The 57,671-nt window shown below is 60.1% G+C and carries 49 protein-coding genes and 1 pseudogene (1 of these 50 cut by a window edge); 12 read left to right on the top strand and 38 right to left on the bottom strand.

All coding sequences use genetic code 11. The features are described from left to right. Positions 1-63: 63 nt before the first annotated feature. The 3 genes from ACNJX8_RS18185 to lpxK all read right to left on the bottom strand — a co-directional run bounded on the left by ACNJX8_RS18185 (position 64) and on the right by lpxK (position 2,805). The gene (locus ACNJX8_RS18185; RefSeq protein WP_439361565.1) at positions 64-1,383 is read right to left on the bottom strand and encodes a M24 family metallopeptidase; all 1,320 of its coding nucleotides are present in this window, start codon (positions 1,381-1,383) and stop codon (positions 64-66) included. A gap of 147 nt (positions 1,384-1,530) precedes the next feature. Then, the gene (locus tag ACNJX8_RS18180; protein ID WP_439361564.1) at positions 1,531-1,779 is read right to left on the bottom strand and encodes a hypothetical protein; all 249 of its coding nucleotides are present in this window, start codon (positions 1,777-1,779) and stop codon (positions 1,531-1,533) included. A 63-nt stretch (positions 1,780-1,842) separates the two neighbouring features. Beyond that, entirely contained in the window at positions 1,843-2,805 is a 963-nt protein-coding gene (lpxK, locus tag ACNJX8_RS18175) for a tetraacyldisaccharide 4'-kinase (RefSeq protein ID WP_439361932.1), read from the bottom strand. Between lpxK and ACNJX8_RS18170 the strand changes: the two genes are divergently transcribed. Then, entirely contained in the window at positions 2,708-3,127 is a 420-nt protein-coding gene (locus tag ACNJX8_RS18170) for a hypothetical protein (protein ID WP_439362079.1), read from the top strand. The genes lpxK and ACNJX8_RS18170 overlap by 98 nt on opposite strands. Here the strand turns inward: ACNJX8_RS18170 and ACNJX8_RS18165 are convergent. Continuing rightward, on the bottom strand, positions 3,084-3,587 hold the full coding sequence (locus ACNJX8_RS18165; protein ID WP_439361563.1) for a hypothetical protein: 504 nt from the start codon (positions 3,585-3,587) through the stop codon (positions 3,084-3,086). The genes ACNJX8_RS18170 and ACNJX8_RS18165 overlap by 44 nt on opposite strands. A 402-nt stretch (positions 3,588-3,989) precedes the next feature. On the opposite strand from ACNJX8_RS18165, the gene ACNJX8_RS18160 reads away from it, so the two are divergent. The 5 genes from ACNJX8_RS18160 to ACNJX8_RS18140 all read left to right on the top strand — a co-directional run bounded on the left by ACNJX8_RS18160 (position 3,990) and on the right by ACNJX8_RS18140 (position 12,580). After that, complete coding sequence (locus ACNJX8_RS18160) at positions 3,990-5,534, top strand: carboxylesterase/lipase family protein (protein ID WP_439361562.1); 1,545 nt, start codon at positions 3,990-3,992, stop codon at positions 5,532-5,534. Between the two features lie 408 nt (positions 5,535-5,942). After that, positions 5,943-8,099: a molybdopterin cofactor-binding domain-containing protein gene (locus ACNJX8_RS18155; protein ID WP_439361561.1), complete on the top strand. Its 2,157-nt coding sequence runs from the start codon at positions 5,943-5,945 to the stop codon at positions 8,097-8,099. A gap of 346 nt (positions 8,100-8,445) precedes the next feature. Then, complete coding sequence (locus ACNJX8_RS18150; RefSeq protein WP_439361560.1) at positions 8,446-9,324, top strand: SDR family oxidoreductase; 879 nt, start codon at positions 8,446-8,448, stop codon at positions 9,322-9,324. Between the two features lie 647 nt (positions 9,325-9,971). Further along, a complete protein-coding gene (locus tag ACNJX8_RS18145; RefSeq protein WP_439361559.1) occupies positions 9,972-10,457 on the top strand; it encodes a (2Fe-2S)-binding protein in 486 nt (161 codons plus the stop codon). Further along, positions 10,454-12,580 carry a molybdopterin cofactor-binding domain-containing protein gene (locus tag ACNJX8_RS18140; protein WP_439361558.1) on the top strand — a complete coding sequence of 709 codons (2,127 nt, stop codon included), beginning with the start codon at positions 10,454-10,456 and terminating at the stop codon, positions 12,578-12,580. The genes ACNJX8_RS18145 and ACNJX8_RS18140 overlap by 4 nt, the downstream gene beginning before the upstream one ends. Before the next feature lie 719 nt (positions 12,581-13,299). On the opposite strand, the gene ACNJX8_RS18135 is transcribed toward ACNJX8_RS18140, so the two are convergent. Beyond that, positions 13,300-13,596: a hypothetical protein gene (locus tag ACNJX8_RS18135; RefSeq protein WP_439361557.1), complete on the bottom strand. Its 297-nt coding sequence runs from the start codon at positions 13,594-13,596 to the stop codon at positions 13,300-13,302. 662 nt (positions 13,597-14,258) lie between these two features. Between ACNJX8_RS18135 and ACNJX8_RS18130 the strand changes: the two are divergent. After that, a pseudogene (locus tag ACNJX8_RS18130) lies at positions 14,259-14,516 on the top strand (hypothetical protein); the annotation flags it as partial. Between the two features lie 263 nt (positions 14,517-14,779). Here ACNJX8_RS18130 and ACNJX8_RS18125 read toward each other — a convergent pair. The 5 genes from ACNJX8_RS18125 to ACNJX8_RS18105 all read right to left on the bottom strand — a co-directional run bounded on the left by ACNJX8_RS18125 (position 14,780) and on the right by ACNJX8_RS18105 (position 22,891). Further along, a complete protein-coding gene (locus ACNJX8_RS18125) occupies positions 14,780-16,543 on the bottom strand; it encodes a GMC family oxidoreductase (protein WP_439361556.1) in 1,764 nt (587 codons plus the stop codon). A gap of 266 nt (positions 16,544-16,809) precedes the next feature. After that, entirely contained in the window at positions 16,810-17,907 is a 1,098-nt protein-coding gene (locus ACNJX8_RS18120) for a hypothetical protein (protein ID WP_439361555.1), read from the bottom strand. 1,132 nt (positions 17,908-19,039) lie between these two features. Further along, on the bottom strand, positions 19,040-20,623 hold the full coding sequence (locus ACNJX8_RS18115) for an amidohydrolase family protein (RefSeq protein WP_439361554.1): 1,584 nt from the start codon (positions 20,621-20,623) through the stop codon (positions 19,040-19,042). A gap of 245 nt (positions 20,624-20,868) precedes the next feature. Beyond that, positions 20,869-21,480 carry a glutathione transferase GstA gene (gene gstA / locus ACNJX8_RS18110; protein ID WP_439361553.1) on the bottom strand — a complete coding sequence of 204 codons (612 nt, stop codon included), beginning with the start codon at positions 21,478-21,480 and terminating at the stop codon, positions 20,869-20,871. A gap of 475 nt (positions 21,481-21,955) precedes the next feature. Beyond that, positions 21,956-22,891, bottom strand: coding sequence for a LysR substrate-binding domain-containing protein (locus ACNJX8_RS18105; RefSeq protein WP_439361552.1), 936 nt, complete (start codon positions 22,889-22,891; stop codon positions 21,956-21,958). Positions 22,892-22,987: 96 nt separating this feature from the next. Between ACNJX8_RS18105 and ACNJX8_RS18100 the strand changes: the two genes are divergently transcribed. Together ACNJX8_RS18100 and ACNJX8_RS18095 are read left to right on the top strand one after the other, a co-directional pair. Next, on the top strand, positions 22,988-23,881 hold the full coding sequence (locus ACNJX8_RS18100) for an aldo/keto reductase family oxidoreductase (RefSeq protein WP_439361551.1): 894 nt from the start codon (positions 22,988-22,990) through the stop codon (positions 23,879-23,881). Between the two features lie 105 nt (positions 23,882-23,986). Continuing rightward, positions 23,987-24,307, top strand: coding sequence for a putative quinol monooxygenase (locus tag ACNJX8_RS18095; protein WP_439361550.1), 321 nt, complete (start codon positions 23,987-23,989; stop codon positions 24,305-24,307). A gap of 365 nt (positions 24,308-24,672) precedes the next feature. Here the strand turns inward: ACNJX8_RS18095 and ACNJX8_RS18090 are convergent, their stop codons facing one another. Continuing rightward, entirely contained in the window at positions 24,673-25,266 is a 594-nt protein-coding gene (locus ACNJX8_RS18090) for a TetR/AcrR family transcriptional regulator (protein ID WP_439361549.1), read from the bottom strand. A gap of 198 nt (positions 25,267-25,464) precedes the next feature. On the opposite strand from ACNJX8_RS18090, the gene ACNJX8_RS18085 reads away from it, so the two are divergent. From ACNJX8_RS18085 to ACNJX8_RS18075, 3 genes are all read left to right on the top strand, one after another. Next, positions 25,465-26,079 carry an FMN-dependent NADH-azoreductase gene (locus ACNJX8_RS18085; RefSeq protein ID WP_439361548.1) on the top strand — a complete coding sequence of 205 codons (615 nt, stop codon included), beginning with the start codon at positions 25,465-25,467 and terminating at the stop codon, positions 26,077-26,079. A gap of 18 nt (positions 26,080-26,097) precedes the next feature. After that, positions 26,098-27,027 carry an NAD(P)-dependent alcohol dehydrogenase gene (locus ACNJX8_RS18080; protein ID WP_439361547.1) on the top strand — a complete coding sequence of 310 codons (930 nt, stop codon included), beginning with the start codon at positions 26,098-26,100 and terminating at the stop codon, positions 27,025-27,027. Between the two features lie 134 nt (positions 27,028-27,161). Next, the gene (locus tag ACNJX8_RS18075) at positions 27,162-27,941 is read left to right on the top strand and encodes a DUF3108 domain-containing protein (RefSeq protein WP_439361546.1); all 780 of its coding nucleotides are present in this window, start codon (positions 27,162-27,164) and stop codon (positions 27,939-27,941) included. Between the two features lie 986 nt (positions 27,942-28,927). Here the strand turns inward: ACNJX8_RS18075 and ACNJX8_RS18070 are convergent. The 27 genes from ACNJX8_RS18070 to ACNJX8_RS17940 all read right to left on the bottom strand — a co-directional run. Further along, a complete protein-coding gene (locus tag ACNJX8_RS18070; protein ID WP_439361545.1) occupies positions 28,928-29,632 on the bottom strand; it encodes an HpcH/HpaI aldolase family protein in 705 nt (234 codons plus the stop codon). A 16-nt stretch (positions 29,633-29,648) separates the two neighbouring features. Continuing rightward, positions 29,649-30,452: an SDR family oxidoreductase gene (locus ACNJX8_RS18065; RefSeq protein ID WP_439361544.1), complete on the bottom strand. Its 804-nt coding sequence runs from the start codon at positions 30,450-30,452 to the stop codon at positions 29,649-29,651. Between the two features lie 7 nt (positions 30,453-30,459). Further along, positions 30,460-32,142, bottom strand: a complete 1,683-nt coding sequence (locus ACNJX8_RS18060) for a hydantoinase B/oxoprolinase family protein (protein WP_439361543.1) — start codon at positions 32,140-32,142, stop codon at positions 30,460-30,462. Between the two features lie 13 nt (positions 32,143-32,155). Further along, the gene (locus ACNJX8_RS18055; protein WP_439361542.1) at positions 32,156-34,222 is read right to left on the bottom strand and encodes a hydantoinase/oxoprolinase family protein; all 2,067 of its coding nucleotides are present in this window, start codon (positions 34,220-34,222) and stop codon (positions 32,156-32,158) included. Between the two features lie 163 nt (positions 34,223-34,385). Beyond that, entirely contained in the window at positions 34,386-35,327 is a 942-nt protein-coding gene (gene nac, locus ACNJX8_RS18050) for a nitrogen assimilation transcriptional regulator NAC (protein WP_439361541.1), read from the bottom strand. A gap of 122 nt (positions 35,328-35,449) precedes the next feature. After that, positions 35,450-36,658, bottom strand: coding sequence for an aspartate transaminase (locus tag ACNJX8_RS18045; protein WP_439361540.1), 1,209 nt, complete (start codon positions 36,656-36,658; stop codon positions 35,450-35,452). 23 nt (positions 36,659-36,681) lie between these two features. Then, positions 36,682-37,422: a branched-chain amino acid ABC transporter ATP-binding protein gene (locus ACNJX8_RS18040; RefSeq protein ID WP_439361539.1), complete on the bottom strand. Its 741-nt coding sequence runs from the start codon at positions 37,420-37,422 to the stop codon at positions 36,682-36,684. Then, positions 37,415-38,185: an ABC transporter ATP-binding protein gene (locus tag ACNJX8_RS18035; protein WP_439361538.1), complete on the bottom strand. Its 771-nt coding sequence runs from the start codon at positions 38,183-38,185 to the stop codon at positions 37,415-37,417. The genes ACNJX8_RS18040 and ACNJX8_RS18035 overlap by 8 nt, the downstream gene beginning before the upstream one ends. Beyond that, positions 38,182-39,186 (bottom strand): branched-chain amino acid ABC transporter permease, encoded by a 1,005-nt coding sequence (locus ACNJX8_RS18030; protein ID WP_439361931.1) that lies wholly within the window; start codon positions 39,184-39,186, stop codon positions 38,182-38,184. Before ACNJX8_RS18030 ends, ACNJX8_RS18035 begins: the two co-directional genes overlap by 4 nt. 27 nt (positions 39,187-39,213) lie before the next feature. Continuing rightward, entirely contained in the window at positions 39,214-40,086 is an 873-nt protein-coding gene (locus ACNJX8_RS18025; RefSeq protein ID WP_212457035.1) for a branched-chain amino acid ABC transporter permease, read from the bottom strand. A gap of 11 nt (positions 40,087-40,097) precedes the next feature. Further along, positions 40,098-41,285, bottom strand: coding sequence for an ABC transporter substrate-binding protein (locus tag ACNJX8_RS18020; RefSeq protein ID WP_439361537.1), 1,188 nt, complete (start codon positions 41,283-41,285; stop codon positions 40,098-40,100). A 583-nt stretch (positions 41,286-41,868) separates the two neighbouring features. Beyond that, entirely contained in the window at positions 41,869-43,038 is a 1,170-nt protein-coding gene (locus ACNJX8_RS18015; protein ID WP_439361930.1) for a methyl-accepting chemotaxis protein, read from the bottom strand. A gap of 169 nt (positions 43,039-43,207) precedes the next feature. Then, on the bottom strand, positions 43,208-43,390 hold the full coding sequence (locus tag ACNJX8_RS18010) for a hypothetical protein (RefSeq protein ID WP_439361536.1): 183 nt from the start codon (positions 43,388-43,390) through the stop codon (positions 43,208-43,210). Between the two features lie 35 nt (positions 43,391-43,425). Then, positions 43,426-44,559: a WD40 repeat domain-containing protein gene (locus ACNJX8_RS18005; protein WP_439361535.1), complete on the bottom strand. Its 1,134-nt coding sequence runs from the start codon at positions 44,557-44,559 to the stop codon at positions 43,426-43,428. Between the two features lie 3 nt (positions 44,560-44,562). Beyond that, on the bottom strand, positions 44,563-44,892 hold the full coding sequence (locus tag ACNJX8_RS18000) for a hypothetical protein (protein WP_439361534.1): 330 nt from the start codon (positions 44,890-44,892) through the stop codon (positions 44,563-44,565). Then, positions 44,889-45,335 (bottom strand): hypothetical protein, encoded by a 447-nt coding sequence (locus ACNJX8_RS17995; protein WP_439361533.1) that lies wholly within the window; start codon positions 45,333-45,335, stop codon positions 44,889-44,891. The genes ACNJX8_RS18000 and ACNJX8_RS17995 overlap by 4 nt, the downstream gene beginning before the upstream one ends. Positions 45,336-45,349: 14 nt before the next feature. Next, entirely contained in the window at positions 45,350-47,410 is a 2,061-nt protein-coding gene (locus ACNJX8_RS17990) for a sigma-54-dependent Fis family transcriptional regulator (protein WP_439361532.1), read from the bottom strand. Between the two features lie 100 nt (positions 47,411-47,510). After that, a complete protein-coding gene (locus ACNJX8_RS17985) occupies positions 47,511-48,005 on the bottom strand; it encodes a hypothetical protein (RefSeq protein WP_439361531.1) in 495 nt (164 codons plus the stop codon). Positions 48,006-48,217: 212 nt separating this feature from the next. Further along, positions 48,218-49,849 (bottom strand): molecular chaperone GroEL, encoded by a 1,632-nt coding sequence (locus ACNJX8_RS17980; RefSeq protein ID WP_439361530.1) that lies wholly within the window; start codon positions 49,847-49,849, stop codon positions 48,218-48,220. Between the two features lie 104 nt (positions 49,850-49,953). Then, the gene (locus ACNJX8_RS17975) at positions 49,954-50,748 is read right to left on the bottom strand and encodes an iron-sulfur cluster assembly protein (RefSeq protein WP_439361529.1); all 795 of its coding nucleotides are present in this window, start codon (positions 50,746-50,748) and stop codon (positions 49,954-49,956) included. Positions 50,749-50,792: 44 nt separating this feature from the next. Next, on the bottom strand, positions 50,793-51,815 hold the full coding sequence (locus ACNJX8_RS17970; RefSeq protein WP_194387982.1) for an amidohydrolase family protein: 1,023 nt from the start codon (positions 51,813-51,815) through the stop codon (positions 50,793-50,795). 132 nt (positions 51,816-51,947) lie between these two features. Further along, positions 51,948-52,319, bottom strand: coding sequence for an MmoB/DmpM family protein (locus ACNJX8_RS17965; RefSeq protein ID WP_194467787.1), 372 nt, complete (start codon positions 52,317-52,319; stop codon positions 51,948-51,950). A gap of 6 nt (positions 52,320-52,325) precedes the next feature. Beyond that, positions 52,326-53,396, bottom strand: coding sequence for an aromatic/alkene monooxygenase hydroxylase subunit beta (locus ACNJX8_RS17960; protein WP_439361528.1), 1,071 nt, complete (start codon positions 53,394-53,396; stop codon positions 52,326-52,328). 55 nt (positions 53,397-53,451) lie between these two features. Beyond that, positions 53,452-54,492 (bottom strand): 2Fe-2S iron-sulfur cluster-binding protein, encoded by a 1,041-nt coding sequence (locus ACNJX8_RS17955; protein WP_439361527.1) that lies wholly within the window; start codon positions 54,490-54,492, stop codon positions 53,452-53,454. 84 nt (positions 54,493-54,576) lie between these two features. Beyond that, a complete protein-coding gene (locus tag ACNJX8_RS17950; RefSeq protein ID WP_439361526.1) occupies positions 54,577-56,247 on the bottom strand; it encodes an aromatic/alkene/methane monooxygenase hydroxylase/oxygenase subunit alpha in 1,671 nt (556 codons plus the stop codon). 647 nt (positions 56,248-56,894) lie between these two features. After that, entirely contained in the window at positions 56,895-57,101 is a 207-nt protein-coding gene (locus ACNJX8_RS17945; protein WP_439361525.1) for a hypothetical protein, read from the bottom strand. A gap of 287 nt (positions 57,102-57,388) precedes the next feature. Next, a protein-coding gene (locus ACNJX8_RS17940) for an NAD(P)-dependent alcohol dehydrogenase (RefSeq protein WP_439361524.1) crosses the window boundary here: on the bottom strand, positions 57,389-57,671 show its 3' portion. The gene runs 770 nt beyond the window's last position; the window shows 283 of its 1,053 coding nt (coding positions 771-1,053); the start codon falls outside the window, past its right edge — the gene reads right to left on this strand; it ends in the stop codon at positions 57,389-57,391.

The raw sequence follows: 57,671 nt of genomic DNA, 5'->3' as shown, positions 1-57,671 counted from the left end.
GGCGTTCTCAAAAATAGGCATTGATCACCTCCAAGACTGGATTTGCTGCAAACGCGATGACGGTTAGGCGATCTGGGCCAACTCAAGGGGCGTATTGACGAGCACCTCGGCCTCCTTGTCGCGAACAACCATGAAATCTGCCAGCATCACCCCGACATCTACCTTCCAATTTGAATCATGCAGGTTGATGTTGTTCCCGAAAGCCATCCCAACTTCGAGCTCCATATCGTCAACCCGCGCGCCGTTGATGGCGTCAACGCCGTACCCGCTCGGATAGACGACGCTGGGGTGTTCAGGCGACGCCGTTCCCATGGCATGGAAGCCGAGTTCGACCCAGTCGAGTCCTGCCGCCTCCGCCGGCTTTCGGATCATTGCAACGGCCTCACGAATCGTCCGGCCCCGCGTCAGTGCGGTCTTGCTGGCCTGTAGGCACTCGACCGCGACGTCCCAGATGCGAAGCAATTGCTTCGGCGCCTGGCGACCAAGATATACCGTGTATTCGGTATGGCAGCGATAGCCGCCGTACTTGGTGTGCAGCTCCGATATGATGATATCGCCCGAAGCCAGAGGGCGCATGGTCGGCGCGATCGGCTGATCCGACCCATGCAGGGTGTGCCACAGTTCGTTTGCGGGGTGCTCGACGGGACCAGCCGCCCAAAGATTGAAGATGTTGGGCTCGGCGCCGTTGGCGATCTGCGTCTTGATCATCTCTGCGAACACCACCGCCTCCGGTACTCCCGGTCGCGCGGTAGCGATCAGGGCGTCTACGGCCTTGCGGGCGATACCACCCGCCTTGCGTAGCATGCCGATCTCCTCTTCGCTCTTGACGACGCGCATCTCCTCAATCAGCCAGCTGGCATCGACAAAGGTCGCACCCGGCAGCGCCGCCTTGAGAGCCTCGACCTCCCGGTGCAGCAAGGTCGGGGTGCGCTGGATGGTCGACGAAAACCCGACAAGCCCAATTCGCGCGCGGTCCAGGCGGCGACCCCGTAATTCGTCGACGATACCCGGTATTCCAGCGCGCCCACGAACGTCGGCAACCCAATCCTGGATCGCCGCGAAAGGATTGAACGGTCGGTTCATGTGAATGATGCCGGTCCAGACAACCGGATCACCTATCGCAGGGAAGAGAGCATCGCCCCCGATCTGCGCGTCCAGCTGAAACATATACCTGAGATTTGCCATGCCCATGCCGAAGTAAATGTCGTTGCCAAGGAAAACCAGGGCATCCAACTCGGCAAACATCATCCTGCTCCTGGCCTGAGCCCATCGCCTATCCCGCTCGGCAATGCTGAGATGCGGCACATACTGCTTGAGGGCATTTGTTGGTACTGCATCTGAAGGAATCGCGCGCGCAGTTGGCTTGAACGCCGGCATCGACATGGGAGCCTCTCAACAAATGAAGAAGTGGGGGCAGCATCCGGGGCCTCAGCGGCCCGGGCACCACGAAATTGTAATATGTCCGATTTTGATATATGTCAAGAATGACGCGCGGTGGCCAACCGCTGGCCCTTGCCGTGAGCGCAAAATTCAGCAAGCTGCGAGGCGCAGGCTGACAAGAGAATGTCTTCGCACTCGATCGAGAATGGAACCATTCTCAAACTTGATTGCGGTGCCGATCATTTCCCCGCCGGTCATCCGTGCGTATTTGCCACGCGCATATTGCTGCCGCTGCACGGTGCCGAATACGGCAGCCGCATCGCTACAATCATCGCAGTGCTCAGAGCTGCCGTGAAGGGCGTTTAAAGCAGCGAAGAAACTCTCGCAGGCAATCCGCATGGGCAGCTAGCGACATTCGAACGCGCCAAGCTTAGCCGGAACCGGCCAGCTTGAGGACGCCGCTCAGCCTAGGCGACACCGTTCGCGCGCCTTGTGCAGATAAGTGCTGATCGCTGCCCGGAGCCCTGCGGGATCGTCGAACTCAAGCTTGACCGGGAACGGCACTGCTTGGTTGTACAGGCTGCTGCCCAGCAGTCGCACAAGATCCTTTTCAGTGGTCACGAGCGTGAGCCGCTCGCGGTTAGCCCTGACCGAGAGCGCTTCGATATCGGCCTTGGAGAACATGTGGTGGTCTGTGAAGCGCTGCGTGCATGCGACGTCGATGCCGCTCAACCGGAGCGTTCGGAAAAAGCGCTGGGGATCGCCGATGCCGGCAAATGCCAGGACCCGCTTTCCGAGCAGCTTGGTGACGGTGGCGGCGTCAGGCTTTAGACGCGCGCGCAGCACTGGCTTGTCACGCGCTGCGATATCAGCCGCCACATAATCCGCGGACTGACCACCGCCGATCAGGACAAGCGCATCTGTCCGCGCCAGCTGCGGTTTCAGCGGCGCGCGCAGCGGACCTGCGGGAAACACGCGGCCATTGCCGAGGCCACGCTCACTGTCGATCACGATTAGCGCGGCATCCTTCATGATGCGCGGGTCCTGAAAGCCGTCGTCCATCAAGATCGCGGTGGCGCCCTGAGACGTGGCGAGCGCGACGCCATCAAGACGATTTCGCGCCACCGCGACCGGCACCTCACTCACCAGCATCAGGGGCTCATCTCCGACGTCGGCGGCGTTGTGACGATCGCGATCCACCATTACCGGCCCCCTCAAACGGCCACGGTAACCGCGGCTCACCACAGCTGGGTTCTCGCCGAGCTCACGCAAGAAGCTCGTCAGTGCGCGCACGGTCGGAGTCTTGCCCGCGCCACCGGTGTGATAATTGCCGACACAGATCACGGGGATGCAGGATTCGAAGTTCTGTCGCGCCATACGCCGTGCGGCGATCTCGCCGTACAGCCAGCCCAAGGGTCGCAGCATATGCGACAACGTCGAGCGTGGCTGGTACCAGAAGGCCGGCTCACGCATTGGCGTCTCCGCTCTCGATCCGAAAGCACAGCGGATCGGGCTTGATCGCGGCCATGATATGACCGAACGCACAGACGAGCTGCTCGACGACGCCGCTACCGATGCACCGCTTGTTATCACGTACGCCAGGACGGGCCGGCCGTTGATCTCGTTGCCTGACCTGTCGCCCCCGCCTGCTAGCGTTGCGCGCGCCGGCCTGGCTATCAAGCGGCTCGTCGGCGTTCGCCATGTTAAAGACCTTGCAAACTGCGGGCGGCACCGGCCGTTAGCTTGATGGCCTCGTTCGGATTCTGCCCCCTATTGTGGACCAGCGGCGCGGCCAACAAGACGAATAGCGAGAGAATATAGAACAGGCCCGGCTCGCCGACGTCGGTGACGCAGATGTCGGTGCCGGCAGTGGCCAGGCTCGAAGTCGCGACTAACCTCGATAAGCCGGAGCCCATATTCAGATGGCTCGGCTCGATCTCAGTAAGAAGTTGCGGGAGGAATCGGACCAGGATCGAATTGGCCGCGACCAGCCCCTCCTCTCCTCCAGGCTGGGGCGACGTAGCGACGATGATCGAACCGCCAAGCCTCATCGCGCTGAGACAGTACCGTCGATACGCCGCGACCGCGGGAACGAGGGCAGTAACATCCACCTGTTGATGATCCGGATTGCCCGCGGTGTGCTGCGCGCCGCCTGGATCAGATTTGATCATACGTCCCTTGATGGTCACCGTCTGGGGTGCTTCCATTTTCGATGATCAACACGCTACGTAAGAGAGGCAACTGCGTGGCTTGTGTAAAAGGGGCGACGTCGGCCGCAACGCCGGTCGCCGCGACCGCAGCTCGGAACCCGGCTTGGACATTACAAATCTCAATGGAGAGGTCGAGTTATATTAAATTGCAATACGTCCGATTTTGTAATATGTCAAAAAATCAGGCGACGCCGAGTGTGGCTCCCCGTTCGTCTTTAGAGAGTCGATTTTCACAAGTCCTCACCTCGCGAACGGCCGGGAAAGCAGCGCAATCGTGAAGTGGGAAGGATGAGGTGCGACCTTGCCTCGGTCTTGAGTAGAGCGACCTCATCATCTGCAATCACTCGAGAATAACTCGCAGCGAAACACGGCGCCGCAACGCATTTGAATGGAGGAACGATGGCGTTTGACGCAGCCAACGGGCCGGTTGTCGCAATCGATTCCGGTAACGTCCGTGGGATTTCACAGGAAGGGGCGGAGGTGTTCAGGGGGATACCCTATGCGGCGCCTCCATTGGGGCCGTTGCGTTGGCGACCACCGCAAGCCGCGATCTCTTGGCCAGGCATACGCGCCGCTGACGAGTTCGGCCCAGCGTGCTCGCAGTCGGACGTTCCATTCACGCCACCCGTGAACGGAACGAGCGAGGACTGCCTCACTATCAACGTCTGGCGGCCCTTGGGATCCAATAGGACCAAACGTCCAGTAATGGTGCTCATTCCTGGAGGCGGCTTCTTCAATGGAGGAAGTGGCACCCTCCTTTACGACGGCGCACCATTCGCGAATGCGGGCATTCTTTTCGTGTCCTTCAATTATCGGCTCGGGCGCTTCGGATTTTTCGCCCATCCTTCCCTGACGCAAGCACACGCCAACGAGCCGCTCGGAAACTACGGCTTCATGGACCAAATTGCGGCGCTTCGCTGGGTTAAGCGCAATATCGCAGCATTTGGTGGCGATCCGGAGAACGTGACAATCTGCGGCGAGTCGGCTGGCGCGCGCAGCGTTGCGGCTATGTTGATAGCCCCCCAAGCCAGAGGACTTTTTCGGAAAGCAATTTTACAATCGTCGACGCATGGAATGCATCGCGAACCCCCGCTGCATCGTCAGGCGGGAGTGACGCGTACGGGCGAATCGCTGGGCGAGGCCTTCCTGGAAACTCTTCGACTGGGGAGACTCGATGCAGCAGGTCTGCGGGCCTTGCCTGCCGAGACGATCGTCAGCGGGCTCGGGCAAACCTCGCCGCAGCGCACAACGTTTGCTGGCCCGATGATCGACGGCAAGATCATGACTGACTCGTTCGGACGGGCTTTCGAGACAGGAGGGTTTACTCCTGTTCCGATCATCATTGGCACGACAGATTACGAAGCAAGGGTGTTTCTTGGAGGCATCGATCTTGACGGGCTGCTGAGCGGTTTGGGCGACAATCGTGAGCCTCTGCTGCAGGCTTTTACATCGCTCTACCCAGAGCCGGAGCAAGCCGCCCGCTTGTTGACCGAGGCGCTCTACTATGAACCAGCTCGCGCGATTGCCCGCTCCTTCGCGAAACTGAGGCAGCCTGTCTATTCGTACCGCTTTTCGTACAGGCCACATGCCCTTCGCGCAAAGATTGCCGGAGCTCTGCATGCATCCGAGCTGCCGTTTATGCTCGACAACCTGTCGCAAACTCCCGCGACATCGATGGGACCAGACTGGACGAGCACCCTCTTTAACGAACCTCTGACTTTCACCGAAGACGATCGGAAGATGGCAAAAGCCATGAACGCATACTGGATCAATTTCGTGAAGACAGGCAATCCGAATGGCCATGGCTTGCCACGGTGGACTGCTAGTTCGACCGAACCTGACGCCATCATGAATTTCCGCGAGTCGGGCGCGATAACCGAATCTGACCCCACGACTGCGCGCCTCGACATGTTCGAATTGGTCAATCGCGCTCTACGGTCCTAACGCTTCCAAGCACCTGCGTAACCAGCTCCCGGCACCATCAGTCTCAAGAGCAAGATATGTCGCAATTCCAAAAGCGATCGCTGTTGTATCGATTGCCGCCATCACCCTCCGTCCATCAGGACGTCACTTCGCAGTTTGTAGCTCATTTCGCCAATTGCACGAAATATTCAGCGCATTAAGCGCACAACCTGCATGTCGACGGCCGGAAAACGACAAACATTTGCTTGGCCTACAAGATATCCTCTTGGCACCTGCAACGCACGAACGAGGTCCGCATTTTCGGAATTTTATGCGGAACCGTATCGCGGCGTCGTGAGATAGCGTCGACGGCAAATGATAGACGCGTTTCATACAAGTTGGTGTTCTCGCTACACAACGTCCTTCGGCCAAACATAGAGAGATAGTGCGATGAGCGTTCAAGAACTTCCTTTCTCGCGCAGAACGTTCCTTCAGGGCGTCGGCCTCGTCATTGGCTTCGCTGTGATGCCGAAGGGCATGGCCCGCGCTGCGCTTTTAGACGCGCTTCCAGACGGCTCCGCCGGTTCTTCCATGAATTCCTTCGTGAAAGTGGGACCGGACAGCACCGTTACTATCCTCTCAAAGCATCTCGAATGGGGTCAGGGCATCCACTCAGGTTTGGCCGCTCTCGTTGCCGAGGAGCTCGATGCCGACTGGTCGCAGATGAGGGTCGTTCATTCACCTATCGATGACAAGGTCTACGCCAATCTCATCCTGGTCAGCCGGAACATATTCTTACAGGGAACCTTCGGTTCTTCCGGTATAGCCAACTCGTATGAGCAATATCGTAAAGCCGGCGCCACGGCCCGTGCCATGTTGGTGGCTGCGGCGGCGCAGGAATGGGTGGTACCGGCCGCCGAAATTACGGTTTCGAAGGGCGAGATCGGGCACCCGGCCTCTGGAAGGAAGGGCGGCTTTGGCGCATTCGCGGAGCAAGCGGCAAAGCAGACCCCGCCCGCCGATCCAGTGCTGAAGGATGCCAAAAATTTCCGGTTGATCGGACGGGAGCTTCCACGGCTGGACCTGCCAGAGAAAACGACAGGCAAAGCGGTTTTCACCTTGGATCTCGAAGCGGACAACATGGTGGTGGCATTGGTCAAGCACCCAGATCAATTCGGGGCCAGCGTGCAGTCGTTCGATGATTCAGAGGCGCGTAAGGTCCCGGGCGTGGTCGATGTGAAGGCGGTCTCCACCGGCGTTGCGGTTTATGCGACAGATACCTACACGGCTATCAAGGCGCGTGACCTGCTCAAGGTCGAATGGAATCTGTCGAAGGCAGAGACGCGCAGCTCCCAACAATTGGCCGCCGCCTATGCCGAAAAACTGGGAGAAGCAGGTATAGACGCCGTCAAAAAGGGGGATGTCGACAGAGTGTTGGCGGAGAAAGGCGTTCGGACGCACGAGTCACGCATTCTATTTCCGTTCCTAGCGCACGCGCCGATGGAGCCGATGGACGAACTGTTCGTGCCACGAGCCGATGGTACGCTCGACATATTCTGCGGCTCGCAAATGCCTGGCGTCGATTTGAAGGCCGCCGCCAAAGTGCTCGGGATCGATCCGTCCAAGATCCGCCTCAAGGCTCAGCTCACCGGGGGCGGATTTGGTCGCCGGACTACCTTCGGTGGCCCCGACATGGGCTACGCCGCAGAGGTGTTCAAAGCGGTCGGAGGAAACCGGCCAGTCAAATACTTCCATACCCGTGAAGACGACATCCGAGGAGGTTCCTATCGGCCGATGTTTCTCCATAATTTGCGAGGCGCCATTGACAGCAAGGGCATGATCGTCGGCTGGGATCATGCGATTGTCGGCCAGCGTCTTACTCCTGGCGAAGATGTTGAGCACTTCATGGTAGAAGGCGCCGACGATCTGCCCTATGCCATCCCAAATCTGAGAGTAAGAGCCCACAATGTTCGTCTGGCCGTTCCGCCCATGTTCTGGCGCTCGGTCGGGCACACACACACCGGATTTGCTGTCGAGACCTTCGTGGACGAGATGTTGCAGATGGCAGGCAAGGATGCCGTGCAGGGCCGCCTCAGCCAGCTTGCCGACGAGCGCGACAAAGGCGTGCTGAGGCGCGCAGCGGAGATGGCAAACTGGGGCAAAACCCTCCCTGAAGGCCATCAGATGGGCGTTGCAGTGGTCAAGTCCTTCGGTACGCATGTCGCAGAGGTCGCCCAAGTGTCGCGCAATTCCGACGGTACGCCCCGCGTGCATAAGGTCTGGTGTGCGGTCGATTGCGGCGTTGTCGTCAACCCGAATTCGGTTAGAGCTCAGATGGAAGGTGGTATCGCGTTCGGATTGGGCGCGGTCCTGTTCAGCGAGATCGCACTGGCGGATGGGGGTAGCGTTCTACAGTCGAACTTCCATGACTATCGCGTGTTGCGCATCAATGAGATGCCCGAGGTAGAAGTGTCGATGATCAATTCCGGCGAGAAGCCAACCGGCGCCGGCGAACCTGGCGTGCCACCGGTCGGCCCCGCCGTCGCGAACGCTTGGCGGAAGCTGACGGGAAAAACTGTCCGGCGACTCCCGATCGTAGAGACTTAAGCAGTAGCGGAAGGGCCCGTCGGGCTGATGCCCTCTACCTGAACATCAGCCCGACTCAACTACGGCCATGGCTAGCGAGCACGCCACAATACGGTGACAGCGCCGAATACAACAATTCGCTGCTCTTGCGAGCGATACGTGCGGAGGCGAGTCTTGCCCTCCAAAAGTTCGTCGCGCGAACCTTACGGAATCTCCTCCATGAGGGTGCTTCCGCGTGGACGTTTGCCGGATTGCGCGCCGCCTTCATAGCGCGGCCAAGTGACTTGGTTGATCAGATCGACCACCCCTCGACGGAACCATTAAAGTGGAGGCTTCCAGTTTGAAAGACCATAATGGACAAAGAGGGATGTTCTCCAAGCGTAGCCATCCGGATAATCGACTAGTTGTCGTCTTCGGCGCTTCGGGCATCAGCGGTGGATACGTACTGCGCGCTTTACGTGCGGCTGGGTTTCGGACGCGAGCGACGACGCATACCGAATCAGGCGCCAAGATAATCGGCTGCTCTGCGGACCAAGTGGTTCACGCGGACCTCTCAAATGCGGAAACAGTCAGAGCGGCTCTCCAAGGCGCGGACGCAGTCTATTTGATTCCCCCAGCCATGGTCAGTGCCGAAACCCACTATGCTATAACCGTGGCGCGTGCGGCTGAGAGCGAAAGGATCAGGAAGCTCGTATACGTATCGGTCCTTCATCCGCATACGCCCGGTCTACGCCATCACATGCGAAAGGCCGAGGCGGAAGCTGCAATCCGTAGTAGCTCGCTGAGTTGGACGATATTGCAGCCGGCGATGTACGCCCAGGTCGTATATCGCTCTTATGGCGGCAACTCGCCGGCAGGGCAGGTTTCGATTCCGTTCAATCCGGACCGACTATTCGCGCTCGTCGATCTACGTGAGCTGGCTGAGGTCGGAGTCAAGTCGATTACAGAGAGGGGTCACGAACACGCCAGCTATGAACTGAGCAGCACGCAAGGTTCGATGGCAGATATGGTGCGCACGATTGGTCGCCTGCGCGGCGTATCGCTGAATCCGGTTCAGATCCCCACGTTCGAGGTAAAACTGACGCCCCGCCTCGCCGCCCGCTCTCCGGAAGGATTAGCCGACTGGCACGCCATGAACGAGCACTACGACCGACACGGCTTTTTGGGCAACAACAACGTTATGCGCATGCTCTTGGGGCGCGAGCCCGCAACGTTCGAGACAATTGCACGCAGCCTTGCTTCATGACGCAGAACTCAACGGCTGCGGTTTAGGCCGAGCCAACTCGTGGTGGATGGGAATAGGACAACCTTCTGAGTCGTCGATTTGCACGCGGTGCCGGGCGGCGCCTGCTGATGGCCGTCCGTCAGCCCGCTCGCCAACGCACTTGCAATTCGCTCGCACACAACCGGCTGGGACGCTCGCAAATATATTGACACAAACAAAATCGTACATGTACTATTTTTATGAGCTGCAGGGTTGCCATCGGCCCAGGATTGTAAGAGGTCGCAGAGAGTTCCACGGACTGCGATCCGCCGGGTCGATACGCAAGTCGGCTGGCCGCTAGTCCTGGAAAGAACGTGTTGCAAGTCGAAGGAAGATGGTTGGGTCGAGGAAGTGCACTTAGGACCACGATGGCGAGTGAGCAATGAACCTATAAGAGAGCGTGTTAAAGGGAGCTCTCATCTCCAAGTATGGCGCGACTACCGAAACCTTCGGCATGCCCGCCGGAGGTTTCTCTGTATCCTGGAGTAGGCTCAATTTGGCCGCAGGCACTCGATCCGGCGCTACTGCGCAGCAGGCGCGCTTACGGAGAGAGACCTCCTCTCTTCGTGACGGACTACATTGAACAGCGGCCTCGTTACTATGCAGGTAAATTAGGTGATGGGTGAATAGTGACAGTTGAATTGGATCTCAACGGGCGCATCGCAAAGCTCGACATTGCTGAAGACACACCGCTTCTGACGGCGCTGCGAAACTATCTGGGGTTGACTGGAGCGCGGTTTGGTTGTGGCCAGGAGCAGTGCGGCGCTTGTATGGTGCTCGTCGATGGGGAGCCCATGTATTCATGTACGATGTCGGTCTTGCAATCTGTTGGGCGGTCGGTGACAACTCTGGAAGGCCTTGGCAAGCTCGGAGAGCCACACGCACTGCAGCAGGCGTTTCTCGAGGAACAAGCTGGACAGTGCGGCTACTGCCTGTCCGGTATGATGATTTCCGCGAAGGCGCTTCTTGATAGGCGTCCTCGCCCCGATCGCCAAGAAATCCGGGCCGCCCTAGAGCCCAATCTATGCCGCTGTGGGGCGCACCTCAGAATTTTGCGGGCCATCGAGCGCGCGGCAGAGCTCCTCGCCCGAGGAGCGGAGAAAGCCGCATCATGATTTCCAACGATCTTCCGTCGATTTTGGTCGAAAATCCGTGGCTCGACCAGTGGATCACGATCAAACCGGGCGGAAGAGTCCGCTTCGCGACGGGCAAAGTGGAGCTGGGGCAAGGCGTGATAACTGCGCTTGCTCAGCTAGTTTCCGAAGAAATGGACGTCTCGCCGGACCGGCTCGACGTCGTATCAGGCGACACCGACGGATGTCCTGATGAGCATTATACGGCCGGCAGCATATCGATAGAGAAGTCTGGGGCTGCCGTCCGGTTGGTGGCCGCCGAAGTCCGCGAGATTTTTTGCAACCGAGCCGCGCAGCAGCTCAATTGCCAAAACGACGCGATTTCGATTGTGGACGGCGCGTTCCTGCGTGACGGTCAAGAGACGGGCGAAAGCTATTGGAGCTTGTCTGGTGTGGTCGATCTTCATCGACCCGCGACCGCATCCGCCAAGGTCAAGTCGGCGGCCGGCTTCAAGGTAGTCGGGACCAGCCTGAACCGGATAGACCTTCCCGCGAAGGTCTTCGGCGCAGGGTTTATTCATGACGTGTCGTTTAAGGGCATGCTGCATGCGCGCGTGCTGCACCAGCCTTGGCCAGGTGCGCGGATCGAACGGCTCGAAGGAACCAAGCTGCCGAAGCGCTATGTCGATGCGGTCGAGATCGTGAGGACGGGGGACTTTGCTGCGCTCGTTGGAGAGCGGGAAGAAGACGTCGTAAGTGCTTGGCAGGCTCGCGAACGCTTCATCACCTGGACCGGCGGAACTCCTCTGCAACGCGGCGACGACGACTCGAGCGCCCTACGCAGGCGGACCATCAAGGCTCGCACGTTGGGCGATGAAGAGAGCAAAGAGGCTGAGATCGCCGCCAGAACAGTCACCGCGACTTATTCGCGGCCCTGGCTTGCCCACGCCTCGATCGGACCATCCTGCGCACTCGCCCTTTTTGAGGCTGGGCACCTTACTGTCTGGACCCATGCGCAAGGTGTGAATCCACTCCGTAAGGCGATCGCCACCGCGCTCACCCTGGATCCTTCTGCGGTTAACGTCATCCACCGCCCGGGAGCGGGCTGCTACGGACACAACGGGGCCGACGACGCGGCTTTCGAGGCCGCACTGATCGCATGCTCGAAGCCCGGCGCGCCTATCAGGGTTATGTGGATGCGCGAGGATGAGATGACCTCATCTCCCCTTGGTCCCGCCGCGGAAGTGACGATCAATGTAGATCTTGGCAACGATGGCAAGCCGCTCGCATGGGGGGTGGATATCTTGAGCCCAGTGCATGGCACACGGCCGGGCATGGGGGGGCGGGTTAACTTTCTGAGCGCGCAACTTATGCCAAATCCGCCCTTGCCGTCCGCACCAGTCGATATATCCGATGCCAGCGGTGGCGGTGGTATCCGCAATGGCTTTTCGATCTATGAGATTCCTCGGCAGCGCATCCTGCATCGCCTTGTGACCGATCCCCCGGTACGCAGTTCGTCTATGCGGGGATTGGGAGCGCTCGCGAATGTATTCGCCATCGAGTCAATGATGGACGAGCTGGCGGAGCTTTTGGGACGAGATCCCGTGGACTATCGACTAGACAATCTGTCCGATCTCCGTGGGCGGAAGGTAATCGAGGCGGCGGCTGCGATGGCCGGGTGGCGCGGACCGGGAGAGGTCGGGAGCGGACGGGGTCGAGGCTTCGCATTTAGCCGCTACAAGAACCGCGCCGCGTACGTTGCCGTGGTCGTCGACCTTTTGGTCGACGAAGAAATACGACTAGAGCGTTTTTGGATTGCAGCAGATGCCGGTCTCGTCATCAATCCTGACGGCGCGATCAATCAAATCGAAGGCGGAGCAATCCAAGCGGCGAGCTGGACAATCAAGGAGCGCGTACGATTCGAAGACGGGGTCATAAAGTCGAACGCTTGGGAACACTACCCGGTGCTGCGGTTCAGCGAGATACCGGAGATCGAAGTCAAGCTAATCGGCAGTCCAAAGGATCTGCCGCTGGGTATCGGCGAGGTAGCGCTCGGTCCGACCGCAGCTGCGATCGGCAATGCGGTTGCTGTCGCCCTTGGCGTCCGTGTCCGATCATTGCCTTTGAGCAGAGAACAACTGATGCGTGCGTTGCTCGAAGCCTGAGATATCCCCCACTCGCGCTTGCGACTGCAACCATCACCTCTCGCGAAAGCTACCAAGAAGACGCCGACAGATCTGGTAACCGACTCAAGGAGCAACTCGGTGGGACGCCCCGTTGGCCTCCGCCGTTTTTTCCGTACCCGCAGCCTTGAAGAAACGTGTGATCGAGGTCGAGCTCGAGCAAAGTTAGGAAGAGCGCCCTTCATACCTTCACACGGGCTGCCGAGTACTGTTGGCCTTCATTCCCCGGCATGCCAAGGCGAAAGTGTCCGCATTGTGTGGCTTCTGACCAACATTTGCGATTGTCGCCATAGTTTTTGGGCTCAAAAGCTACGCTTGCTGAGCAGCCCAATTTGTCGTTCGTAACCTGATGACGGGTCCATTCCGCGGTGAGCCGGAGCCAAAAGGGAGATGCTGGCGGGGCGCCTAGTAAGTCGCCCGCCTCAAGGCGCTCTTAGGGCCGTCGGCACGGCCAGACTGATAGTAGCTGCAATCTGAGAGCCTAAGTTAGTCCGGCGCCTCAAACTGGGTTTTTGGAACCACATCTAAAGCTCGTTCTATGTCAAATCACCTCACCCGCATGCGTCGGGCTGCAATGAATATCGCGGCCCTTTGGTACTCGCGTCCGAATGACCGAGCGATCTTACATGTAGGTTTCTCCCAAGACTGGGCTGCGGAAGGCGCGCAGCCCTTTTTTTCCTAGACGGCAGCAATCGAGGTTTTCAGGCGAGAGCGCGGTTCAACATATCACACCAGACCTTGGGTTGCTTGATCATGACTCCTTTCGGAGTGCAGCTCACGTACTCAAGCGCTGCCAATCTGCCCGTTTTTCGGCGAACCGTTTCTTTCGGGATTCCGAGCAACGTCGCCACGTCGATTAAGCCGATCGGCGTGAGTTGAACAACACAATTCGTAGTCGTCGTGCAAAGATAACCGATCGCGAGGAAGATGAGCACCTCATCGGGGGTAAGACCCAGCCGCTTCCGGGGCGACGAAAATAGGCGCAGTAGTCGAACCATCTTCTCCCGGCTCTTCTGAATGTCCCCTGGCCAACAATGGCCCCCATCAAAAGCCGACTGCTCCAGCCCGCGCTCCTCGTCGGTCTGATCTACACTTCCTCGAACTACAAATGATCTGTTTCTTCCCATGGCATCCCGGGCCAGCGTATCAACTGTGCTTCCTCTTTGGTCCGCTTCACGACTAGGACCAGGACTCGATCGCAACAGGAGGCGACTCGGGGACATTTGCTTCTCCCGCGTGTGGGGTCGAGGCGACCAATGCATTGGGGGCTTCCTCAGACCCAATAGAAATGAAGCGACGTTTGGCCGTCCAGCACAACTATATGGACGGACTAGTTCCGGCCGAAGCCGCATCGTAGAAGTCAAACCAGCAAGGAAAGATGGCACTTGCAGGCAGCTTATTGATTTGCATTTTCGCGAACGACGGCATTTGAGATTCCTCTCCTCCTAGCCAGCCTCTCGTTAGAACATGCACATTTTCACGAAATTATGATACGACCGAAATTAGTTTCTGTCCAGTCTACGGGTATTTTGGAAGGCTGAGCGCGAACGAACGGGTCCGACGGATGGGTGGTTCGAGCACATTTCCGGCTGAAAGCGCTCAGACGCGCAATCTTCGCGGGTAGAAAGGCATTGGCGTTTAGGCAGCGAAGCGCTGACATGACGGCGGCATCTGCAAATCAAGCAATGCGGCAGAACGCGCGCTGCGCGGCTTTGCCCCCGAACGTAGTCCAGGCTCTTCACGCGCTCTGATCGTCGAGCCGCCCGCGCCGCGTTCATGCACCTCTTGGATCATCATGACCGCGCACCGCAATGACGTCGATCCGCAAGCCTGGCCGGCGGACGACCTCGCCGGCATTGCCACACTCTGCAATGCCGGAACGATGAACGGGCATCGAAGGGTTCAGTCAGCGACTTAATCGGCTTTCTGGGTGCGACTATTGCGCGAAACTAGGGTAGCCCTGGCTGACGCGCGGATGACCGCGACCATCAAATCAGTTCAATCGCCGCAACGCCCCTCTCACAGCTTGTTCCTCGATAGATCCACATTCCTCGTTGGGGCCGAAACGTGTTCGTCCCGAACGACTAAGAGGCACTTTCGTGCGGGTCGACTTATTAGAAGAGCGCGGGAGAACGACGATTCGCTATCGAACTAGGCGCGACTTCTCGGTCACTCTCTCCGCTAGGCTGGGGCCGAAAGTATCTCTGCCATACGTTCGCCAATGTGCACGCATGCGGCCATCAAGGCGGCGGCAGGAATCCGCGGCATGATAGAACTATCGGCAATGCGAAGGTTGCTGACCCCATTGACGCGCAGCTTCGCGTCGACAACTGCCTGTGGATCTGCGCCCATGCGGCACGTGCCACTAGCATGGTAGAATGTCGAGGCTCCGTCGCGGGCGAAGTTTGCAAGTTCCTCTCCTTTGAGTTCCTTGCCAGGGGCGACCTCACGCACTGCATGAGGACGCATCGCGGCCGAGTTTCCAATGTGGCGACAGACCTCGATGCTCCGTATTAGCGCGGCAACGTCTTCTGGATGACTTAAGTAATTCGGTTCGACAACTGGTCGGTCTTTCGGGTCGTTAGATTTCAACCGAAGGTGACCACGGCTTTTCGGGGCGACCACAGCCGCGCAGAGCGCCCAGCTCGTTGTCGGCGGGCTATACTTCTTGGATATGACATCTGTCGTGATGGGCGATTCCACCTGGACCACGCTTATATCGGGACGATTTAGAGACGGGTCGCTCTTTAGATAACCCAATACTTCCGCCCCAGAATTTCGTAGCTCCACCTTTTTCGGTGCCTCCCAGAGACAGCCCCGGTGTAGAATATGATCTTGAAAATTCTTGCCGACTTCGGGGCTGTGAACAACGGGCTCGATGCCGATGGATTTGAGATGCCCCTCGTCACCGATGCCACTCAGCATCAACAGTCGTGGCGTGTTAATGCCGCCACCGCAAACGATGACTTCATGGTTGGCCGCAACGATTCGCTTATTCCCATCGCGGACGAACTCGACTCCGCTTACCTTGCCGTTCTTGATTATAAGGCGATCGACCTGGGTATCGACCATTAGAGTAACGTTCTTTTGGCTCAGCACAGGGTAGAGATAGGACTTCGCCATGTTTTGTCTCTGGCCGTCCCGAACAATGTGATTGAAGTAACCGAATCCTTCGCCCGTCTCTTCACGCTTGCCGTTGGAGTCTTCTACTACAGGAAGACCGAGTGCCCGGCAGGCCTCAAGCATCGCCGGCGCAATTGGCGAAGGGTCCTGTGCAGGTTGACACCAAACGGGCCCATCTTTTCCGCGATATCGGTCATCTGGTGCCCCTCTCCAATTTTCGGCCCGGCGGTATATGGCAAGTGCGTGCTCATAGCCCCACCTCTCATCCTTGGCTTCCTTAGCCCAGAATTCGAAATCATCCTTGAACGGACGCACCCAACAGGCCGCATTGATGCTGCTTCCCCCACCCAGCACCCTACCTGTTTGTTCAAGGATCGATCGGTTGTTGATGCCGGCGAACGGCGGCGTAACGTCGCTCCAGGCGCGCTCGGTGCCAATGTTGGTAAACCAGATGCTGGGATTGAGGATCGACGGCACGTCGTCCCACCCACCCGCCTCGATCAGAAGAATACTCCTGTTGATGTCAAGGGCCAGCCTACCGACGAGCGCGCACGCCGCGGTGCCTGCTCCGCATACGACATAGTCATAGCTTCCGGACAAGGTTTTAGCTCTGGCTGCCTGATTTGCTTTGATTTCCTCCAACGTCTGCGCGAGCGCGCTGATCTGGCTGGCCGAGAGAAGTCCGAGGGCCAGCGACATGGAGATAAATCTGCGACGGCTAATCGAGCCGCGCAGAAGCGCGGCCTCGAGGACATCTTGATGCCAATCAATGCGGCTGGCGGCACGCCTCGGATCATTATGTGACACGGAATCAACCTCCATTGTTAAGGTATCAGCTGCAATACGCTCCTGGCCGCGCTATCATCGGTACTGTGACTGTTTAAACGCGCATGCGGAACAGCCGCATACGGGATCGCGTGAGACCATCTGGAACGTCTTCATATGCAGACGTACTGCGTACACTCAGAAGGTACGTCGCCCATCACTGCGCCATCCGGAGAAGTTTTAGGGGCTTCCATCGGAAGCCCCCCTCTCGAGATCATTAGTGGCGCGAAGGGCTGGATGCTCAACGCACCACTTCTTCAGATCTACCATTTAACCGTTATGCCGGCGTAGACGGTGGATTCGGTGCAAGTGTTGTTGCTCACACCTGGAGAAACGTTGCAGGTCCTGCTCACGCTGTGGTCAATTCCGAACTTGTTTTGCCAGTATCGGTAAGACACCCATAGGTCGACAAAATGTGAGTACTTGGCTCCCCAAACCGCCTTGCTCGCGTCGAAAGTCAGGCGGATGGGCTCGGAAAAGTACTGCACAGCAGTACTGAGACCCGGGAGCGGATTGGTCTCATATCCTCTCTTTCCTACAATTGCCGCACGGCCGCTAATCGAGAAGAACTGCATGCTTTCTGGCAGAAATCCAAGGTCCATGTAGTAATTGGCCTCAAGCGACCATGTCGGCTCGTAAACTCTGTTGCCGTCGATCAGACAGTTCACTCCCGGACTGGTACCGGCGAAATTACTTCCGCATTGAGCGTATGCGCTATTGTTGGAGAATTCCCAGTAGGCCAGCGGCGAGACGTTGAAGAAGCCCTTGTAGGGCAACTCGAATTGGAATTGCAGACCAGAGACGACGGTACGCCTTGCCGGAGTCAAATAGTTATTTTCGGTGCCGCCATCCAGACCGACTACGAACGAGATATTCTTCAGGGGTCCCGCGGTGAACGCCTTTGTGTTGAAGAGTTCATTCCACCCGAAGGTCGAACGCAACTGACCAGTAATGTCGGTTGCTCCCGAGCAAGACGCCGCGATCCCCGGATCGGCACGGCTCGCCTGAATCACGCCAGCGTTTGTGCACGGGTGTGCCGGGTTATTGTGATCCGACTTAAGTAGAGAGATGTTGAGCGAGTTGGTACCATAGGCCCAAATGTCGAAGTGTGTAAACGAATAGACCTGCTTTGCAGTCTTACCGTTGATTGACCCGTCGGGACGCCGCGAATAAGCTCCAGGTTCGGTGCCTTGTGGCATCCAAGAAAACGTCAGCCGATTGTCGTTCACCAGGAAGAACGGAGGGTCTACTGGTGGTGCCTGTTTAGCCTTGACCGGAACGTCTGCAGCGTTTGCCACACCAGCTGACGCAATCATGGCGACGGAAAGTGCTGCCGCCCGTAGTCTCTCATAGTTGAGCATTTGTCCCCCTCGATATGAACGGGCCAAGGCCGTGCATCATGCATCGGCCTCGCCCTACGCTTCCTCCATTTGCCGCGCCTGATTTGTGGTCGGACCGCGAACACACTGAATTGATATCAAGGACCCACTCGCTTGTGGTTCTCAGAACCCAATCTAGGTCGTCACCACTGAATCCGCGGGAGAGTCATAAATCGGCAACACCGCGAGCGATTGGGGCGAATGTAGTCGGACCGTTTTGTGCCACTCCTCTTCCCAACAAGCCTGGCCTAGGGGTCGAGCAACGCCTCGACAAAGCAGCCCTTTGAACCGCACGAGCAGAGGCATCCGCTCATGCGCTTGTCCTATATCGTTCCGGCCATCACCGGCCTGCTCTCCCAAATAATAGCGCCCACTCATGCTTTGCCCCGGCCAGCAGGATCCGGATGCAAGTCATGGCGTGCAAAAGGGCGGCTGGGACCACGAGGGCAGCATCGCTAGTAACGCCTTCGAATGTGAGGACGATCGTCCGAGTGTTATCCGCAAGCGCTACATTCATGGTCGAGCAAGTGGGCGACGAGGTAGGCCACAGGTCGTAGGCTCGTTTGCCGACGTCACTTTCACTCGCTACCAAGAAAGCGGTACCGACTTGGAGTTCGATATTGGTCCAGTTGCTCTTAGCGGCCTCCAAACCGAAAAGAGCCCCAACGACTTTCGAAGGCCTGCGACCGCTCTAACGAGCACGTAAAACAGTCAGCCCTTCCCACGAAAATTGCATCACACCACTCGAAAAGAAGGATATGTCCAATTTTGGGATATGTCAAACTTTTCGACGAGCTGAGGCGTTTGGGTGACTGGTCTGACGGCACTGCGCGACTGGGGTCCCTGCCTAGCCGCGATCCTTATGATCTTTCCTTGCAGTGTTGTTGCCGCACTGGCCGCGCCCGGCACTTCTCTCGATGACATTTGCGCCGCATTAGACGCGCCCACACCTGACCTTGGAGCATCGGGAAAGGACCCTCAATTGGGATAGTTCAATTCTCTCTAACCGAACCGCCCAACAGCGTCCTTAGCCAAGCGGCTGCCTCGATCCGCCCGATCGATGATCGGCACATCGCGGTCCAGAGAATAAGCGTCAGATCTCTTTCGTCGTCTTCTAGCGTTCACAGCAGGTTCCGAACGGATCAATCTTCCAGCCGGCGCGCGCAAACAATTGGTCTCGAGAGGTCTCGAGCAAGCGAAGCAGTTTCATCATATCGACGTCGACTAGTCTACCTCGCCACTTTCTCACTTTACCGGCGATAAAGACCGTATCCACATTGCTGGTGTCCATCAACGTTACGATCGCTCCCGGAACGTTGGTGATTGGCCAAACATTCATCATGTCGACTCGTAGCATGATGATGTCTGCTTCCTTACCCGGAGTCAGGGAGCCAACCTTGTGGGCCAGGTTCGCACCGACTGCGCCTCCCATCGTCGACATCTCCAGAACCTCACGGCAAGTAATTGGCCGCGGCACGTCACGCTGACCGTTATCAGAGCGCTGTACCGCAAGAAGTCGTTGAAGCATAAATGCGCCGCGCATCTGAGAGAAGAAGTCGGCAGTCATAAAGGCCTCGGCGTCAGTGCTGAAACTCGCCCGGTCCATGATGCCATACTTCATCACCTCCATGATTGCCGGAACTCCGTTTGCCACAGTAGGCTCTGCAATGGAGGAGATGGATACCTTCGCGCCGTTGTCTACGATTTGCCGCCACGCGCTCTCTGGCAGATCCATTGCGTGAATGATGGTGCAGTCGGAGCGTATTCCTAACTCTTCAACCGCCGCACTTCGGGCTGGACCGGTTACATGAACATAAATTGGCATCCCAATTTCGCGAGCGAGCGGGAAAACCGCTTTGACGTCGGGTGGAAACGCCCCCAAGCCAAGCGTCATAAGCTGATCTTCGGAGCTGAAGTATTGCGATTTTATGCGATGGATGTCCTGAGGAAATGCATAGTCCGCCACACTAGCGGCATTGCCCGGTCCACTCGTAAAGACAAAGACAGTGCGATGCCCGGATTCCTTGAACGCATCGATGCAGGCGTCAGTATGTTTGCGCGTGATTGACACTTGCGACGTGTCGCACACTGTGGTGACACCCGCGGATATGTTGGTGAGCCCCCCAACGAGCTGACCGATGTACGCGTCTTCGGGAGTATACTTCTCATGGATGCCGCCAGGCATGAATGCACGCCGGTAGTCCGGTCGGCGTCCCGAGGTAAAGTAGAACGCGTCGGCGAAGTACCCACGTGTGTTCGTCTGAAATTGATGATGATGCGTATTGACAAAGCCGGGCATCACAATTGTGTTCGTGGCATCAACAACAATTGCATCGGAGACCGAAAGGTTTGGCCCGACAGCCCTGATCGTCTTTCCCTCAATCAATACGTCGGCGTTCATGAAGTCGCCGACGGATCGATCCATCGACATCACGATTCCGCCTTTGAGTAGTATCCTTCGGCTGCCAACACGCTCAGAGCCCTGCAAGCGGGCCAAGACGTCGCCACCGCCTTGCTCGCCGTATGGCTGCGCCATCGCCCCGAAAGGCAGGAGAGGGGCAGCTACCGTGGCAGCTGTGGCGCCGACCGCAACGGCCTTGAGAAGTTCGCGGCGCGATGCAAGCACATCTGGTTCTTGATCAACGTGGGAGGAGGTTCGGTCGGCGTCGTCTTTGGACTCGTTCCTATTGAGGGTCATCGTCTCCTCCGATGTGAGCATCGATCTTCGCAAAGCACACCCCGCCTCTTTCGCGACAAGGCACGCTCGTCCGCAGATATTAGGCAGCCAAAGCTCTCTTCAAATGCACCCGGACGAGGCCTCTCCCGCGTCTTCTTTGATTACGCGGACCTCAGCGCCTACCACAGCCAGCTCCGTGCCCTCCAAACGAACTGACCTCTCGACACGGAAACTACCAGACTTGTCCCCTCCCCAAGCGCCGCGCCTCATACAGCCTTCATCAGCCCTTCCTTAATGAGGGCCTCTTTTACCTTCGGCCGCGCAGCTATGCGGGCCTTGTAAGCGAGCAGGTTTGCCATGCCCGAAAGATCGAACTTCAAAGGGTCGGTCCAGCCTAATATTGTGAACATATAGCCGTCGGCGACTGTGAACTGGTCTCCCATCAGGAAATCGCGGCCGGCGAGCTGGCTATCGACATACTTTAGCTTGGCGGTCACGCGGTCCCTGAAGAAGGATTTAGCGTCGTCGGCTAGCACTGGTGAGAACAGCGGGCCGAAGCTCTTGTGCAGCTCTGTCGTGATGAAGTTGAGCCATTCGAGCAACCTGTAGCGCTCGGCGCTGTCGCGGGCCGGAGCCAGGCCGTTGCCCACTTTGTCGGCGATTACCTGAACGATGACCGGACCCTCTGTGATGACCTCGCCGCTATCGAGTTGTAGCGCAGGGATCTGGCCTTTCGGATTGACCTGCAGATAGTCCTCTCCGTTCTCGAGCTTCTTCGTGCGTAGGTCGACTTTGACCATGTCATAAGGAAGTCCAGCTTCCAGCAGAGCGATATGGGGCGAGAGCGAACAGGCGCCGGGTGTGTAGTACAGTTTCATCAGTGCTCCTTGTCGGTCCAGAAGGAAACCGTGCCGGGTGTCCTGCGCTGCCTCAAAGCCAGAAATTGATATATGTCCGATTTTGATATGCGTCAAGTAAAGCCACTATGACTGTCGGAAGATTCGAGCGCAGCACGCCGTCGGCCAGGTCGAACTGGTGGATGTCTCAGGCGCCATAAACATTTCCTGATACAAACCTGCTGCGGTGCTATCGAGTGAGCGATCGTGCCGGGTCGATCGCTTGTGTCCGCAATCGAGTCTCCAAGGCTGTGGTCTACTAACGCGAAGCATTGCGGAAATAGCACGCTATTTCCGCGCCTGCCCCTGGGAGAGGTCGCCGGAGCGCTCCCCGCTTTATCGGACGTCAAGGGAACTCTACGGCCTAACGGCCGGTGCCTTATCCCTCTATAGCCGTAAGGTTCCGCGCACAGCTCTGAACCCTCAACCAGCGAACATCTTGTTGCTGCCGAGGGCACTACTCGGTGGGTATAGTCCCAAGCGGCGGGTACGATGGTTCACCCCTTACGAAGTCAATGAATGCGCGCAAGGGTGCTGGCACAAGTCGGCGGCCGGGATAGTAGAGGAATGGACCCGAAAAGCTTTGCCACCAGGGTTCAAGGACCGGTTCCAGCTGACCACTGGCGAGATAGGGGCGCAGCCATTCCTCGAAGAGAGTGATGATGCCAGTACCGGCGACGGCTGCGGCAACTGCAAGATCTATCGCCGTCCCCACGCTGACCAGCAACGGTCCCTTGGGTTCTACGCGAACGATTTCACCCTCCCGTTCGAACTCCCACGGCGCCACCAGCGCACCGGACGAAAAGCGACCGCCGAGACAAGCATGATTGAAAAGGTCACGAGGATGATTGGGCCGGCCGTGACGGTCTAAATAGATCGGAGAGGCAGCGGTTGCGAAGCGCTGAATGCGAGGTCCGATCGGCATTGCCACCATATCCTGCTCCAGACGCTCGTCGTATCGGATGCCGGCATCGCAACCCGCCGCTAAAACGTCGATGAAGTTATCCTCCGCAATGATCTCCAGCCGAATGTCGGGATAGGTCGCAAGAAAGCGCGGCACGATGGTGGGTAGCACGAGACGCGCCGCGCTAACGGGCACGTTGAGACGCAGTGTACCTGCAGGCTTGTCGCGGTAGTTGTTGACCACGTCGACCGCTGCTTCCACCTCGGCGAATGCAGGCCCGAGCCGCTCGAGGAGGCGCAGCCCCGCCTCGGTGGGCACCACGGTCCGGGTCGTTCGGTTCAACAACCTGACCCGGAGCTGCGCTTCCAACCTGGTTACCGCTTCGCTCAGCCCTGAGGCGCTCGCCCCGCTCGACCGAGCTCCGTCCCGAAAACCTCCAGCCCGCGCGACGGTCACAAAGGCGCTCAGTTCACCCAGATCTACTTTCACTGTTCGCGTCTCCGAACGACCCGTTCGGAGAGTACCTAGTTATCGACCGGCCCGGCAATATCTACCTACGGAAGATCGATCTTACGGAGATGATCTATGCCAACAGCCGACCACAGTGCCCGCTTTAACCTGGAAGACCGCCTCGTAAACCGGCTTGGGTACGGCGCCATGCAACTTGCCGGTCCCCATGTGTTCGGTCCGCCAAAAGACCGAGCCGCGGCGTTGGCTGTCCTGCGCGAAGCCATCGCGTTGGGCGTGAATCATATCGATACTTCCGACTTCTACGGCCCCCATGTTACGAATCAGTTGATCCGCGAGGCGCTGCATCCCTACCCCAAAGACCTCGTCATCGTTACCAAAGTCGGCGCTCGACGCGGCGGCGACGCTTCATGGAATCCGGCCTTCTCGCGCGAAGAGCTCACTGAGGCGGTTCACGACAACTTGCGCAATCTTGGGCTCGACGCGCTCGATGTCGTCAATTTTCGCGTCATGATGGACCCGAATACGCCGGCCGAAGCCATCGAAGCACCACTGAGTGTCTTGGCAGATCTCCAACGTCAGGGTCTAATAAGGCATATAGGGCTGAGCAGCGTCACTCCTTTGCAGATCGCGGAAGGACGCAAGATCTGCAAAATCGTCTGCGTGCAGAATCAGTACAACTTGGCTCACAGGTCTGACGACACCTTGATCGATAACCTCGCGCGGGACGGCATCGCCTACGTTCCGTTCTTCCCACTCGGCGGATTCACTCCCCTGCAATCGTCCACCCTAACGCACGTCGCCGCTCGCCTCGATGCAACGCCCATGCAGGTAGCGCTTGCTTGGCTGCTTGGTCGCTCGCCCAACATCCTCCTTATCCCCGGTACCTCGTCTGTCGCGCATCTGCGCGAGAATCTCGCCGCATCCGAACTCGACCTGCCGGAAAATGCAGTCGAAGAGCTAAATGGCGTTGCTGGCAACTCTCGTGCGACAAGAGCAGGACACCGTTGATCGTCACGATAGGATGCAGGCACTGGCAGGTTGACTGCGCCAATTCACGATCCCAATATCCAGTCGCCTGCCTCATGCAGCGGCGCCCCACTAGGATTGTTCAAAATGACCATTGTAGTGTCCGTCAAGTACGTCCTGAAGCCGGGCAAGCGGGACGAGCTGTTGTCGTTTGTGATGGACAATGTCCAAAACACGCGGGAGGAGAAGGGAAATCTGGCCTACTCTCACTATCCTTCGTTGGAAAACCCAGACGAAATGTTCGTCTTCGAAACGTGGGAGACGCTGAAGGATCTGGAAGACCACATTGACATGCCACACTACGTAGCATTCGACGAGAGGAGGAAACCTCTCTTGGAGTCCTATGAAGCGAAAGTTTACGAGGCGACGTTGTGCCGCTCAACAAACAAGGCTCCAAGGGCCAACTGACGCTTGGCGAGACTCGGTCCCTTCGGGCCACAAAGTGATGCCCGTCGTTCAAAACCCTGCCTTCGGCGCAAAAAGCTCGTCGTTACCGCTCTCCGTTCGGAAGGCTTGTGCTCAGCGACGAGCCTCGCTAGCACCACAGAGAAGCCGATCGAGCGGGCCATCATCGAACGGCTGGGGTCGGACGGCCTACCGGGTCGATCGGCGGCTAAACGCCAAGGGGCCTTGTCGATTGCGACGCCCTAGGTCCCCTTCGGGCACGCCTGCGGCGCAGCAGCCGAAGATGCGGCGTCGTTCTTTTCATAGGGAGAACAATTCTTCCTAGTCCGCCAACGTAAGGCGCACTCACCGCCGGCGCCTCGCGAGCACTAGAGTTCGTCCTCCAACACAGAGAACATCTGTTTGATGAAGCTCGCCAGCGGCTTTTGACCTCCCTCGTCGGCCCATGCGTCAACGGAAAGACGCATGGCCCCGACAGATGCCATCGCAACGACCTGGAGCGCTCTGCGCCGCCGCGCTTGCGGCCAGTGCACCGACAGAGCTTCGAAAGCCGCTTTCTCCATCGACACGAATTTCGCCTGATTGCTTGCCCTCAGCTGCTCGGTCGAGCGTAGAATGCGATCGATCGCGATGGCGTGTTCGGAGCTGAATTGCACCGGCAGCTTCAAGAATGCGTTACGCACGAGGTGAACCGGGCTCTGGTTCGGCGATTCTGCAAGGATCGCGGCGCGCACCGCATCCGGCAATCCCTGCTGCCAGGCGAGCAGAATGTCTTCCTTCGACCTGAAATAATAGAAGAACGTCCGCGCTGATATGCCGGATGCTGCCGCGATCGTCTCCAGCGTCGTCGCCTCGTATCCATTCTCGATGAAGAGCTTGAGCCCGGTTTCGGCAATGCGCTGCAGCGTCTCGCGACGCTTCCTTTCACGCCAACCCTCCGGGGCCGATGATTCCCTTTCCATGGCATTTCAAATACCACTTACCGCACCCCTTGTAAATTCGCAGTCACTGCAATAATTAGAATTGCACAGACTGTAATTTTCGACCCGCGCCTGTCCGGCTGGAGCAGGTTTGCATCGCTGCGCGCGACCGGGCGCAAGCACGTGCAAGCCACCTCTCGATCAACGAGCATCGCGGGATCATATGAAAGGACTTGGACTATGAAACTTCTGCATGTAGACGCCAGCATCCTTGGCGGCCAATCGGCCAGCCGACAACTCTCTGCCGCCATCGTGGAGCGATTGACCGCCCTCAATCCAAATACGCAGGTCATTCGCTACGACCTCGCCGCAGAACCAATCGGGCACCTTACCGGTCCGGAGTTGCTGGCTCAGCGGGGCTCGGCTCCGGAGGATGCGGCTACGAAGGAGAGCGCAGCGCGCAACGCCCAAATCCTCGACGACTTTGTCGACGCCGACGTAATCGTCATCGGCGCGCCGATGTACAATTTTTCTCTCCCGTCGCAGCTCAAGGCCTGGCTCGATCGCGTGGCCGTCCCAGGAAAGACATTCCGCTACACGGCCAACGGCGTCGAAGGACTCGCACAGGGCAAACGCGTGATCATCGCCTCGTCGCGCGGCAATCTTTATAGTGAAGGACAGCCTGCCGCCGGGCTCGATCATCAGGAGAAATATCTGAAGGGCTTCCTCGCCTTTCTCGGAGTCAGCGACGTGACAGTCATCCGCGCTGAGGGTCTTGGACGCAGCCCGGAGAACCGGACCGCAGCGATGGCTGCAGCCGCTGCCGAGATCAAGAACCTTGCGGTCGTTTACTGACAAAGCCGAGAGGCAATCATGAAGAGAGTGCAGTACGATCGCTACGGTGGTCCCGAGCAGATGTATTTCGGAGACTACACGCCGCCGCCGCTCGACCGCAATCAGGTGCGCGTCAAGGTGAAGGCCGTCGCCATCAATCCCCTCGACTGGAAGCTCCGTCGGGGCGCCATGAAACTGATCATCGGCGGAGCATTTCCGAAGGGAGTCGGCTCCGACTACGCCGGGACCGTCGAGGCGGTCGGCGAGGACGTAACGAACGTCCATTTTGGAGACGATGTCTTCGGCACGATGGACTTCAAGAACGCGGGCGCGTTTGCCGAATCGATCGTGGTCGATAGCCGATATCTGACCAGAAAACCGGAGCGGCTCTCGTTCAGCGAGGCTGCTTGCCTTCCCATTCCAGCAACGACTGCCTGGGCTGCAATCATCGACAAAGCGCAGGTCCGCAGCGGGTCGCGCATCTTCATCAACGGCTGTAGCGGGGCGGTCGGCGCGTTCGCAGCGCAGTTGGCGCTGGCACGAGGTGCAGCGGTCGCTGGTTCATGCGGCAAAGCCGCCATGCCAGCGGCCAAAGCGGCCGGTCTCGACCCGGTATTTAACTATGTTGACAGCCCCTCCTACCGGGAAGCCGGAACGTTCGATGCCATCTTCGACACGGCAGGAACGATGCCCGTGGGCGAAGGACTTTCCATGCTCAAGCCTGGAGGCGTGTTCGTCGACATCAACCCAACTCCGCGAAGAGCCATGCGCGGGATGTTGTCGGGCCGTTACAAGCTTGCCTTCGCGACGATGGGAACCGAGCACCTCCACGAGATCGCTCAGCTCGCCGAGGAGGGCGTGCTACGGCCGAAGATCGGTCTTCAGAAGCCGTTCAGCGAGGCCCTGACCGCGATTGCAGACGCAGAGTCAGGTTTTCGCAGTGCCGGCCGAGTCGTTCTCGCGCTATGAGAGCGGGGCAGCTCGCTTTTCCTGCCCGTCGAGGGGCTGCCTTCGCCGTCGTCTGTCCGCTGAACTTTGTCGTGGGAGCTCCAGCCCGCCAGCGAGTGCGCTATGGGCTCAGTGGAGTGGCAAGGGGGCACGCGTTGCAGGCGCTCCTGCTCCTCTCCAGCCTGATAGGCCTGGTCTCGGTATCGAATGCTGCGACAATTCGTGCCAAATACTCCTTGTCGTATCTCGGCGTCCGCGCTGGCGAGCTCACGATGACGAGCAACATCGGTCCCTCGACCTACGATGCCAGTCTCAACGCGCATCTCAGCGGCATTGCCGCCTTCGCAAGACCTTACCGTCTGAGTCTGAAGGCCGATGGAACATTGAAGGATGGAACAATCCTGCCATCGTCCTTCTCGCTGAGCCAGGCTGGATCCGAGACACGCACGATCCGCGTGGCATCGGCTGCCGGCAACGCCAAAGCCACCGACATCAATCCTCCATTCGAGATCGAGGGGCCGAGGATTCCCCTGTTGGAAGAGCACATGAGGAACGTCGTCGATCCCCTTAGCGCCCTCATCATGCCGGTGGCTCGAAGTGACGGAGATGTTGGCTCGGCAACGTGCAAACGGACGGTTCGTCTCTTCACAGGAGCGGCACGTTCCGACCTGGAATTCTACTATACAGGCTCGGAGGACGTTAGATCCGCTGCGTACAAGGGCTCCGTTGCGGTGTGCTCGGTACGCTACAAGCCGCTTGCAGGTCACAATCCGGACGCGACGATGACTAGGTTCATGACGTCCAACCAGAGGATCAAGGTCCGGCTGGCCGCCCTGGCGGCCATTCCTTACGCGCTGCTAGTATCGGCGACGCTGCCGCTGCCGATGGGAACGGGCAGCGTGCAGCTTGACGAGTACAGCATCGAGGGACGCTGAGACTTGGCGCCCGATCTCATCCTATGCAACATTTGAGAGGACAGAGTCGCCGAACCGACACAGGAGGTCGTTCACGTGCCCTAATAATCACGACGGATTTCCTTATCGGCGCTGACATGGCCATCAACCGGATCGGCTTTGGCGCCATTGCCTTTCGGCTACCCCCGCTTCACGCGGAGGCCTCATGGAGTCCGGCCTGCCCTGGTAAAGAGCTCCGCCAGGCGGTCCATACGATCTAACGACTCTCGGGGGCGACACGCTCGATGTAGTCCATTTGCGTCATGATGTACCAGCAAGCCCCGGCCAGGGCTATCCGAGCGCCGTTGAACGCAAGATCTGCAAGATCGTCTGCGGACAGCCCAATATATTCTGACCCACAGGTCCGACGACGTCCTGATCGCAAGCGTCCCTGGGACGGCATCGCGTACGCCCCATACCTCCCGCTCCACTGGTTTACCCCCGGCAATTTGAACTCGAAAAGCGAGTGATCAAGACCGCAATTCTTCCATTAGTGAAAGCAGTCGACCTGGAGCCGTTCTCGGCGGGTGTTTCATGGCTATTCAGCGACCGGATCGATGCTTCTGACGTAGCCAGATCTGACCGGACGAGCAGGCCGCGCTGCCAGCACAGACAATTAATCGAAAGCCATAGAAACTCGAGGCAGCGACAGTCTGGGTCTTCCGAGAGATAGACTGGCGCTTTCTTGTTTAACCGGCTTAAGCCATTCGCGCGGCGAAGAGTCGCTTGCCCGGCGAAACGCGGTCGCGAAGTGGCTAGAGCTGATGAACCCGCCTGGATAGCGATCTCCGTTTTTCGCGGAATAAGGTCGCAGGGGATCATCTCATGCGGCAGATGAGCGTCGAAAGCTTTTGCGAGAAATTATCCTGGCTCCACGAGGTCCCCTTCTCTATGCAGACGCCACAGCCGCACGCCGCGTGAGGCGCGGTGCGCCGCGCCAATTTCCAGCAGACGCTATCGCAAGAATCTCAGGCGCGGCCGAGCACCTTCTTCACGCCATCTAGCCCGACGCGCAGGAACGGATCGGAATGGATGTAGAAATAGCGCACGCCGTGTTCGAGCCAGGCCGGCAATTCATCCGAAGTCACGAGCGTGCCGGCGACCTTGCCGGAGGCGCGGATATTCTTCACCGCAAACGCGATCCGCTCCATCACGGCCTGCGGCCGCGGCTGACCGAACGGCGGCGCGGGCGGATAGCCCATGTTCTGCGAGAGGTCACCGGGCCCGATGAAGAAGACATCAATTCCCTCCACCGCAGTCAATTCTTCGATGTTGTCGATCGCCTGCGGCGTCTCGATCATGGCGATGACCAACCGCTTGTCGTAGTCGGCGGGACAAGCATAGCGGACGGCATCGACGATGGCACGCGCCTGGTTGGCGGTATCGATCATCGGCACCATCAGCCCGTCGGCACCCGCGTTGAGGTATCGGATCAGGAGCGGCCGTTCATGCGAGTGCGGCCGGACGATCGCCGCGCCGCCGGCCCCGCGGATCGCCTGCGCGGTAGTGCGCACGTCCTCAAAGCTCCAGGTGCCGTGCTCGCAATCGACGAAGATGGCATCGGCGCCGAGTTCGACCAGTCGGACCGCCAGCCCCGACGAGGAATGATGCGGCGTGAGCATGGTGACCGCCTCGCCCTTAGCCAGGCGCTCGCGCAATTTTGCTCCGTTCATGGGAGATCCTTCTCTGTCAGGTCTTCGGCTTGTCGTTCAGGCCTGCGGGCGCGCCAACCCAGCGTGCGGTTTCGATGTCGGCCGCGGTGTCGCGCATGAAAGTCGGGCAGATGTGCAGCTCGGGAATCACGGCGCCCTTCTGGAGGCTGGCGCAGAGCAGCACCGCGCGGGCGACGTCGTGCGGATTGAGCATCACGGCGCGCTCGCTTTCGAGCGGCGGCCGCGCACGATTGTCCATGATCGGAGTATCGGTTTCGCCGGGCAGGATGGTCGTCGCGCGGATGCCCTGGTTCCGGTAGGTGTTGTGCAGGAAGGTCATGAAATTCTTCACGCCGGCTTTGGCCGCGCCATAGGCGGCGCCTCCGAGCAGGTTCGGATTAACGACCGCGAGCGATGAAACGGTGATCACCGTGCCTTCTTTCCTTGCGATCATGTCTTCCAGCACGGCCTGGGTCAGGTTGAAGACCCCGGTGAGATTGACGTTCACCGTGGCGTTCCACTCGGCCTCGCTGAGGAAGCGGGCGTTCAGCACCTTGCTGGCGCTGCCAGCATTGTTGACGAGAATGTCGATCGCGCCGACGTTGCGCTTGGCCCAGGCGACCGTCTCCAGGATCGCTTCGCGCGATGCCACGTCCATCACGTGGGCGACGGCCTTGCCGCCTGCCTTCTCGATGACTGCAACAACGTCCCGCAGCGGGTCGATCCGACGCCCCGTCAGGACAACCGTTGCACCTTCCTGTGCCAGCAGCACCGCGGTCTCGCGTCCGATCCCGGTTCCGGCACCGGTGACGAGTGCGACCTTTCCATCGAGCAAACCCATGGTTCCTCTATTCGGCGGCGGTCGCCGCCACACTCGAGCGATGATAACCGTAAATCTGCCTCGCCGCGGCAGGCGTGATCAAGCCTTCGGCAAGGTCGAACTCGATCGCCGCAGCCGCGCGCTCGGCCGTGCCCCCCCATCCGCCGCCGCCGGGCGTCTCGACCTCCAGGCGGTCGCCGGTCTTCAGCACCACCTTGCCCTTAGGAAACTGCGGCTCGCCGTTCCGGTACACCTTGCCGGGGCTGCCGGACTTGCCGCCGACGACGCCGAAGCAGGGATGACGCACGCGCTCCGACGCCAGATAGATGTTCATCGGGTTGCGGCCGAGATTGCGCAGTACGACACGCTGGCCGAGGCCGCCGCGGCTCTTGCCGGCGCCGCCGGAGTCCGGAATCAGCTCTTTGCATTCAGTGAGCGCGGGCACCGCGATCTCGAACATCTCGATCGCCGTGACCTTGCAATTGGACGGGAAGCTCAGGGTATCCAGACCATCGAATTCGGCGCGGGCGCCCTGCCCGCCGTGAAAATTCTGCACCGAACCATATTGCGAACCGTCGTCGCGTCGCCCGACGCAATTGGCGGCCCAGATCGGCGCGCCGCCGCTGTCGCCCATAACCTTGCCCGGCACTACGCTTTCCAACGCCTTGAAGATCAGCGACGGGATCACATGTCCGATCAGATTGCGCGAATTGCCCGCCGTCCATTCCTCTGGATTGAGGATCGAGCCGAGCGGTGCCTCGTCCGTGATCGGCGTGATGCAGCCCTCATTGTTCGGCGTATCGGGGTCGAGCAGGCATTTCAGCGCATAGACCGAATGGGCGTAACGATAGTTGGTGCGGCAATTGATCGAATGAAGGATCTGCTCGGATGTCCCGCTGTAGTCCACGTGAATCGAATCGTCACGGACGATCACGGCGGCCTTGAGCGTCACATCGGTATCGTAGCCGTCAAGCAGGACCTCGGCGCTGTAGGTGCCGTTCGGCCATTGACGGATTGCGCGGCGGGTTTGCGCTTCGGATCGGGTGTGGATCGCGTCGGCCAGTTCGTCGATGCCGTCGAGATTGTACTCGTCGAGGAACTTCACCAATTCGCGGCCCATCACATTGTTGGCCGCGACCATCGATTCGAGATCGCCCATCACTTCGGTCGGCAGGCGAACGGACGCCGCGATGATGTCGAGCACGTCCTGATTGGGAACACCGGCCTTGTGTAGCTTCACGATCGGGAAACGAATGCCCTCCTCGAAGATGTCGCTGGCCTCGGAGTGCAAGGGCGCGCCGCCGATGTCGGGCAGATGCGCGATCGACCCGGCATAGGCCACGACCTTGCCGTTCTTGAAGATCGGCGTGATCATCGTGACGTCAGGCAGATGGCCGGTGCCGATCTCGGGATCGTTGGTGGCGAGCACGTCGCCTTCCTGGAGCGTTTCGGCCGGAAATTTGGGCAGGAAGTATTTTTGGGCGGCGACCGGCAGCGAGGTGATGAACACCGGGATCGACCACGTGCATTGCGCCAGCGCGCGGCCGCGGCTGTCGAGCAGCACGGTTACATAGTCGTGGTTCTCGCGCACGATCGGCGAAAACGCGGTGCGGCCGAGCACGATGTCGGCCTGATCGGCGATGAAAATCAATCGATTCCACATCACCTGCAAGTTGATCGGATCGTTGAAATCGGCAGCGTTCACGGACATGGAGGCGTCGTCCTTAGGCGATGTTGATCACGAGATTGCCGTTGATGTCGACGTGAGCGGTGCCGCTCGGTCCGACGACAGCGGTCGACTCCCGCTGCTCGACGATGGCAGGTCCCTGGATCGCCTCGCCGACCGGCAGCTTGTAATGATCGTAAACCGGCGTTTCGACGAAGCCGCCGCGTTCGCTGAAATAGACCGAGCGCGCACCTTTCTTCGCCTCGGCAGCATGGCGCGTGTGCGGACGGGTCACCTGATCCTTCTCGCCGCTGGAGCGCAGGCGCCAGGTGATCACCTCAACCGACGAGCCCGCGACCGTGCGGCCGAACAGCTCGCGATAAAGCTTGTAGAAATTGGCGAGCAGCTCTTCGTGGAATTGCTTCGGCGGCAGACTGCGATCCGGCAGGGCGACCGTGATCTCATGGCCTTGGCCGACGTGGCGCATGTCGACCGTGTAGGTGTTAGCGATGGTCTCCGGCGCAACACCAGCCGCACGGACCACCTCGGCCCCTTGGGCTGCGAGATCGCCGAGCAGGCGATCCATCACGGCAAAATCCCAATTGTCGACCTGCATCGGGAAGCTCGCCGAGAGATCAACCGCGACCGGTGCAATCAACAGGCCGATCGCCGAAGTGACGCCGGCGCCGGTCGGGCAGATGATGCGCTTGATGCCGAGCTTGCGCGCGATGCCATAGGCATGCACGGGACCGGCGCCCCCGAACGCGACCATCGGCAGGCTGCGCGGATCGACGCCGAGGTCGGTGGCATGCACGGCCGCCGCCTTGCTCATGGATTCGTTGACGAGATCGTGGATGCCGAAGGCGCAGCGGGGAACGCTGACGTCGAGGGAGGCTGCGAGCTTGGTCATCGCCGTGAGCGCGGCATCCTTCGACACCTTGAACGAGCCACCGACGAAGGATTCGGTGCCCATATAACCGAGCAGAATGTCCGCGTCCGTCACGGTCGGCTCGGTACCGCCACGCTGATAGGCGGCCGGCCCAGGCATGGCGCCCGCCGAGCGCGGCCCGACGTCGAGCAAGCCGAGTGGATTCTTGGCCGCGATCGAGCCGCCGCCGGCGCCGATCTCGATCATCCGGATCGACTGGATTTTGAGCGGAAAGCCCGAGCCCTTGCGGAAGCGATGATAATGCGCGACCTCGAGATCAGTGCCGACCGTCGGCTCGCCGTTCGGGATCAGGCACAGTTTTGCGGTGGTGCCGCCCATGTCGAAGGACAGCACGCTGCCCTCGCCGGCGATACGGCCGAATTCGGCGGCGGCCACCGCGCCGGCGGCCGGGCCCGATTCAATCAGGCGCACCGGCAGCTCCGCGGCGCGGCTGCTCGGGACGAGACCGCCCGACGAGGTCATCCAAAGCACCTGACGGTCGATGCCCTTGGCGGCGAACTCGCGTTCGAGATGGGCGACGTGGCCGGACATCTGCGGCCGTGTATACGCGTTGACGACGGTGGTCGAGGCGCGGTCGAACTCGCGGACCTCCGGGCAGACTTCCGAGGACAGCGATACGAAGATATCAGGATCTTCCTCGCGCAGCAGCGCGGCGATGCGCTGCTCGTGGTCAGGATATTTGTAGGCATGCAGCAGACAGACGGCGACGGATTTGATGCCCTCTTGTCGCAGCCGCCCAGCGATCTCGCGGACCGTGTCCTCCTCCAGCGCCGTGATCACCTCGCCATCCGCGGACATCCGCTCGACCGCGCCAAAGCTGTTGGCGCGCGTCACCAGCGGGTCGGGATACTTCAAATTCAGGTCGTAGAGATCGTAGCGCCCTTCGTTACGGATGCGCAGCATGTCCTGGAAGCCAGCGGTCGAGATGAAGCCGGTCTTGACGCCCTTGCGCTCCAACACCGCGTTGGTAACGACGGTGGTGGCGCCGAGCACCTGAAGATTGTCGAGATCGACCACGTCGCCGAATTCCGCGAGCAGTTCGGAGACGCCGCGAACCACGGCCGCGGCAGGATTGGCCGGAGTGCTCAGCACCTTGTGGAGATGCAGCTCACCCTTGTCGTCGAGCAGCGCGAAATCGGTGAAAGTTCCCCCGGTATCGAATGCGAGCTTGGCCATCTGTTTCCTCGGAGCAATTGTCTTCGAGGGTAGGGAATGCGCCCGCACGCGACCACCACAACTCCGGTCTGCCGCCATAGGTTTTGTTTATGGCCTTGAGAAACCGGCACGATGCAACCTCCGAGCACGGCTGCACTCGGCTTTTTAATCGCGGGCGCGTTGCTTAGACCGCGCGAATACCCTGCGGATGGCTGCGCATCAGCCTCTCGACCACGGTCAGAAGCACCGAGCGCGTGGCAAGTGCGGGCTCTGACAACGGCAGATGATCGGAGACGCACAAGGAGACAGTCGCCTCGATGGCGGGGCGCACCAGCCGCCGCACCTCGACGCCCGCAAAACTCGACGCGCTCGCGGCGGCGACCGAGGCCGGCAGGATGGTCGAGCCGAGGCCCTCGGTCACGGCCGCGCCGAGCGCGGAGACGGATTCGATCTCGGAGGCGACGTTCGGCGTCACCCGCGCCCGCGCCAGCGATTCATCGATCAGACGCCGCAGGAAATGGCCCTGGCTCGGCAGCAGCAGCTTGACGTCGGCCAGCGCCGATAGCGGCAGCGGCTCGTCGGCCGGCTTGTCCGCCACCGTCTCGGCGCGCGAGACGAGATACAGTTCCTCGCGAAACAGCGGCTGCAGCTTGACGCCCTTGATCGGGCCGGAGCCGTAGATCATGGCCATATCCATCTTGCCTGTCATGATCAGCTCGCTCAGCACATGGCCGAAGCTGTCGTTGATGTGGACGATGATCCGTGGATGCAGCGTCGACATCTCCTTCAGGATCGGCAGCGACAGCGTGCTCGACGCCGAATAGGTCGCTAGGCCAATCGACACCCTCCCGGCCAGCGCCTTGGTCGATTGGTCGATGTCGATCTGCGCCTGCTCGATCTGCTTCAGCAGCAATTGCGCATGGCGGTAGAGGATGAGGCCCGCCTCGGTCGGGACGATGCCGTGGTTGCTGCGCAGAAGCAGCTTGTGCTTGAAATGGCTCTCGAGCGCCGCAATCTGCTGGGAAAGCGCCGGCTGCGCAGTGCGCAACAGGCCTGCGGCGCGCGAAACGCTGCCGGCATCGACGACCTTGACGAAGCTCCTCAGCTTCCTGAAATCGATGCTCATGTGTGTCGGATACCAGCTCTGTGACTATGTTCTCGAGCGGCACTATCCTTTATCTAGCCCATTGATTTCAATGAGATTCTTTTCACGCAGCCAAGCTTTCCGGTCCCGTGTCCGGAGTTCGCTCAGCGAAGCGCGCGACAGGCCTTCTCGATGCGGTCGCAGGCCTCCTTGATCGCCTCCATCGAGGTCGCAATCGACAGACGGAAATACGGCGACAGCCCATAGGCCGCGCCCTGCACGGCGGCGACGCCGACGCCGTCGAGCAGATAGAGCACGAAGTCGAGATCGTTCTCGATGACCTTGCCCTCCGGCGTGGTCTTGCCGATCACGCCGGCGCAGCCGGGATAGAGATAGAACGCGCCGTCAGGTACCAGGCACGACAGGCCCGGGATCGCATTGAGGCGCGCGCAGGCATAGTCGCGGCGTTCCTTGTAGAGCTTGACGCTGTCGCGCACGAACGCCTGGTCGCTGGTCAGCGCATGGGCCGCTGCCGCCTGGCTGATCGACGACGGACAGGATGACATCTGCGATTGCAGCTTGTTGATCGCCGAGACTAGCGGCGCGGGACCTGCGGCATAACCGATCCGCCACCCCGTCATGGCATAGGTCTTGGACACGCCGTTGGTGAGCAGGATGCGGTCCTTCAAGGCGGGCACCGCCGCTGCCAGCGTGGTCGCAGGTTCGTCGCGATACCAGATCTGGTCGTAGATATCATCAGACAGCACGAGTACGTTGGGATGGCGCAGCAGCACGGCGCCGAGTGCTTCGAGGTCGCTGCGGGAATAGGCCGCGCCGGTCGGGTTCGACGGTGCGTTGAGGATCAGCCAGCGCGTCTTCGGCGTGATCGCCGCCTCCAACGCCTCCGCCGTCAGCTTGAATCCCTCATTCTCGGAACAGCGGACAATGACCGGCTTGCCGTCATTGGCGATCACCATGTCTGGATAGGACACCCAATAGGGCGCGGGAACAATTACTTCCGCCCCCTCCTCCACGCTCGCCATCAGCGCGAGGAACAGGATCTGCTTGGCGCCGCCGCCGACGCAGATCTCGTTGTCGGAATATTCCAGCCCAAGGCGGCGCCTGTAGTCGGCGATAATCCCCTTGCGCAACGCCACGGTGCCGTTGACGGCGGTATACTTCGTCTCGCCGCGATCGATCGCCGCATGCGCCGCCGCCTTGACGTCATCGGGCGTGTCGAAATCAGGCTCGCCGATCGCCATGTCGACGATGTCGCGGCCGGCGGCCTTCAGCTCGCGCACCCGCGCGGACGCCGCCGTGGTCGGAGAAATCTTGATGCGCGAGACGCGCGCGGCCGGCACGAAGATCGTCACTGTGGTCGTCCTTTGAGTTGCAGTCAGTGTTCGACGTCGGTCTCACCGCGCATGCGGCCGGTGAGGAAGAGCTCGCCGAGCTCGTCATGGGTGATGTCGGCGGGCCGGCCGTCCCAGATCACCTTGCCGAGCCGCAGGATGACGGCGCGCTGGGCGACCTGCATGGCCTTCTTGGTGTTCTGCTCGACCAGCAGGATGGTCTGGCCAGCGGCGTTGATGCGCGCGAGCTCGTCGAACACGAGGCCGATCGCGGTCGGGGACAACCCGACCGAGGGCTCGTCGACCAGCAGGATCTTTGGCCGCTGCAGCACGGCCATCGCAACCTCCAGCAATTGCTGCTCGCCGCCGGACATGTTGCCCGCCAGCGTGTTGCGGCGCGTCTTCAGGATCGGAAAGAGGTCGTAGACATAGTCGCGCTCCGCCTTCACCCTGCTGTCGCGCAAGGTATAGGCGGCCATCTGCAGATTCTCGTCGACCGTCATGACCGGAAAATTGCAGCGGCCCTGCGGCACCCAGGAGATGCCCTCCGCCAGGATCGCGCGCGACTTGAAGGCCGAGATATCCTTGCCCTGCCAGTTGATGCTACCGCCCTTGACAGTGGTCATGCCATAGAGCGTCTTCAGCAGTGTCGACTTGCCGGCGCCGTTCGGTCCCATGAGTGCGACGAACTGCCCCTGCGGTACGTCGAGATCGACGCCGTTGAGGATATCGAGCGAGCCGTAGCCGGCGCGCAGCCCCTTGATGGAGAGAGAGGTTTCAGCCACCGAGATAAGCCTCCCGTACCGCCTGGTTTTGCACGATCTCGTCGGGTGTTCCCTCCGCGAGCTTGCGTCCCTGGTCGAGCACCACCACCCGCTTGCAGAGACTCGTGACCACGTCGATGTTGTGCTCGATGATCAGGAAGCTGACGCCGAACGAGGTGTTGGCAAGACGAATGCTGTCCACCACTCTTTCGATCAGTTTCGGGTTGATGCCGGCCATGGGCTCGTCGAGCAGGATGAGCTTTGGCTCCGGCATTAGCATCGAGGCGAATTGGATCAGTTTCTGCTGGCCGCCGGAGAGTTTTCCGGCGGGCTGGAAACGCACGTCCCAGAGGCCCGCGATCTTAATCAGCTCGCGCGCCCGTTCCCTCAGCGCCGCCACGCGATTGCGGGCGGCCGCGCCGATCCCGAAGGTCGACCAGATCCCGGGAAACGTGAACATCTGGCCGGCGATGACGAGGTTCTCCTCGATGTCGAGCGCGGAGAACACCACCGTCTTCTGAAACGAGCGCAGCATGCGCCCTTCCCGGGCGATGTCATTCAGCGACCAGCCGGTAATGTCCTGCCCGTCGAGCTTCACCGCACCCGCGCTCGGTTTCGCGAGCCCGGTCACGCAATCGAAGAAGGTGGACTTTCCGGAGCCGTTAGGGCCGATCAGGCCGCAGATCTCGCCCCGTTCGACATGCAGGTCGACACCATCGACCGCGCGCACTGCGCCATAGGATTTGCAGAGGCCGGAGATATCGAGGATCGGCAGCCCGCTCATTTGCGCTTCTCCAGGAACGACCAGAGGCGGCCGATCAGCGGCGCGAACCCGCTCGGGAACCAGAACACCAGCCCGAGCAGGAAGAAGCCGTAGGCAATCATGCGCAGCTCCGGCGCGACCCGCAGCGCTTCGGTGAGGCCGACGAACAGCAGGCTTCCGAAGATGACGCCCGAGATGGTCCCCGCCCCGCCGCCGAGCACGATGATCAACATCGTCGTCGAGTAGTACATCTGGAAGGTCAGTGGGCTGACCACGGTCAGGTAATGCGCATAGAGGCTGCCGCCGAGACCGGCAAAGGCGGCGCTGATCATGAACACGACCAGCTTGTAGTGCCAGGTCGGAATGCCCACGGATTCGGCCAGCGTCTCGTTCTCGCGAATAGCGATCATGTTGCGCCCCGCAGGCGATCGCACGATCAGATAGACAGCGAGCGTTGCAAGCGCCGCGATGGCGAGCACTAGGTAGTAGAAGCCGACGGTGCCGGAGACCGTAAACGAAGCCGGCCCCAGCGCGAAGTAAGGCTTTGGGATCGCCGCCAGCCCCATGTCGCCGCGCGTCAGGCTGATCCAATTTTTGGCGATCGCCTGCCCGATGATCACGAAACCAAGTGTACACATCACGAACGACGTCGCGCGCAGCCGCAGGGCGGGAATTCCGAGCGGCAGCGCGATCGCGCCGGTCACGACGCCAGCGGCAAGGAAGTTCAGATAAAACGGCGTGCCGAAGTGCACGGCGAGCAGCGCCGAAACATAGGCACCGATGCCGAAGAACGCCGCCTGGGCCAGCGAGAGCAGACCGGTGTAGCCGAGCAGCAGATTGAGCCCATGGGCCGGCAACAGGAAGATCAGCGCAATGATGATCGCATGCAGCGGATAGTTGCCGAGGAACAGTGGTGCGATGCAGGCCAGCGCGATCAGCGCGAGACCGAAGGGAGCACGAAGATCCCTGCCCGTCGCCGCAGCTGGGCTCTTGGCTTGTGTCACGGTCTGGTCTCGAGCGATCTCGGTCAAGGTGTCACATCCCTGCGATCAGAAGCGCGCCTGCGCGGAGAACAGCCCATGCGGGCGCCACATCAAAACCAGCATCAACGTCGCAAAGCCCACGGTATCGCGGAACTGCAGGCCGACATAGGTGGCCACCAGGCTCTCCGCGATGCCCAAAATCATCGCGGCAACGAAGGTGCCGCGAACGTTGCCGAGCCCGCCCATGATGATGATCGGCAACGTCTTGAAGGTGATGAGCTCGCCCATGCCGCCGTAGACGCTGACGTTCACTGGCGCGGTCAGCACGCCTGACAGCGCCGCAAGACCGGCGCCGAGGATGAAGGTCCAGAGCGCGATATGGCGAACGTCGATGCCGACCACGGCGCAGCACTCGATGTTCTGCGACACCGCGCGCATCGCCTTGCCCATTCGGCTGTAGGTGACCATCAGCTCGAGCCCGACGAACACGATGAGGCCGACGATGATGATCAGGATGCGCTGCTCGGCTAGCGTGAAGCCGAACAGCGTCACCGGCTCGATGTAGCCGCCTGAGAAGAACTTGTAGCTACCGCCGAACACGAGGATGACCGTGTTCTGCAGGATCAACGCGACGCCAAGCGTTGCCAGCACGCCGGCTTCGGCCGGCGCCCCGACGATGCGCTGCATCACGAAATTGCCGACGACGACGGCAATGACCGCCGTCGCCACCACGCCGATCACGATCGCCACCGGATAGGGCAGATCGAAATACTCGATGGCGAACCAGGCGCCGAAGGTGCCGAGCATATAGTATTCGCCATGGGCGAAGTTGATGGCGCGCAGCACGCCGAAGATCATCGTCATGCCGACGGCGACGATCGCATAGACCGACCCGGAAACGATGCCGTTAACGACCTGCTCGATGATCGTGTAGAACATGTGCGTGCCGCCTATTTGGGGTAGTCGATCTCGGCCGAATAGGCTCCCTTGATCGCGGGCTTGCCGTTCTCGATCTCGAGCAGGATCATCGGCAGGCGCGCCTGATTGTGATCGTCGAAGGTCACCTCGCCGACCGCGCTCGCGTAGTGGATCTTGGAGAGCGCCGCGCGGACCTTCTCGCGGTCGATACTCTGGGCCTGCTCGATCGCCTTGGCGAGAAGATGCGTAGTCTCCCAGTGCACATAGGCGTGATTGTTGGGCGCTTCACGATACTCGGCGGTGAATTTCTCGACGAAGGCCTTGCTCTTGTCCGAGTCATAGGCCGGCAGCCAGGCCGCCGCCTCGATCGCCCCCTCCATCGCCTTCGGTGCCGCCTTGATGGTGCTCGCCGTATTGAACTCGGCATTGCCGATCAGCGGAATCTTGCCGGCGATCCCGACCTCGATCATCTGGCGTCCGACGATCGGCGAAGAATCGGCGTTGCCGTACATGATGATGGCCTGGGCACCGGAATCTCGTATCTTGGAGAGCACGCTGCGGAAATCCACCTCGCCCTCCTTGTAGTAATCCTCCGTCAGGATCTGGCTCTTGAAGCGCGGCAGATACTTCTTGGTGAATTCGATGGCCGCGCGGCCGTAGTCGCTGTCGACCGAGAGCACGGCGTATTTGGTGAACCCCTTCTTCTCGGCAGCGTATTGCAGCACGATCAAGGCACGGTTCTCGTCGGTTGGATAGTTGCGATAGGTCCATTTGAACCCTCCGACGCCGGCCTTGTAGGTGATCTTCGGGTTCGACGAGGCGGCATTTAGCAGAAGGACGCCGGAGTCCTCGGCCACTGGCTGCATCGCGAGCGTCACGGAGCTGGAGACGTCGCCGATGATGAAGTCGACCTGGTCCTGATCGATCAATCGGCGCGTTGCCGAGACGCCCTCGACGGGGGTACCTTGGCTGTCGCCGGGAATTATATTGATCTTGCGTCCACCGACGCCGCCGGCACCGTTGATTTCCTTGACCGCCATCTGGGCGCCGCGCATCGAGAAGGAACCATATCGGGCATTCGGTCCGCTCATCGGAGCGACGAGACCCAGCCTAACGGTGCCATCTTCGCTTCGTGCCGCAAAGGCGCTGGAGGAAGCGGCCTGAAGTCCGATCAGGGCAGTCCCGATGCAAAATCCCCGTCGGCTCAACTCGATCGTCATGTGCCCGCTCCATTGCTGCTACAAAATGTTGCGTCCGCGACCTCTGCCACTTCTGTGGTCTTGCCCTTGGAATTTTTTGCTGCGCCGACGGTAAAAAATAGATTTACGTTCGACGACAGGGGAAGCACGACTGCGGTCTGCCGCCATAGCGAATTCTTATGGCGGGGGGCTTGAAATTTGGGTACTTCTATGACCGGGCGCCGATCGTCGCCCTAGATGGCGCCTCGCTTCTCAACCAAGGCACGACGGTGCCGAGATGCGGCGCCCCCATGCGTGGTTGATAATGGCCGGTCCTTCTAGGACGCCCTTCGTCCCAACTACACCCTCATCCGCCTCGGTCGGGCGGTAGATGTGTGACTACTCTCGGCCCTAAAGGGCCGAGCTTCTTCCCTCGCAGGCCTCTTGTTCCTGCTTCCGGCCGATAGTTTGGCTCGATCCAATTAGATGTGTCCTCGGGGTACCCAGCCTTCGTAGGACCAGGTTTGCAGCGCGCAAGAAGAACAAGCGCGCCTTCCAGCTCATCGACAGACTGTGCTGCGCCATGAGGCGGTGTCGCAAACATCCTCGAATTTTCGCATTTACGTCATGAAGCACGTACCGTGTTGAGGAACCGGCTCACCTCGTCTCTCAGCCGACCACTCTCGCTCGATAGCGACCGTGCCGAGGTCAACACCTGGGAAGAAGCTACACCAGTTTCGGTGGCCTCGCGCCGCACGTCCATGATGTTCGTGGACACCTGTTGGGTACCGCTTGCAGCCTGCTGAACGTTGCGTGCAATCTCCTGCGTCGCGGCACCCTGCTGTTCGACAGCCGCGGCGATGGTTGACGAAATCCCCGACAGCTTCTCGATCGTGCCGCTGATCTCACCTATTGCGCTGACTGATTCCTGTGTCGCAGCCTGGATCCCGCCGATCTGCTGGCTGATTTCTCCAGTAGCTTTCGCCGTCTGTTCTGCCAGGGCCTTCACTTCGGACGCCACGACCGCGAAGCCACGGCCGGCTTCGCCCGCCCGCGCCGCCTCGATGGTGGCGTTCAAGGCCAACAAATTTGTCTGTCCCGCGATTGAATTAATGAGCTCAACGACGTCACCGATGCGTGCAGCCGCTTTAGAGAGCTCGCTGACGCGGTCGTTGGTCTTTCGCGCCTGATTAACGGCCTCGTTGGCAATGCGAGCAGCTTCCTGCACCTGTCGGCTGATTTCCCTAACGGATGAGGAAAGTTGCTCGGTCGCTGATGCAACGGACTGCACGTTCGTAGAAGCCGCCTCGGAAGCAGTACCGACGGTCATCGTTAGTTCTTGCGACCGTTCGGCGGTACTGCTTAACTTGTTTGCTGAACTCTCGAGCTCAGTCGAGGCTAAAGAAACCGTCTCGATCACCTTGCCGATTGCACTCTCAAAATCGTTGGCTAGGTTGTTGATAAGAGCTTTCTTCTCCGCTTCTGCCGTCATCAACTCATGAATATCCACCAACGACCCACAAGCGCGCCGCGGCTTTCCTTTCTCATCGAGGACGACCCCACCTGTCGCTCGAAACCAGCGGTAACTTCCGTCTTTTACTTTTAAGCGGTACTTTACGTCATAGCCGACACCCGTCTCGCATGTCGAACCAAACGCGGCAAACGTGCCCGGGGCGTCGTCGGGATGAAGGCGGTCCGACCAGGATTGCACGATGTTGGGGAATTCGGCCTCGGTTTTATACCCGCACAAACGGCGGAATTCGCTCGACCAAGTCCAGCGCGCCTTGGGATGCATCGCGTCTCCTTCGTGAAGAATCGCATCCCACAATCCGATGCCCGAATAAAGTGAAAGCGTCTCGAACCATTCCGCCTTGTGAAGAAGCTCGTCGTTCCGAAAAAGTCGCTTCAACATACCTTTTCCCCCGCAAATTCGATGGGCAAATTCACCTGAACCGCACAGATCCTCACTGTGTCACCGCGCTTCGCTCAAAGGGCTTGTTCTCGGCGATAAACCTCGCGGCCAGCACCAATGCACCCATCGAAAAGTCCTTTCCGTGCGCAGCGACCATGCGTTCGGATAGTTCGGCCAACTCTATAAAGAATCGATCTTTACTTTCGGTTTCACTAACGGAGTGCTCGGTCGACATAGTCATTTCTCCTCGCGATTTCGTTTCGTCCGTGTTCATACTCGAACGGGAAGCTGTTTGAAGACATGCGGCGGGAACGTTACGATCGCTGCCTCGCCCTCATTTGTTCCAAGCGCCAGATGTTGGCCGCTGTTGGACCAACGCAGGCCATGAACGGCGCCTCCGCCTGGCCGCCTGACGACCAATTCGTCGGACCGTCCAACCTTAGCAACAACGACCAGACCGTCGGCGTAACCCGTCGCGACCAATCTACCCTGCGGATGGAAATCTACGGCTTCAACGGGCACGAACCGGGCGCGGCCGGTGGCGAGGTTCGTCGGTTGCTCGCTGTGGTCGTCAAGCCTAGAAACGTCCCATGCAATTGTCCGATAGGCTCCGCTCGTTGCAAGGATACGAGAGTCCGCGCTCCACGAAAGAGATGCGACGGCTGCGGGATATGTGGGAATCCTGATGATCTTCGCGTCGGCAAGGCGCACCAAGACAACGCCCGCTTCGGTCACTGACGCAGCTAACCAGGTTCCATCGGGACTCCACGACAACGCAGAGACAGGTCCCAACTCGAACGAAGTGGCCGGCTCTGGCCGTGGCCCGAACGTTCGAACGAACAGACGACCGTCGGCCCCGATCGCGAAGCTGCGACCATCCGATGACGCCGCCATCGCTGAGGCACGCCCACCAACCCGCTCTTGCAACCAGACGACCTCGCCATTGGAATCGTAAAAAAGGATCGACCCTCCGGAAGCAGTCAGGATACCACCGCCCGGTACGGGGGCAATAAAATCGACAGGCGCCGCGTTGTTCGATACCGCCCGTGTGACGCCGGACGCCGAAATGCAAAGCAAGCGGCCGTGGTCACTGGTGACGAATTCCGATGTCCCAATCGGAGCGAGAGGGAGCGGGCCGTCGCTGATGATCACCTTCGTCAATGGCGGCACTGGTTTCTGTCGAGGTGAAATCGTCGTCCGCCCCATATCCAGTTCCACGCGGCAGCGATCTTGCGGCGGCTCGACGTCGGCCACAGGAGCTATCGCAACAGCGCCATCGGCCAGCGCAAACGCGACACACCCCCCCGCGGGATCAAAGGCGGTATTCGTTACGCCCGCACCTATCGTCCAGCGCCGCCCAAGCAAATCATAGAGCGTCGGGGCCTCTGCTTCCATCGTATCCATCGGTCACCTCACGGTTCGGATCGGCTTACTACTAGCGGCAATAAGCCCGTCTAGTTCTTCAAGACGCTGCTCCAGCGCGGCGCAATGGGCGTCGCATTCCGCCATTTCCGCATTTGCCTTTCGTAAGCGCTCGCGCGCATCCGCGAGAGTCCCGGCGAGGTCACGTGAACAGCCGGAGGCCGCAATCTGTTGCTCGATGCCTTCAATCTCGAACTCAGCACCACCGCCAAGCTGGCGGTAGAGCAGATTGCGCGATTGGACGGCCGATATCTCCTGAACGATCTGCAAGCGCTGGGCCAGCATTTGGAGAGCGGACATGGAACCAGCGCTCATGCACCGGCCTCAATCTGAACGAGGATCCGCTGCAAGCCACCAACACCCGATACAAAGTGGTGTTGCGCATCATTGACGTGAGATTGCAGCGTGTCCCATAGATCGACCCTTAGCAACCGGGATGGATCGCCGGCCGCCGTCTCGAGCGCCTGCAACCCGCACTGATGACGTAGACCGATGCCCTGCAGAACGAAATCGGTCAGCTCGCGCGCGTGCGTTTCGATGAAAGGACGCAATAGCGGATGCGCGCCATAACTGATGCCGCGGTTCGCAAGTTCAGTCTCGATGAACACTACGAAATGCCTGACCAGCAGATTTTGGCTTTCGCCAACCAAGTGCACGATGAAAATTACGTCGCGGTCCGCACGTGACAGGATTTCCGAGGCAAGCGCCGCGGCAGCACCGTCCCTACCTTCCTTCTGTCCGCCCCAGACCGTCGCCATGAGCGATCCTGTCCTCAGGTCCGCGAACGATATTGATGCAATTTTCGATATAGCGTGGCACGCGAAAGCCCTAGCTTCTCGGCCGCGGCGGCAATATTGCCGCCGGCGTTGGCGACGGCCCTCTCGATGGCGCGACGCTCCACTTCATCGAAGCGGGCCACCTCGTCGTTTTCTGGCGTCGAGCGATGACCACTCGGCAACGGCATCGACGGCTGCTGCGCCGCCGCTTCGACGAAGTCCTCCGGCAAGTCCCTCGGCGTCACCACCCCGGTGAGGGTCATGAGCACGAGATTCTCGATTAGATTGCGCAATTCGCGGACGTTGCCCGGCCAGCTATAGCGCCGCATCAATTCCATTGCGGCTGCCTCGAAACGTAGAGGTTGTGTGCCATAGGTTTCCGCAAATTGTCGGTTGAAGTGGTCGATCAGGACCTCGACGTCGCCGAGGCGCTCCCGAAGCGGCGGGACGGTGATCTTGACGACGCCGATCCGGAAATACAGATCTTTGCGAAAACGTCCCTCCGCTACCTCCTGCTTCAAATTCCGATTGGTTGACGCCACGAGCCGGACGTCCACGGGACGCGGTTTGTTGTCACCGAGCCGGTACACCGCTCGCTCTTCCAGCACCCGGAGCAAGTATGGTTGCAGATCCAGCGGCATCTCACCGATTTCGTCGAGGCTGAGCACGCCGCCATTGGCAAACTCAAACCTGCCGGGCTTTCCTTCTCGCGTGGCGCCCGTGTATGCGCCCGGGGCATGCCCGAACAATTCGCCGCCAAGAAGCTCCTTGGAGACCGCGCCGCAATTGAACGCGACGAAGGGCTCCTTGCCAGTCTTCTGGCCTCCAGCGTGAACGAGACGAGCAAACAATTCCTTGCCAACTCCGGTCTCGCCCTCGAGTAAGATAGCCGTCCGGCCGAGCGCCGCCCGCTCGACTTTCTCGACCGCCTGCGCCAGTGCTTCGCTACATCCGACAATCGCTTCTTTAGCAGAGGTGAGCGCTGCGCGCGCTATCGGCGAGACTTGGGCGCTGGCAGAACTTGCTCGCGGCCTTGCTGCAAGCACGAGCATAGCCCCCTGGACAACACCATCGACCAGCAGCGGCTCGATCCGTTGTTCACGTAGTCCCTCGGGCAGGCCATTGGTCAGATCTTTAGCCAAACGACCATCCTGGCTCGGAAGTATCCGATTTCCGATGCCCAGGTCGATGGACTCCGCGATCCGTTGCCAGCGAACCCGAGCCATATCGTTGTGGTGGATGACCCGACCGAAACGATCAAGGATCACGACACCGTCAGCGCTGCCCATTCCCGGCATTCGAGAAATGCTGGCCTCGAGCAGCCGTATTCTTTCAAGCCGAATCTTCTCCGAGAGCGCAAGCTCGATGTGATTGGCGGCAATCACCGCCAGTGCAATGTTGTGGCGGTGAAAGATCGCCTGTGGTCCGGAAAAGTCAATGATCCCGATGATGCTGCTGTCGATCGGGCTGCGAATGGGACTGCCGACACAAGTCCAAGCTTTGATACCCTCGGAAAAATGTTCGGCGGCGTGGACGTGAACCGGTTTTCCTGTGACGAGCGCTGTGCCAATGCCGTTGGTGCCGGTCACCGTCTCGCCCCAGGCGGCGCCGACTTCGAGGCGAATATCATGCCCGGCATCGATCGTCCGCTGATCGCCCCCGACATCAAGCACGACGCCATTCCTGTCGGTGATGACCAGCATTGTGGCCGCATCACCAAGGACTTCCGCAACGCGGCGGAAGGTGTGGGCGCTGGAGCCTAGCAGATCATCGTTCTTCAGACGCAGCTCATAGAGATCGTCCGGCGAAGTCACGAAGCTGCTGCCCCTGCAGTGTGCATTGACTCCCGACTTGATGCTGCGTTGCCATGATTCTTCGATAACGCCCCGCACCAGAGCGTTCTCGCGCTTTGCATCTCCGAACGTCAGGAAATTTTCCCACGCCTTGTTGGTCTCCCGTTCATCGTACGGCCGTCCCTGCTCCGCATCCGCGGCCTCTGGAATTTTGTAGCCTTCCAAGGAAAACGGCGGCTTAGCCATGAAGGTTTCCGTCAGCATTGGAGCACCAAACCTATATTGGCAAACAGCAGCTTGATCGGCAGAAACGACATGAGCCGGGCCAATGAGATCGGGCTCTCACCGGCTCGGCTTACGCAGATCACTCGACCGTTCTGGCGATCGCATCCAAACCGAGACGGCCTGAGATGATCTGCTCCAGGCGCGCTTCCGACGCCTCATCGGGCACTCTCACTCCCTCGAGGTCGATCAGGACCTTGTGCAATTCGTCATCGAGCGGCTCGAAGATCCCATTCTCGCGTGTCGCCAGAGCGAAGCATCGCGATTGGCCGCTGCCGCGCAATTCGCCGACGAAATGGAGTTGCCGCCCTGAGGCGAGATCGGCAATCACGACGCGGCCGTTATAGCTGATCCGCACATAGGGCTCGATCTCCTTCGGCCGAGCCGGAGGCGTGGACCAGAGCTTGCCTGATGGCTGGGGCTCAGAGGGCGGCGTCGGGTTGCTCAACTCCTGCCAGCGACCGAGCGTCAGATGATTGGCGAGTGAATTGATCTTCGTGCGGTTCTTCTGAAGGAAGTCCTTCGCCTTGAGCTCTTCGCGGTGCGGACCGTCGCGCTTGGAGATGATGTAGGCCATGTCCCGTTTCCTCCTGCCCCGGCTGGTCGAATGACCGTGGAGGCTTATGATTTGCCTCCTTCGGGCTCACGCCGAAGCTTGCAAGATTGTAGCTGTTTCCAGATCGTTGTCACCGTCCAATCATCCGAACGTGACGGTCAAGCCATCGCCGCATTTGGCGCGTCACGTCGGCCATTGACGCCCTGGCGGAACGCGAACCGCGTACACGCGCTTCATGCCCGCCCAAGCTTTTCTGCCCCGCCGCCCAACGCAGGTCCCTGCGTCGGATCAACATACTCCGGCACATCGGCAACCAGCGTGTTGGTCGTCAGCACCAGCGTAGCCACGGAAGCGGCATTTCGAAGCGCGGTATAGGTCACCCTGACCGGGTCGACGATGCCGGCAGATACCATGTCGATGAACACGCCGTTTGCAGCGTCGAACCCGACCCCGGCCCGCGAGCTTTGCAGCTCGGCCACAACCTTCGCCGCATCATGGCCGGCATTTCGGGCGATGAAGGCGGCAGGACGCGACAGGGTTTCGCGCACCAGCTTGATGCCTTCACCCAGGTCTCCATTGATGTTGCCGAGGGCGCGCACCACCACCGGCGCGCACTGCGCCAATGCCGTCCCGCCCCCCGGCACGATGCCCTCCTCGGCCGCAGCCCGCGCCGCGCTGAGCGCATCGTCGATCAACTGGATCGTACGTTTCTGCTCGACCGGCGTGACGCCGCCTGCGAAGATCACGGCGGTTCCACCCGAGAGCTTGGCTAGGCGTTCCTTGAGCTTGTCCTGCTCGATGTTCGGCGGTGCCAGATCGTGCTGCTTGGCCACCTGCTGTCGGCGCGCGGCGATCGCCGCATCGTCCCCGCCGCCCCGGATGATCACCGTTTCGCGCGCACTGGCCCGAACCTGCCGCGCAGTGCCGAGGTCGCCAAGGCTCGCCTCTTCCAGCGTGCCCCCGAGTTCGCGGGCGATGACCCGTCCTCCGGTGATGATGGCGAGGTCATCCATCATGGCCTTGCGCCAGTGACCGTAGTCGGGCGGATTGACCACCAGAACCTTGCCGCGGTTGCCTTCGCCGAGCAGCGTGACAACCACTTCCGGTGCGATCTCTTCGGCGACGATGACAAGCGGTTTCCCGGTCTCCGCGACCCTCGCACGCACCGCCGCCAGCTCGCCCGGCGCCTTGATCTTCAGATCCGTGAGAAGAATGTAGGGCTGGTCCAGCACCACCTCCATCTTCTCCACGTCCGTCACCATATGATGCGAGATGTAGCCACGGTCGAACGACATGCCTTCGACCACCTCGAGCGTCGTGCTCGTCGTCAGACCGTAGTCGGAACTGATGATGCCATCCTTTCCGACACGCTCCACCGCCTCGGCGATTAGACCGCCCAGATGGGAGTCGGTCGACGCAATCGTTGCCACCGCCTGCAGCGTCTTGCGGTCCGATACGGGAATTGCCGCGCTCCTCAGGCTCTCGACGACGACTTCGACGGCGCGGTCGATCCCCTTGCAGAGATCGACCGCCTTGGCGCCGCGCTCGAGGGCCGCAACGCCGCCTTGAATGAGACCGTTCGCGAGCACCATCGCCGTCGTCGTACCGTCGCCGGCGACTTCGTTGGTCTGCATCGAGACCTCGCGCACCACCTGGGCGCCCATGTTCTCGAAGCGATCCGGCAATTCGATCTCGGAGGCGATGGTGACGCCATCGCGCGACACAATGGGCGTACCGATCGGCCTGTCGACCATCGCGTTCATGCCTTTGGGACCGAGCGTCGATTCGATCGCGGCGGCCAGCTTCTGGACTCCACGCGCAAGAGCGCGGCGAGCTTCTATGTCATGCAGCAAAACTTTTGGCATTGCGTTTCACTCCCACGTGGTCGTTTCTTGATCATCAGGTCGGCGGACTTGATGTCCGCTCCGTTTTGTCGGCACCCACAGGTCGCACGCGTATCAGCGCGACCTCACGCAAGCGCCGCGGAATGCTTGGTCATTGCAGGCGACCCGGCGGACCGCACGGCGCAGCCACTGCCGCAACCTCCGCACGGAGCCGGCGTCTGCTCCGCCCGATCCGCATCAAGTTCGCGATAGCGCACGGCAAGAAGACCCCGGCATAACGAGCTGTTGAACTCCATGTTGATGCGCACGCCCCGCAACCGCTGCAAGTATGAAGCCATTTCGTGGCGCTTGATGGGGGCCCCATCGTAGGTGACGAAGGCGGGGTCGGCCGGGAGATCGGCGAGGCGCCGCTCAACCAGAAGCTCGCGATAGCGCGGCTTCTGGCGCGCAACTTCTTCCGAGCCGAAGCTGATCGCATCAAAGGCGCCCAGGTTCATCCGGCAGATCGCCGGATCCTCATAGCCGAGCCCGCGCAACGCCAGGATCATGACCTCCTGCCGCCGCTCGAACGCCTTGCGGCGGAATTTCTCCCGCAGCTCGTCAAGTGAACCGCCGCTTGCGAAATCCTTGAGCGCCTCGCCAAACGACCTGCCCTCGCGAACACCGCGGTTGATCTCCTCGGCAACCATGTGGTCACGAAGCTCCGGGCGGGCCTCGCGAACCCACGGCAGTGAGGACACCGCCCGACGCATGTCGTCGGCCATGAGGAACGCGAAGTTCGCCGAACACCAGTAGGTCGGCAGCCGAAAGACGATGTCGACTCCATCAACATGATCGACCGTGACCCGTTCGACGAATCCAAGCTCGGTGACCGGTTCGTCCAGCTCGGGATCCGTGACCAGCGCGAGGCGCTGCCACACCTCGCTGGTCTTTTGATCATACTGATGGAGCGCGTACATAGGCTCTACTCCGCTGCCGCCGCGTGGGTCTTCTGCCCAAGCTTCGCCTTCTGCGCCTCGACGTCGACTCCGTAGAGACGCGCGGCGTTGAGGCCCAGAATCTTCCTCTTTGCCTGCGGCGTGAGGTCGACGCCGTGCTCCTGCTTCAGGTCCTCCGGCAGCTCGAAGTTCCAGAACTTCTCGACCAGCCAGCGGGGCGTCCAGATCGCGTAGTCGCTCCCGAAAAGCAGCTTGTCCTCGCCAACCCAGAACAGCAGTTCGCTGATCACTTCGGCGAAATAGCGCGGACGTCCGTGGATGAATGGCAGTGCCACCGCGAGGCCGCCGTAGACGTTCGTCTCCTGCACCGCGATCCAGCAAAAATCATCGAGCCGCGGCAGACCGCAATGCTCAATGATGAAATTCAACCCCTGGAAGTCGGTCGCGGCATGGTCGACGTCGTGAACATCGAACGCATCCTTGTCCAACGGAATGATCGTCGGGCCCTTGTGGACGTGGATGTTGGTGATGCCGAGCTTCTGGCAGAGCTCGAGGCAGCGATAGGCGTTGGGATCCGTGAGCTTCCACCCGCGCGAGTCACCCTTCCACTCGGCGGTATAGAGCTTGACGCCCTTGATGCCGAACGTCTCCTTCATGTAGTGGATGTACTCCAGCGCCTTCTCGCCGTCCCGTGGATCGAAGGCGCCGTTGACGATGAAGCGGTCCTTGTACTTCTTCGCCATCTCGGCGTTGCGATCGATGGTGTTGAACCCGTTCTTGTAGAACTCTGTGAGGTAGGTCGACTGAACGACCGCCATGTCGTCAGGACCGTCGACGAACAGATCGTGGTACATCTGGTCGGCGCTGTATTTCTCGAACTGCTCCTTGGGCCAGAGCTTGTCCTTCGGGCTGAGCGAGGTGTGGTAGGCGTAGAAGCAGTCGATGAACTGCTTGCCGTGGACGTTCAGCTGATTCGCCGGACTTCCGTCCCAAAAATGGGTATGGCCGTCGATAACGAACACTTCCTCGCCACTGGGAGTTATGAACATGATGCTCTCCGGAAATTCCTGGTTGGCTCTAGTCGATCAAACGAAGCGCGGTGGTCGGGCGAGACCACTTCGAGAATCGGCGGGGCCACAGCCGCTGGGGATGCGGCCCCACCCAGTCAGGGAGAAGGAAGCTCACTCGATGTATTCGAAGACCTCGTCCATGTTGCCGAACAGCGTCACCGTATTGTCGTCGATACGCACCATCCGTCCGTAGTGGGTCGAGGTGTTCACCTCGAAGATCTCGGCCGTCATTTCCTTCCCGAGGATCTCGCTGATTTCGTCCATCTTGAAGATCAGCTTGCCCTCGCCATCGATGCGGATCAGGGCCGGCTGGTAGGTGACGGTCACGTTCGGCTTCTTCGCCATGAACTCGGCGATGGCGCGCGCCTCGACGCTGTCGTTCATGGTGACGCCGCACTGATGGGAAATCGTTTGCTCGAAACGAAGGTCCCCCATCTTCTGGAAGATATTCTGGTTGGTCGCAGATCTGGAAACGACGGACATTGCAATTTACTCCTTGGGAAGGGTGAGGCCGAGCTCGCCGAGAATCTTCTTGATGCGTTCGACCGACTGCGCACGCGCGTCGGCGTACTGCACCGGCTTCGAATGCGGCTGCGACCAGATCGGCTGCAGGCCGGCGGCCGCCTTGTTGGCGAGCGCGACGTGCTTGTTCACCCACCCCTGGAACAGCTTCTTGTTGTGGGCGCCATGCTGATTGTCGGTCACCAGAAGGTGCATCAGGTCGATCGTGTTCGCGAGATTGCGCTCGTAGTCCGCTTCCGCCGACGAAATCACCGGCGGCGTGATGAAGTCGCCGTTCGACGAGGCGGCCTGCATCAGGAAGCCGCTGCGAAACAGTTCGCCGACCAGCGGCTCGAACACGATGTTGGTCGCGAAGTACTGCTCGAGATAGTCGGCCGAGCCCATGATCGACTCGATCGCTTCCCGCGTTCCTTGCCAGCCCTTGTCTTCCAGCCAGACGCGCTTGCCGGCCGTGTCGTCGAAGCCCGGAATGTCCATTCCGATCTCGGCGAGATAGAGCGTAATATCCTGTGAGAGGCGAAGCTTGTAGGACGAGTTCGTCAGCGTCGCATTGTTGATCATCTGGGTGTAGCCGTAACGCTGAGCCTGCATCAGCGACGTGCCGAGACCGAACTCGGCGTGCTTCCACGCACCGAGATGGTTCTGCAGGATCTTGATCCAGGCCTTGTCGAAGCTCTTCGGTGCCCCGGACTTGCGACCGTTTGCGATCACGGCCTGGACCATGGCTTCGATCTTGGACTGGCGCTGGTAGTGAGTGCGCTCCCACTCCTGGTCGGGAGCACGGAACGCATGCCAATTCGAGCTGAGGGCCGCCGTGTTGTCCTTGGTGTATGCCCCCTTGCCGCTGGGGAAGGAGATGATCCAGTCCTGCAACAGGTATCGTTCCGGATCCGGTTGCACGTCGACTGTCACGTCTTCGTAGTGCGTGGCTCGCTTGCTGCGGGGCTCGAAATAGCGGTATCTGCGGCTATCCGAATCCGGAAACACCGCAGAACCTGCTGCACCGGATTTGGCTGATACGGTTTGAACGGCAGTCATGGTCGTCTTCCTCCTCCTGTTGTTGGGCTCTAGCTCGTTGGGCGGTCGAGGCGTCCTAGTTGTTCGCCGGCGTGAACTTGTCGAAGAAGATGCGGTCCGACTCGACATCGCTCATCTGCAACACTGGCGTCAGCGCCTCGATCATTGGCGATGGTCCGCAGGCATAGACGTCGACGTCTTCACCATAGTCCGCGCCACGAAGGTGCTCTCCGACGGCCTCATGCACGAAGCCCTTTGCTCCGCCCCAGGCCGTGTCGTCGGCCGCATGGGAGAGAACCGGGACGAAGGTGAACTCCGGATGCTTGGCGGCGAGCTCCGCGAAATGGTCGAGATAGAAGAGATCGTTCTGCGTTCGGGCTCCGTAGAAGAAGCGCACCGGACGCACTTCGCCGGAGCTGATGTGATCATGCAGGATGGACCACAGCGGCGACATTCCGGATCCGCCGCCGACCAGGATCATGGCTCCCGTTTTGTTTTCTCGTCGGAAGCAGGTCCCGTAAGGTCCTTTGATTCCGACTTCGGTTCCGACGGCGAGGTCTCCGTCGAGTCGTGAGGAGAAGCGCCCGTTGGGGTACTTCTTGATGATGAACGCGAGCTTTTGGCTTTCGCCCGGCGAATTTGCCATGGAAAACGAGCGCGTAATCGTCTCTGGTCCCGGGAGCGTGATGTCGACATATTGACCCGCCCAGAACTTCAGAGGTTGCTCCAGTGTGATTTCGAGGCGGCGGATGTCATGGGTCAGCGCAGAGACGCTCGTAACGGTGCCCGTGAAATCCTTGACGGGGATCGATTTCGACAGCACTTCCTCGTCATAGTTGAGGAGCTCCACCTCCAGATCCGAGTACGCCAAGGTCCGACAGAGCAAAATGTAGTCCTGGCCACGCTCCATCTCGTTCAGGGCAAACGTCGAGTATTTCTTCAGCTCGACATCGCCTCCGGTAAGGACGCATTTGCACGCCGAGCACTGCCCCTCCTTGCAACCATGCGGCAGCGCGATCCCTTGACGAAACGCGGCGTCGAGAACGGTTTCGTTCTCCTCGACCTCGAACTCTATGCCTACCGGTTGCAGGCGAACGACATTAGCGGGCGCGCCCATAGGGGCCTCCTCAAACGAACGCTTTCATATCTTCCGGGGAGCGATCGGGAAGGAGCCGGCCGCAGCCGGCCCCTTCCGTCTCACTTAGTTGCAGGGATTGATGGTGAATCCCTTGCGATACTCGGCGAGATGGCTCTCGCGGTCGGCCGGGCTCATCTCCCGCAGCGTCTGTAGCGGGCTCTTGAGGATGTGGCCGCGGACATCGTCGAGCGTCCACATTTCCTTCTGGTCGAAGCGCAGGTGCGGCTGCGCGACCAGGGTCTTGCCGTCCGTGCGGACGAAGCCGAGATCCTTGATGGCGTCGGCGATATCCACATTGTGGTAGACGCTTTCCCACTCGCGACGGCCGCTGAACCGCCCCATCGCCGGGGTCGGACGCCCCTGGTACTCGCCGGCAAACGCTTCGACGGCCGTCCACCGATCGAGCTCGTGGGCGAAGGTGTGCAGCTTGCCATCGATCTCGTCGGTGACCATGTCCTCACGGATGAGGCACGGAACCAGGCACGACCAGCAACGATGCGGATAGACGTAGCCGACGTCGCTGTTGAACAGGATGTTGGTCTGCCCCCGATGCGACAGCTTCTCGTACCATTTCCAGAACTCGCCGAACTGCGCATACCAGCCCGGATACTTGTGCTCGAACCACTCGAAGTCCTTTTCGGTCTGCGCCTCGATGCGCCAGAAGTTCGCCGACCAGCCGACCGCAAAGAACTGGGCGACCTTGTGGACGTAGTGCTTCTCGGTCAGCCGCTTCCAGGCGGTCTGCACGTCGTCATGATGGATCTTGATGCCGTACTTCTCGAGCGGCAGCATGTAGGTCCGGTAATAGTCCTCGAAGATCCAGCGGTGCCACATCTCCGCGTAGGACTCCTTGTTCTTGTCGCGGTTGGTGGTGCCGTATTCGATGAACGTCCCGATCGCCGCGTCGACGATGGCGTGGTTCTGCCAGAAGGCGTATCGCATGTCGCGCTCGAGCAGTAGGTGGTTCTCCGGCTCCTTCAGCATCGACATCAGCATCGAGTGGCCGTTGCCGATGTGGCGGCTCTCGTCCGACTGAACCGAAAGGAACACGGTTGGCAGCGCATAGTCGCCGTTGCGCGCCGCCTCCGACGGCATGGCGACGAACAGCGTGTTGGTGAACGCCGTCTCGGCGACGACGGTCAGGTAGACGTTCGCCGACGTAATGGCGTCACCGGTGATGAAGCCTTCACCGAACTGGCGACCGATCGTGGTGGCGTAGCACTTGCCGAACGCCTCCTCGGTGATGTCGAAGCCGGCCGGGTCGATGTAGTTCTCCATGTACCATTTCTTCAGGTTCATCTGGATGGTCGAGTGACGGAATTCGTCGACCATCTGCATGGTGAAGCCGGTGCGGAGATCTTCGCCGGGTGCAAGGCGCCCGACCATCGCCATGGAACGTGCCGCCGAGATTTCCGGGAACGGGATGATCGCCAGGAACAGCTTCATCCACTCGACCCAACGTGGCTCGACGTTGCGGAACATGTCGCCGCGAAGCGCGGCATCGAGGGCGCCGTAGACGCGGTTGTCCTTTTCCTCCTGCATCGGGAAATAGGAGCGAAGGACCTGCTTCATCGGATCCTTCGGCGCCTTCGTGATCTTGTAGTCGGTGGGGAAGGTCATCGCTTCCTGGACGTAGGACGGATTCCATCCGAGATCTGCAATCTTCTTTGCAGCCTCACCGACGGAAATGCCGCGCTGGGCGGTGATCTTGTTGAGTGTTAGCGTTCCAGACATCTCGTCTTTCCTCCTGATCGGGTCAGAAACCACATCGATATTCCGCCTGCCTGGACCTTCGCGGACCGAGCAGTGCCTACCCGTGCGTTACGGGCCACCTCGCGACCGTTTGCACGGCCGGACGTTTGATATCGGCAAGGGTCTCAGGATGACTGTGGAACGCCTCAGGGATGATCAGGAGCGATCTTCGGACCCAGCCGTCTTCCGATCGCAATTGAGTCAGCCCGCGCAAGGTTCGCCCTCAGCTTGACATCCCCTTCCCTCGTTCTTTTCGCGGCTCGCCCCGGACGGAGCAGTCAGCGTTGTTGTGCCAAACAGCTTTGCAATGGGCGTGCCAGCGCTCTCTTGCCTGGCCCAATCGATTTCTGACTGCCGGAGGTGAGGATCAGCGCTGACGGAGACGTCGCGGCTCTCGGTTGGCGACCCGCGGAAATGCAAACTGCGACAAGAGTTGCAAAATGAGAATCGGCGCAACACGGAGACCGCCACTTTGCGGCGCAATGTTTGCGCTGCAACAGCGCCTGAAATTTCCCCGGGCAATCCGTTGGGCGCTTTCGGAATCGAACGCGGCTCCCTCGATGCGACAGACCTCTTTCGCGTTCAAGGCCGCGCATTGCCGAGACCGGCTCGTTGCCCGCCCACTCAGATTAGCGATAGCCCTCGAAACCGGCCGCCTGGTTTGATCGCCCGACCTTCTCGATCCAGCGTTCCGTATACTGGGCGTAGCAATCATGATCGCAGAAAGGGAGCCCGGTGCTGAATTCTCTCAGATAGTGAGCGTGAATGGGCTCGCAGCAGGACATGCAGAACGTCTTCAGCCACGGTGTTCTGCCATTGACGAGGACGAACCTCATGCGGCGTTCCTAAGCGGTCTTATCGATATGAGATCGACGGCGATGCAAATTGAGACGATGGCGCACAATGAGACTCCGGAGATCAGACCACCTTTGCGGTGTTTGCACTGCGATATGAGCTTGTGAAACCGGTCTGATTGAACTTCTGCAGCGCGTGACCAGCATAAGATTTCACGCGGCTGGGCTGCGGTGACGGCGTCAGACGACACCACACGGGCATGACGATGGCCGCTCGCTCGATCCATCGCGAGGAAATGCATGCTCGCGATGGATGATGCAGCCATCCTTCAAGGGATCAACACGGCCCGCCCATGAATTTTGCCGGCATTGAGATCGTGCAAGGCCTTATTGGCGTCCGCAAGGCGATACTCGGCCGTGGCAAGCTCAACCAGACCTCGGTCCGCAAGGGCCATCAACTCGGTTAGTTCGGCCCATGTGCCGACCAGATTGCCGATGATGTTTTTCTCGGTTATCACCATGTCGACGGTCGGCACCCGAATGTCTTCGCCGTAACCGACGACGTAGTAGCTGCCCATCGGACGGGTCATTGCCAGGCCCTTCGACGTCGTG

The sequence above is a fragment of the Bradyrhizobium sp. SPXBL-04 genome (assembly GCF_051853035.1).
In the GTDB taxonomy this organism is placed as follows: domain Bacteria; phylum Pseudomonadota; class Alphaproteobacteria; order Rhizobiales; family Xanthobacteraceae; genus Bradyrhizobium; species Bradyrhizobium zhanjiangense.
This window is presented reverse-complemented; position numbering and strand designations above follow the sequence as displayed.

Coding starts and splice junctions, on each gene's coding strand:
- ACNJX8_RS18185 (WP_439361565.1), bottom strand. CDS start 1,383: ATGTCGATGCCGGCGTTCAAGCCAACTGCGCGCGCGATTCCTTCAGAT.
- ACNJX8_RS18180 (WP_439361564.1), bottom strand. CDS start 1,779: ATGCGGATTGCCTGCGAGAGTTTCTTCGCTGCTTTAAACGCCCTTCAC.
- lpxK (WP_439361932.1), bottom strand. CDS start 2,805: ATGCTGCGACCCTTGGGCTGGCTGTACGGCGAGATCGCCGCACGGCGT.
- ACNJX8_RS18165 (WP_439361563.1), bottom strand. CDS start 3,587: ATGGAAGCACCCCAGACGGTGACCATCAAGGGACGTATGATCAAATCT.
- ACNJX8_RS18160 (WP_439361562.1), top strand. CDS start 3,990: ATGGCGTTTGACGCAGCCAACGGGCCGGTTGTCGCAATCGATTCCGGT.
- ACNJX8_RS18155 (WP_439361561.1), top strand. CDS start 5,943: ATGAGCGTTCAAGAACTTCCTTTCTCGCGCAGAACGTTCCTTCAGGGC.
- ACNJX8_RS18150 (WP_439361560.1), top strand. CDS start 8,446: ATGTTCTCCAAGCGTAGCCATCCGGATAATCGACTAGTTGTCGTCTTC.
- ACNJX8_RS18140 (WP_439361558.1), top strand. CDS start 10,454: ATGATTTCCAACGATCTTCCGTCGATTTTGGTCGAAAATCCGTGGCTC.
- ACNJX8_RS18135 (WP_439361557.1), bottom strand. CDS start 13,596: ATGGTTCGACTACTGCGCCTATTTTCGTCGCCCCGGAAGCGGCTGGGT.
- ACNJX8_RS18125 (WP_439361556.1), bottom strand. CDS start 16,543: ATGGAGGTTGATTCCGTGTCACATAATGATCCGAGGCGTGCCGCCAGC.
- ACNJX8_RS18120 (WP_439361555.1), bottom strand. CDS start 17,907: ATGCTCAACTATGAGAGACTACGGGCGGCAGCACTTTCCGTCGCCATG.
- ACNJX8_RS18115 (WP_439361554.1), bottom strand. CDS start 20,623: ATGACCCTCAATAGGAACGAGTCCAAAGACGACGCCGACCGAACCTCC.
- gstA (WP_439361553.1), bottom strand. CDS start 21,480: ATGAAACTGTACTACACACCCGGCGCCTGTTCGCTCTCGCCCCATATC.
- ACNJX8_RS18100 (WP_439361551.1), top strand. CDS start 22,988: ATGCCAACAGCCGACCACAGTGCCCGCTTTAACCTGGAAGACCGCCTC.
- ACNJX8_RS18095 (WP_439361550.1), top strand. CDS start 23,987: ATGACCATTGTAGTGTCCGTCAAGTACGTCCTGAAGCCGGGCAAGCGG.
- ACNJX8_RS18090 (WP_439361549.1), bottom strand. CDS start 25,266: ATGGAAAGGGAATCATCGGCCCCGGAGGGTTGGCGTGAAAGGAAGCGT.
- ACNJX8_RS18085 (WP_439361548.1), top strand. CDS start 25,465: ATGAAACTTCTGCATGTAGACGCCAGCATCCTTGGCGGCCAATCGGCC.
- ACNJX8_RS18080 (WP_439361547.1), top strand. CDS start 26,098: ATGAAGAGAGTGCAGTACGATCGCTACGGTGGTCCCGAGCAGATGTAT.
- ACNJX8_RS18070 (WP_439361545.1), bottom strand. CDS start 29,632: ATGAACGGAGCAAAATTGCGCGAGCGCCTGGCTAAGGGCGAGGCGGTC.
- ACNJX8_RS18065 (WP_439361544.1), bottom strand. CDS start 30,452: ATGGGTTTGCTCGATGGAAAGGTCGCACTCGTCACCGGTGCCGGAACC.
- ACNJX8_RS18060 (WP_439361543.1), bottom strand. CDS start 32,142: ATGTCCGTGAACGCTGCCGATTTCAACGATCCGATCAACTTGCAGGTG.
- ACNJX8_RS18055 (WP_439361542.1), bottom strand. CDS start 34,222: ATGGCCAAGCTCGCATTCGATACCGGGGGAACTTTCACCGATTTCGCG.
- nac (WP_439361541.1), bottom strand. CDS start 35,327: ATGAGCATCGATTTCAGGAAGCTGAGGAGCTTCGTCAAGGTCGTCGAT.
- ACNJX8_RS18035 (WP_439361538.1), bottom strand. CDS start 38,185: ATGAGCGGGCTGCCGATCCTCGATATCTCCGGCCTCTGCAAATCCTAT.
- ACNJX8_RS18025 (WP_212457035.1), bottom strand. CDS start 40,086: ATGTTCTACACGATCATCGAGCAGGTCGTTAACGGCATCGTTTCCGGG.
- ACNJX8_RS18020 (WP_439361537.1), bottom strand. CDS start 41,285: ATGACGATCGAGTTGAGCCGACGGGGATTTTGCATCGGGACTGCCCTG.
- ACNJX8_RS18015 (WP_439361930.1), bottom strand. CDS start 43,038: ATGCATCCCAAGGCGCGCTGGACTTGGTCGAGCGAATTCCGCCGTTTG.
- ACNJX8_RS18010 (WP_439361536.1), bottom strand. CDS start 43,390: ATGTCGACCGAGCACTCCGTTAGTGAAACCGAAAGTAAAGATCGATTC.
- ACNJX8_RS18005 (WP_439361535.1), bottom strand. CDS start 44,559: ATGGATACGATGGAAGCAGAGGCCCCGACGCTCTATGATTTGCTTGGG.
- ACNJX8_RS18000 (WP_439361534.1), bottom strand. CDS start 44,892: ATGAGCGCTGGTTCCATGTCCGCTCTCCAAATGCTGGCCCAGCGCTTG.
- ACNJX8_RS17995 (WP_439361533.1), bottom strand. CDS start 45,335: ATGGCGACGGTCTGGGGCGGACAGAAGGAAGGTAGGGACGGTGCTGCC.
- ACNJX8_RS17990 (WP_439361532.1), bottom strand. CDS start 47,410: ATGCTGACGGAAACCTTCATGGCTAAGCCGCCGTTTTCCTTGGAAGGC.
- ACNJX8_RS17985 (WP_439361531.1), bottom strand. CDS start 48,005: ATGGCCTACATCATCTCCAAGCGCGACGGTCCGCACCGCGAAGAGCTC.
- ACNJX8_RS17980 (WP_439361530.1), bottom strand. CDS start 49,849: ATGCCAAAAGTTTTGCTGCATGACATAGAAGCTCGCCGCGCTCTTGCG.
- ACNJX8_RS17970 (WP_194387982.1), bottom strand. CDS start 51,815: ATGTTCATAACTCCCAGTGGCGAGGAAGTGTTCGTTATCGACGGCCAT.
- ACNJX8_RS17965 (WP_194467787.1), bottom strand. CDS start 52,319: ATGTCCGTCGTTTCCAGATCTGCGACCAACCAGAATATCTTCCAGAAG.
- ACNJX8_RS17960 (WP_439361528.1), bottom strand. CDS start 53,396: ATGACTGCCGTTCAAACCGTATCAGCCAAATCCGGTGCAGCAGGTTCT.
- ACNJX8_RS17955 (WP_439361527.1), bottom strand. CDS start 54,492: ATGGGCGCGCCCGCTAATGTCGTTCGCCTGCAACCGGTAGGCATAGAG.
- ACNJX8_RS17950 (WP_439361526.1), bottom strand. CDS start 56,247: ATGTCTGGAACGCTAACACTCAACAAGATCACCGCCCAGCGCGGCATT.
- ACNJX8_RS17945 (WP_439361525.1), bottom strand. CDS start 57,101: ATGAGGTTCGTCCTCGTCAATGGCAGAACACCGTGGCTGAAGACGTTC.